Genomic DNA, 57,671 nt, shown 5'->3' with positions numbered 1-57,671 from the left:
CCCTGCTGGAAGTCATACAAGGCGTCCATCACGGCGCGACGGTTGGCCAGATTGGTCAAAGGATCGTGACTGGCCTGATGGGCTATGGCCTGCTGGTTACGCACCTCGTCCGAGATGTCCCTGTGGGTACCGATAAGGCGTGCCGGTTTGCCCTGCTCATCCCATTCCACCAGCATGCCGCGGTCGAGCACCCAAATATAATGGCCCTGTTTATGGCGCATACGGTGCACACTTTCATACACCTCGGACTCACCATTGAGGTAGCCATAGAGGGCCTGCAAAACCTTGTCCTTGTCTTCGGGATGGATCCGCGACTCCCAGCTTTGGTATTCGCTGCTGAGCTCCGATGGGCCATAGCCCAGCATGTCCTTCCAGCGATCGGACAGGAACAGTTCATCACTGCCCAATTGCCAATCCCAGATGCCGTTATGGGACCCTTCCACCGCGAACAGCCAACGCTGCTCGCAGTCTCTGAGCTGTTTTACCGTGCGCTCAAGACGGCTCTGGGTTTCCCCCAGATAGCCCTGCAACTGGAAAATTTCGCTGGATGCCAGGGGGATTGGGCGGGCAAACGCATCGGTGGAGGGATTGGCTGCCGCCCTGGCCAACAAACGCAGGGGGCGAATACCGGTGACATGCAACAGCGCCAGCAATACCAAAATCAACAGGGCGCCGACGCCCCAAATGCGCAAAAAGCGCTGTTGCAACTGGTCGAGGGCACCATTAAAGGCCGCGGACAGATCGTATTCGAGATAAATGAGTTCCACTTCACCGAAGCGACCGGGATCGGAATTCCGGATAGGGTAATAGGCCTGCACCGACAGGCGCTCGGGATTGACCGCCACCCAAGGCGTGCCGCCCTGAACCACCTGCTGATGGCGGGCGGGCTCATAACCATCGATCACCAGCCGGGCCCGACTGCCCTGCCAGACTATGTGGTTGGCGTAACGAATGGCACTGCTGTTATCCAGCAGCACCAGCACCATCAGGTTCAGATCCGTGCTGGCCAGGGAGACTTCCTGCTCGATGCGCTCTTCATCATGGACCGCCAGCGCCGCTTCCACTATGTGCTGCAAACGGAACATCTGCGAGCGGATTTGGGCCGTCTGCTCGGTCGCCGCCGTGTCCCTGAGTTGCTGCTGCTCATAAAGAAACTCGCCCGTGACCAGGCACAGGTATATCAGCAGTACACTTACAGGCACTATCAGGGCCAGCGGCAGTCTTGGCAGTTTCGGCACAAAGTATCCGGTCAGGGTAGAAATCAGACACCTATGCTAGCGATAAAGCCCCACTTTGGCAAAGGCTTACCTGCGAAGACAACAGAACCTAAGCTATCAAAAATCCAAAGTATCAGACGCTTGCTCAGTGTTGCGCCAAGAGCCCGAATTCAGTGTTCCGCAAGCCGTCTGTCTTACATGTCATTAAGACCCTCATTGCTTCGTCACAACTGAAGCCGGAGTTAGAGTAAACTCACAGTCCCTGCAACCATTTCATTACAATTTCCAACAAAATATGGAATTTTGTTTATGATTCAGGTATTTTCCCAGCGTTCATGGAAGAAAGCAGCGCAGTGAGCATCACCTACATTGGTCTCCCTTGCCCCGCGTTGTTCACCTTCATCAGTATGATGTAGCCCGGGTATCGCTTCGCCTTCGAATGAAACGCCCTCAGATGTGACCTCCTCCCTGAATTTATCAACCTGAAATCCTGGTAAGTGGAAAGTCTGGCATTGCATCTGCTCCCTCAAGACTTAGGGCGATGGTATAGCTTTGGTTTTACTTGATTTGCCAGGACGAGCAACTATCACTCAAAGAGATATCAACTATGTATTGCAAAGCCACACTAATCGCCCTGGGATTGGCACTGACAACGGGATGTTCGAGCATAGTAAGCCAATCAGAATATCCGGTAGCCATATCAAGCACCCCGGACAGTGCAAAGTTTACTATCACCAATCGTAAGGGCATAGATGTGCAGACGGGTGTCACACCCTCCACCATCATACTGAAGGCCTCTGCCGGATACTTCCAAGGCGAGTCTTACACTATTACCCTGACCAAAGAGGGCTACGAGCCCAAAACCTTCACCTTGAGAAGCACAGTGGATGGCTGGTACTTTGGCAACTTCTTATTTGGCGGTCTGCTCGGCTTGTTAATCGTGGATCCCGCTACAGGCGCCATGTACAAACTGCCCGACACAGTCAGTATTGCCATGGATACCAAAGCCAGCGATGACAAACAGGAAGCCTTGTCCATCACCACAGTGGACAACCTGACCGAAGAACAGAAGAAATCTCTCATTCCTCTGTGACGGAGAGCGGCTGCAAACGAACCGGCAGTCGTCCTTTCCATAAAAAGAAAAAGGGCCCGCAGGCCCTTTTCATTAACGCTGATAGTATTTGGCGCTGACCAAGCCCCGCACCACATCATCCAGCGCTTTAAGCGGCACCACCCGCTGCGGTGTGGCAACAGCCTCGGGTAGCCAGTAGTCGGGGGCATCCAACCACTGATCCGCTGGCTCCACTGTGGCGACGCCCTCTTCGTTGACCTTTAGATCAAACACATGCCACCACTCCAATGCTCCCTCGGTTTCCGGTGTAAACAACCAACGCTGATTGTTGAGGATCAATTCCACCCGGGTTTGGGCCGGCACCATGGGCACTTCAAAACTGAAATTATGCACATAGTAACCGTAGCGGCCGGACGTCGGCAGAGTGGGCAAGGTGATCACTTCCGGGCCATAACTGGAGGTGTCATCCACATCAAGGAAGATCAGGCTGTCGCCCACCAAAACCTCGGACTGAGCATAAAACACATGGGCAGTACCACCATTGCCATCGGGCAGCATCAGGTGCGAGTCCAGATCATAAGGCGCCTCGCCCCAGGTAAGGGTGATCTTGCTGGTCGCCTCGGACAACACCAGACACTGGAGCATTTCCAGATTTACGTTGCTGGTTTCCACCACCAGGGTCCGGCTCTGCAGGCCGGAGTTGGCCGATACCATCACTTCCGCACCCATCATGGCGGGCAACTCGAAGGTGCCATCTTCGTTTGAGAAGGTGGAAGCACGACCGAGATAACTGCGCCCCACGGACATCACCTGGGCATCGGCAATGGCATTACCCTGTTCATCCTGCAGGCAACCCAGAATATTGACAGTGTCATACACCCTGTCGGCATTCCAGGTGGTGAAATGACTGACCTCACCGCGGTACACAGGCTGGCCGCCTGCATCCAGGGTTAATGCAGCGCTGCCCTCTTCAACCCACAGGCCGGATACGGCATCAAAATAGTAAAGGGGAATGGTTTCCGGTAACTCGCCACCATCGGCGCTGACGGCCGGAATATTGATTTCTGCCTTCTTGCCTGCGGCCATTTGCAGCGGTTGACCGTTACTGTCGGTAAAGGTCACGGTAATGGCGCCAAAGGACTCAATGGGGCGGACAACGCCATCTTCACCACGGGTTTCCATATCCCCCGGCATCAGGTTGATATTGAGCGCCGGGTTGATAATGGTCAGCTCCGCTGACACCTCTGTGGTCACCGGGTTTTGCTGTGCATCCACCAGGGCTGCCGCCGGCAGGGATACCAGGGTCTGACCCTCCACCTGCAACTCCGAAGCCTGGGATGCATCGAAGCTCACCGTGGCATGCACGGGCTGCAGCAGCAATTGTTGGTTATTGATCAGCTCCTGGGACGTCAGCGACAAGGCCGCCTCGGCAAAACCCTCGCCGTCGGCAACCAGGGTCATGCGGCTCATCAGGGCCGTGTCCTGCAAACGCATGGCGAAATTGCCCGAGGTATCCGACTGGGTCTCAACGACCTGTTGACTGCCATCAAGTAAACGCACCCAGGCATTGGCAATGGGCTCACCATTGAAGAAGTTGGCCAGGCTGCCATCGACATTGATGAAGACCTGCTCCTCGATACTGAAAGTGGCCGCAGCCGCTGCTGCACCATCTTCACCGCCATCGGCGACCATTACCGTCACCTCGGAGACACGACTGCTGCTCGCTGCAGAGGTGAAGCTGATAAGGCCGGTAGCACTGACGCTCATACCCTCGGGGGCATTGGCCAGACTGAAGTGCAAATCAGTGCCATTGTTGGCATCGTCGGGGTCCGTGACCTGCAGTTGGAAACTGATATTCTGCCCGGCTTCCAGCTGCTGGCTGGCAATGGCGCTCAGCACGGGCGCGTCGTTGACCGGGGTCACCGCCAGGGTAAACGTCTGACTGGCCGCGACGGCGCCATTTTCACCACCGTCTTTTACCGAGACCGTCACTTCACCTGAGCTCAATACCCCTTCAAGGGGTGTCCAACTGATAAGACCCGTGGCCGAGATACTCATGCCCTCGGGGGCATTGGTCAGGCTGAAGCTGAGATCCGTGCCATTGTTGGCATCGTCGGGATCGGTAACGCCCAGCTGATAAGCAAAAGCAATATCTTCTGTGGCCTGCTGAGGGGCTGCAGAGGTGATTTGTGGGGCGACATTTTGCGATTGTGTCCCTGTCTTGTCATCGTCCGAACCGCCGCAACCGGACAAGATAAGGGCCAAAGACGCCACCAATATGCTGGGGCGCCCCAATTGGGAAATCTGAAAATCCATTTAGGTCTTGCTCCTGAGTGTTTACTTAAACAGCGCCGCCACTCTAAGCAAGCCACAGCTAGGGGTCAACCGAAAGAAACAAAGTTAATGCTTTGGTTGTAAAGGATTTTTATCAAACGAAAGTCGGACTTAATCTGCTTAATGGCTTCAGGGCCGGCATGCGCGTGCAGCCCTATCCGAGCCGAATCGCCAGGGGAAGATGGCTTACTTAAAGGTCAAATGGCCGCCGAGGCGGAAGCGGCTGCCGGGGTGTATCAGGCGGGCGAAGCTCACCACCCCCTGGCGTGACCAGGTGCGGCGGATGATCTGCAGGCAGGGCTCGGTGGCGGGGATCTCCAGGCGCCGTTGCACCTGGGCCTTGGGCACTATGGCCTCTATGGTGTGGCGTGCCTCGGTGAGCGGCGCCACCCGCGACAGGTATTCGTGGGGCGTGAGATGGCTGAAATCCTGGGCCAGGTACTCTGGGATGAGCCGGGGATTGACGAAGCGCTCTTCCAACTGCAGCGGCAGGCCCTGCTCACAATGCACCAGCACAGAGTAGAACACCGCACTACCGGTCTCCAGCCCCAGGGCGATAGCGATGGGCGCGCTGGCCTCTGTGGCTTTCAGCTCCAGCACCCTCACGCTGTAGCCGTGGCCCCTATCCTTGATTTCATCGGCGATATTACGGATGGAGAGCATGGGTGACTGGGATTTCAGTGACGCGACGAAGGTACCCAGCCCCTGGGAACGCTCCAGCACACCCGCGTCCACCAGCTCGGTCAGGGCGCGACGGGCGGTCATGCGGCTGCAGCCAAACTGCTCCGCCAACTGGTTCTCCGAGGGCACCCGGGCGTGCTCTTCCCATTCACCGGACTCGATGCGGGCGATAATGTATTGTTTGATTTCCGCGAACTTGGCTGTGGCCATAGCACTTACCGACGGGCCGGTGCATTTTGCCGGGTCCGGTCCCTTTATCCTGATCTGAAATGTCGGCTATAATCCTAGCTTGTATATACAAGTAACGACAAGCAAGCCCCTAAAATTAACCGCCGCCCGTCACTACACAGGAGTCATCATGTCTTGGGATCAGGTTTGGATTGATATCAATATCGCCACCATGGATGCTTCCATATCAGAAGCTTACGGTGCCATCACGGATGGAGCCCTGGCAGTGAAGGACGGCAAAATCACCTGGCTTGGCAAACGCAGCGAGCTGCCCAGCTTCGATGCCCTGGCCACCCCAGTCTATCACGGCAAGGGCGGCTGGATCACTCCGGGTCTCATAGACGCCCACACCCATCTGGTGTTTGCCGGCAACAGGGCCAACGAATTTGAACTGCGACTCCAGGGCGCCAGTTATGAAGAAATCGCCCGCGCCGGTGGCGGCATAGTCAGCACGGTCAAGGCCTGCCGCGAGGCCGACGAGGCCGAACTGTTCGACCTCGCCCGCCATCGCCTAAACGCCCTCGCCAAGGAGGGGGTCACCACGGTCGAAATCAAGTCCGGCTATGGCCTGGATCTGGAAACCGAACTCAAGCTGCTGCGGGTCGCCCGCGAACTTGGCGCCCACCACCATGTGGACGTGGCCACCACTTTCCTCGGCGCCCATGCCATACCGCCGGAATTCAAGGCCCTGGGTGACTGCGCTGCCGATGCCTATGTGGATCTGGTGGTCAACGAGATGCTGCCGGCGGTAGCCGCAGAACAGCTGGCCGATGCCGCCGACGTGTTCTGCGAGAACATCGCCTTTAACCTTGAGCAGACCGAGCGGGTGCTGACCGCCGCCCAAACGCTCGGCATGGATATCAAGCTGCACGCCGAGCAGCTCAGCAACCTGGGTGGCTCAGAGCTGGCGGCACGCCTCGGTGCCAAGTCGGTGGACCATATAGAGTACCTGGACGAAGCCGGGGTCAAGGCCATAGCCCAAAGCGGCACCTGCGCCGTGCTCTTACCCGGCGCCTTCTACTTCCTGCGGGAAACCAAGTTGCCCCCAATCGATCTGCTGCGCCAATACGGTGTGCCCATGGTGCTGGCCAGCGACTTCAACCCGGGCTCCTCACCCCTGTGCTCCACCCTGCTGATGCTGAACATGGGCTGCACCCTGTTCCGCCTGACGCCGGAAGAGGCACTCAAGGGTGTCACCTGCAATGCCGCCAAGGCCCTGGGCCGCGAGCACAGCGTGGGGATTATCCGTGAAGGTATGCAAGCGGACTTCTGCCTGTGGAATATCACCACCCCGGCAGAGTTGGCCTATTCCTATGGGGTGAACCCCTTGGTAGATGTGGTCAAGGCAGGCAAAGTTATCCATCAATAGGCATGGACCTTACCGATTTGAGGGTGCCTTATTGGCACCCTTTTGTTTTTTAAATGTTTACCAACCAATGTGCAGCAAGTCGACATTCCGGTTGGCACTCTATCGACTGCCGATAAGTATGCCACGCTGCGATTTTTTCCAGCCATTCAATTCCCAAGCTCATCCCCTTGCTCACACTTTGATCAGCAATGAGTATTTTTATCGGCCCCTCTATTTGGCGTCGGATTAACCCATTAAAATAGCGCTTGATCTCACGGCATCCTCCGTACGAGGCAATAAGTACAAGGAAAGCCGCAACGAGCACCTGGCAAGCCGGCGCCGCTGTCGAGATCGATACCCGGGTCTATACTGAGTTGTTTTTGGGAGCTGTTTTGCATAATCCTTTGCCAGAGATGAGGTACGACAATCACAGACCCCGTCCGCCATTATCGGAGCTCAAGGCCAGATCCCGGGGCCGCGTCTGGTGGCTGTTCTTAACATTCCTGTTGTGTCTGGCAGTGCTCATTGGCCAGGAAATCAAGACCTCCTATTACCAGGCCAAGTTCATCAGCCGCTATGCCAATGAGCTGACCTATGAGCTGAGGCCCGAGCCCACTGAGGCGGTCAGCTATCCCGGTTACGGTCCCTTTGATGAGCGCCACGGCTACAGCAAGTTGCCCTCCTATATCGACAGGCTGCTGCAGCGTCACTTCCAGGTAACCCGCCAGGTGGCCTTTTCGCCGGCCCTGCAACAGTATGCCCAGTGGGGATTCTTCCCGCCTTACCGGGAGAAGGCGCAATCGGGCCTGACCCTGCTGGACTGCCGCAATACGGATTTGTATGAGTTCCGCTACCCCAAACGCGTCTATGGCAATGGCGACAAGATCCCCGACGAGATAGTCAACACCCTGTTGTTTATCGAAAACCGGGATATGTGGACCGAAGAAGAGAAGCTAAACCCTGTCATGGACTGGCCACGCTTTGTGGTGGCCGGCCTGAGTCAGATAGCGGAAATGCTGGGGCTGGATGTGCCCACCTCCGGAGGCAGCACCCTGGCAACCCAGATCGAGAAATTTCGTCACTCCCCCCAGGGGCTGACCTCAAGCATCAAGGACAAACTGCTGCAGATAGGCTCCGCCAGTGTGCGGGTCTACCAACAGGGGGAAAACACCGGCCCCGCCCGCAAGCGCATAGTGCAGGACTATTTGAATACCGTGCCCTTGGCCTCTGCCCCCAACCATGGTGAGGTGCACGGCATAGGCGATGGCCTGTGGGCCTGGTTTGGCACCGACTTCGATGCCGCCAACCGCTTGTTGGCCTCGCCCCATAGCCAGGCCAATGGCACTGAACGCGGTCAGGTATTCCGTCAGGTGCTGGCCCTGATGATAGCCCAGCGCCGCCCGTCCTATTATTTGCTGCAAGGCCATGATGATCTTGAAAGTCTGGTCGACAGCCACCTGAGACTGCTCGCCCGCAACGGCCTGATAGACCCGGACCTCAGAGATGCCGCCATGGGGCAAAGGCTGCACTTTGCCCGGAGCAAACCGCAGCGCACGAGCGATGCCGACAAGGGCATCAATACCGTCAGGATCCGCACCGCCGGGCTGCTCGATGCCGAATTGTACGAGTTGGATCGCCTCGACCTCAGGGTCAACAGCAGCCTGCACAGCGAGCTGCAACAAAGCGTCAGTCGCTATCTGCGCAGCCTGAGCCAGGTCGCCAGTGCCGAGCGCATGGGCCTGCTGGGTGAACGTTTGTTGCAACCCAGCCAGCTTGCAAACGTGCTCTACAGTTTCACCCTCTACGAGCGCACCCCGGGCGCAAATCAGGTACGAGTGCAAACCGACAGCACAGTGCAACCTTTCGATATCAACGAGGGCAGTAAGCTGGAACTGGGCTCCACCGCCAAACTGCGGGTGTTGGCCACCTATCTGGACATCATCGCCGAGATCCACGCCAAGTATGCCGACTGGCACATCATTGAGTTGGAAGGGGTCACCATAGAGCCCAAAGATCAACTGACCCGCTGGGCCATAGATTATTTGATTGCGCACCCCGAGCGGAATCTCGAACGCATGCTGGACGCCGCCCTGCAGCGGCAATACTCCGCCTCACCCCGGGAGCAATTCTTTACCGGTGGCGGGCTGCACCTCTTCAGTAACTTTAAGAAGGCCGAGGACCTGCAAACCCCGAGCCTGTACCAAGCGCTGCAGGATTCCATTAACCTGCCCTTTGTGCGCCTGATGCGGGACATAGTCAATTACAGCAGCAGTATGAGAAACGAGGGCAACATGGCCCAACTGCTGCGTAACGATAAAGATCCCAAGCGGGACGAATACCTGCGGGTCTTTGCCGACCGCGAAGGCAATACCTTTGTGACCAAGTTCTATCGCAAATACAAAAAGCTGGCGCCGGATGAGCGCCTTGACACCTTCTTTGATGGCGTGCCCCAGGCGGAGCAACAGCTCACCGCCGCCTACCGTTACCTGCAGCCCTATGAGTCCCCGAAGGCCTTCGGGGCATTTATGCAGCAGCGCTTACCGCAAACCAGTTACAGCGAGCGCCGCCTGACGGAGCTTTTTAACAAATACGGTCCGGATAAATATAACCTGCCCGATCAAGGCTATATAGCGCGGGTGCACCCGCTGGAACTCTGGGTGCTCGATTATCTGCTGCAACATCCCGATGCCGATTTGGAACAGGTCAAGGAAGCCAGCAAGGCCCAGCGTCAGGAAGTGTACCGCTGGCTGTTTAAAACCCGTCACAAGAACGCCCGCGATGTGCGGGTGCGGGTGATGCTGGAGGTCGAGGCCTTCCTCGACATTCACCAACGTTGGGTGAAATGGGGCTATCCCTTCGCCTCCATGGTGCCCTCCCTGGGTTCGGCCCTTGGCAGCTCAGGCGACAGGCCCGCGGCCCTGGCCGAGCTGATGGGGATCATCCAGAACGACGGTTTCAGGCTGCCCACTGTGCGAATCAATCAGCTGCATTTCGCCATCGATACCCCCTACGAGGTCCAGTTGCAGAACCAGCCGCCTCAAGGGGAACAGGTAATGCGCCCGGAAGTGGCACGTGCACTCAAGGCCGCCCTGGCCAATGTGGTGGAAAATGGCACAGCGCGGCGCCTGAAGGGAATTTTTGTTGATGACAAAGGCACCAAGCTGGCCATAGGCGGCAAGACAGGCACAGGTGACAACCGCATAGTGACCCAGATGCAGCACGGCCGCAAAGTCGCCACCCTGGCGATGAACCGCACCGCCACCTTTGTGTTCTACCTCGGCGACAACTATTTCGGCACCTTAACCGCCTTCGTCCCCGGCAGTCAATCCGATGATTTCAGCTTCACCTCGGCCCTGCCGCTGCAAGTGATGAAGGGCATGATGCCCATCCTCGCCCCCTACGTGACTTCCCCCACAGGTATGTGTACGGCTGACAACTAATGTGGCCTTTGTCGCCAAGCTGCGCTTGGCGAATCCAGATTTTTAGCCCCTACGGGGCTTGCCGCTTTCCAGTGGATAAAGTCGTGGCTTACTGCCTCGAGTAGCCAACAAACTTAGCTGTATCTTCCAGCCATGCTGCAACCCATCTCCGCGTGGCGGCCAGAGGCCTTCGGGGAACGCTAACAAGATGAAACTGTTCATCTTGTTGTCTGACGACACGCTTATACCCCTGCGGTGGGCTTACGCACAGGCACCCCAGTGACACGCTGCCTCTTGATTTCAAATCAGTATCCCTGGGCGCTCGTCGAAAACATTCCTGTTTTCGACGGTCACTGGTTCGCCTGTGCCTAATTTGAAGGTGCACCACTTAAGCCGTGCGGGATCTTCCTGCCACGCTGAAGCCAAAGGAATACACCTTCCCCATCGAAGCCGCTTGGGCTGTTGGGCGGTAAGAAACGGCAGCAACCGAGGCAGGACGCCGAGGTAGTGACCGTCGAGCAGGAGCGAGTCGGTCGCGGTGGCCGTTTCCAGCCCAAAAGGCCAAAGCGCTCGGCTTCGTCGGGGGGCGGCAAGGGAGATCCAAGAGGGGATTGCTGTAGATCACCTCTTGGTCGGGTGTGGGTTGAAGACCCACGACTTTCTGCCGCTGGCACAGCGGCTCATTAGTAATCACACAGTCTCATATCGAAACAGACTCAGCAAAGCGCAGATACACCTCGGGTGTGGGCTCGGCGCCCCCGGGCGAAGCTCCACGACTTTGGCCGCTGGCACAGCGACATGCCTTAACCATTGCGTTGCAATAGTCCGCATCACTTCAGGCCAAAACAGGCTCAGCAAAGCGTAGATACATCTCGGGTGTGGGCTCGGCGCCCCTGGTCGAAGACCCACGACTTTGGCCGCTGGCACAGCGGCTATCATGGCTTTTAGCCTCGAGTCGCCAACGAACCTAGTTGTATCTTCCGCCCTTACTTTCTACTAATCACCTGCGGTGGGCTTACGCACAGGCACCCCAGTGACACGCTACAAGTACATCCCTGTAAGCTCTGCCTCGCCATCCATGGCGAGGAAGGTCACTGGTTCGCCTGTGCCTAATTTAAAGGTGTACCAGTTAGGCCGTGCGGGATCTTCCGACAACTCAGAAGCCAGAGGAATACACCATTTCCGCTCGAAGCGGCCGCAGGGCGTTGATGTCAATCGCGTGGCGAGGCATGGAGCCGAAGCAGCGCCAGTCGAATCAGGGATGAGCGTCTGGCGCGGTAGCGAATTGGCATCATAAGACCAAGGGGCTGTCCGCTTCGTCGCGGGCGGCAAGGGAGATCCAAGAGGGGATTGCTGTAGATCCCCTCTTGGTCAGGTGTGGAGCGAAGCTCCACGACTTTGGCCGCTGGTACAGCGGCATTCCTTAGCAATCTCGTTATTGTGACAACGAAAATAGCTCGCAATAGCACACTATTTCTTCGTCTTTGGCGAAGGTACATCATCAAAGCAGATGAATTCACACAAATATACTTTGATTGCGTAACTATTTGCCGCAGGAAACATAAAAAGCATGCTATAGCATAATAATATGCGGTCTTAACCCTTTGGTAGCACTGCCAGCCAACCTTGGAACTCAATACTTGGTGATCAAACCTTGGACGCCAGACCACCAAATTGGCCTGTATCTCCCTTGGGAATCTGCGCACAACAGGCTAAATAGTTCACTAAAGCGTAATGTTAATGGCTTTTAGCATTAAAAACACCACTAGCGCAGACAAAATATGGACTATACACTACTATCGCGTAGTAATTATCTGCATATGCGACTAAAAATATGCTTTAGTGCATTAAATATCGTGCGCGCAACCGAATTCGGAGCGCTATATTCAAAGCACTAGATTCAAAAACAAAGAGCCCCAGAGCGAATATGCGCTGAGCCAACTGGGTGGAGGAAAGACGAATGTCTGATGTAAAAGACGGTGAAGGCGATGCCCAGCTTAACCAGATGCTCAACATGCGCCGGCAACTGGCCGAGCAAATGGCCGCGGTCGATAGCGAGTTGCAAACCCTGCTGCTTTCAAAAAAGCGTGACAGCTTTCAGCCATTGACGCAATTCACCATCAGGGAGATGGTGGCCGAACACATGGGTCAGCTGAAAGTGAAAGAACTGACCTTGTTTGCTGACATAGCCCCTGCCACCTACTACAAAATAATGAACAAGTGCGAAGCGGTAAAAATTGGCACCCTCAAAGCGCTGCTCAATACCATAGGGCTTGACTTATTCATTGGCAAGAAAGCAGACAAGAGCACAATTTCAACCAATTAACCCGATGAGGCCAGGCGATGAAACCCAATCGAATTGGCTATATCTATAGCAACAGAAGGTTTGCCGGCGAGTTAGTGGAATATAACAACCCGGCGGGCTATGAATACAGGTTCACCTATGGGGTCGCCTATATTGCCGCGGGTCTGCCGCAAATTGGCTATAACCTGCCCATCAGCCACGAAGCCTACCGTCGCAACCATCTGCCACCCTTTTTTGCCAACCTGATGAGCGAGGGTTGGGTGAAGCGCCATCAGGCAAAAATCGCCAGATTGGATCAGGATGACAAGTTTGGCCTGTTGCTGGGCCATGGCGCCGAACTTATCGGCCCGGTCAGCGTACTCACCGAGTATCTGGGGGATGAGCTAGCGCCGGCAATCGAGTTGCCCGGCGTGCCCAAGAAAAGCCTCAAGGGTTACCGGATTGATTTTCCCCGCAGCGAGTTCAACGACGTGGCCATCGAATCCCTGGGCGGTGTCTCCATCTCGGGTGTGCAGCCGAAAATGTTTTTAACCCATGCCACAGGCAAATCAAAAACCCTGACCAACGCCGTGGGTACAGGCCCCTACATAGTCAAACCCTCCCCCAACGACTTCCCGGAGTTGGCCGAGAACGAATTTATGATCATGCAGCTGTGTAAGGCCGTGGGTTTCAATGTGGCCGAGCATCACCTGGTCCCCTTCAGTTGTGGACAACTGGCCTATGTGACCTCACGATTTGATCTGGACCGGGAAACCGGCAGGCGCACAGAATTCATTGAAGATCTGGCGTCGGCACTCGACGTCGCCCCCGGTAATAAGAGCAGTGATGCCCTGTCCTATGAAAAGGCGATCACCACGGCCTACCATCTGGGTGGCGGCCATGTGCAATTGCTGCGGGATGGCTTTCTGCAGGTGCTGATGGCCTATCTGGTGGGTAACAACGACCTGCATTTGAAAAATATTTCGCTCAGTCGGGCCAGGGACAGCAACCGAGCCTCGGGATACACGCCGATTTATGACATGGTCTCCGTCGCCCCTTACCGACATTACGACAATGCCGGTGAGCTGAGCATTTGGCTGCTGGAATCCGAGGTGGAACGAGGCTTCAGCACTTCGTCCTATGAGCACTACGGTTATTACACCGGCCATGATTTCCTGACCTTTGCCAATGCCATAGGCCTGGGGGAAAAGGCTGGAAAGCTCTTGATGGAGGAACTCAGCAAGAAGGTGGCAAAAAACTACGCCAAGATCATCGCCGCCTCTCCCGGCAGTGACGGCCTGAAGCAGATTATCAGCAAGCGCATCAGCGACAGATTGGACACACTGACCCGCCCGGCGCTGGACAATTAGATACCAGCGCCTTGCCGCCATGATGCTCCGGTTGCTGAATTGCTACTGCACAAAGCAAAAAGCCGCTTAACGCGGCTTTTTATTGAAGGCTGACTCAGCCCCGGGGCTGACAACAACTATCAGTATTTGGCTTCAAAGGTCAGCCATACCTTATCGGCATCGCTGCTGAAGGCATAGCCGGCATCGGCACCGGAGAAGCTGGCGTACTTGGCTTCAACGCTGTAATGCTTGGCGAAGGGATAAGCCAGGCTCACACCCCATTCCTTACCCATGTCGATATTGTCCACATCGGACTCGAACTTGTGATACACGGCCAACCACTTGAGATCGCCGAAGTTGCCGCTCAGGGAGCCGTACAGATCATTCATCCCCTTGTTCCAGTTACCGGCGCCGCCGAACAGGAATTTATCGGTCCAGCCCTGGAAGGCATGCAGGGTGGCGAGTGGGGTGATAAAACCGGCGTTGCCCTTGTCCGAACCCAGCACCTCATAACCCAGCTTGGCGTTGATGCCGCTGAAGCCCAGTGAGGCTTCTGCCAGTTGGTAATCGGCATCATAGGAAACCGGATTGTCAGCGCCATCGCTTTGCTTGGCGTATTCGAGGGTGTAGGCCAGCTTCAATGAGCCGACATCACCCTTACCGCTCAGGCGCACGCCGTAGGTGTCGGTGGAGAAGGCAGGCTTGTCCTGGTTATCGATAAGATAGGCATAACCTGAGATATTGGCCCAGGCGTTTGCCTTGTAGTTCAGGTTCAGCAGGTGGGTGTCGTTGTTGTGATCGGCATTGCCAGAGGCTTCGCTGAAGATACGATTGACGTTGTTAACGTAGGCATAGAAGGCGGTCAGGTTTTCCACGCCCTTGGTTTCCACCGAGAAGGCATCATAGGTTTGCTCGTTCTGGCGGAAACCCACGCCGCCCACAAAACGCTGGTTGTCCAGCAGGATCCGCTGGCGACCATACTTGAGCACTGTATCCGCGGGGGCTTTGTAACCCACAAAGGCCTGGTTGATTTCAGTGTACTCGTAGTCGGTAATCCAGGGCTTCTCATCTGTGGCACGTACATCGTCTACTTCGGCCAGCACGAAAAAGTTGGCCAGCTCACCGCTCTGATAGGTCAGGCGGCTGCGCAGCGAGGTTAAATCCTGGGTGTCGGAGAGTTGGTCTACCTGTTCAAAGCGGGCGCGAAACTGAACATTGACCTTGGCGTCTTCCACCAGGGCCTTGCTGACAGGATCGGCAATGGCAACATTGGACAGGCCGAGCAGAGCGGCGGATACGGCAAGGGCAGCGGTGCTGAATTTCATCATCAAATCCTCGGGATTGGGCTTATTATCAGAGTTCCTTTAGGGGCGCATGTTATTGGCTTGCTTTTAGCCGGTTTGTGATCCGGCACATGCTTTTGCTCAGTCGGGATTTGGATGGGTAAAAGTGTGAGTTAGCTCAATGACTTATACTTATTTATGAGTATATCTTTCGAGGTATTTGAGTCGAGCCCAGCGATATTTTGGCACGCCACGCGGTAAAACAGCCTGCTGAGCAAGTCCGCTTATGGGCCATGAAAAAGCCAACCCACAGGGTTGGCTTTTATATTTGCTATCACGCTGGAGAGTCAAGCCTTCTCTCTGAAGGCGACTCCACAGCTGATTAGGCTTTAGCGGCCGTAGCCGCTATTCGGGCCCTGGCGGCGTGGAGCTTCTTGTAGCTCTCAATCAACCGCTGGTGCTTCTCGAGGCCATCGAGCTGCAAATTGGTTGGGGTAAGGCCATAGAAACGCACCTCACCCTTCACAGAGCCCACCACGGCATCCAGGGTTTCTTGGCCGAACATGCGGCCGAGGTTCACCAGATAGTCATCCAGCTCCAGCTCGTCGTCGAGGCTGATCTCCAGCACCGCCTGCACGCACTGGTAGAACAGGCCACGGGCGACCGTGTTGTTGTTGTACTGCAGGAAGGTCTCGGTCAGCTCCAGCGCTTCTTCCAGTTCACCCAGCGCCAGACAGATCAGCAGGCGCAGTTCCAGTATGGTCAGCTGACCCCAGACGGTATTCTCGTCAAACTCTATCCCTATCAGAGTAATGATGTCGGTATAGATATCCAGCTGGCTCTCATCGAGGCGTCTGGACAGGCTGCGCAGCTGCTTCCTGCTGAGGCTGTGCAGGTTGAGTATGTCTTCGCGGTAATCCAGGGCCTTGTTGGTGTTGTCCCAGATAAGGTCCGACACTGGGTAGACCTCGGAGAAGTCCGGTACCAGGATGCGGCAGGCATTGCCGAGATCGGTAAACTCGGCGATGTAGACCTCTTTGCCCAAGTCTTCGAGTATGCCGAACAGACGCGCGCTCTCCTCGGCATTGGTGCCGGAGAAGTCCCACTCGACAAATTCATAATCCTGCTTGGCGCTGAAGAAGCGCCAGGAGATCACCCCGGTGGAGTCAATAAAGTGCTCGACGAAGTTCTCCGGCTCCTGCACCGCCATGCTGTTGAAGGTGGGCTTTTGCACATCGTTCAGGCCCTCGAAACTGCGGCCCTGCAGCAGCTCGGTAAGGCTGCGCTCCAGCGCCACTTCCAGGCTGGGGTGGGCACCGAAGGAGGCGAATACGCCACCGGTGCGCGGGTTCATCAGGGTCACACACATCACAGGGAACTGGCCGCCGAGGGAGGCGTCCTTGATCACCAGCGGGAAGCCCTGGACCTCCAGCGCTTCTATGCCCGCCAGTATGGCCGGGTACTTGGCCAGCACGTCCTTGGGCACGTCCGGCAGGGCGATTTCCTCTTCGATAATGCGGCGCTTGATGGCGCGTTCGAAGATTTCCGACAGACACTGCACCTTGGCCTCATCGAGGTTGTTGCCGGCGCTCATGCCGTTGCTTAAGAACAGGTTTTCAATCAGGTTCGACGGGAAATACACTGTCTCGCCGTCGCTCTGGCGCACGTAGGGAATGGCGCAGATGCCGCGGGCCACGTTGCCGGAGTTGGTGTCTATCAGGTTGGAACCGGCGAGGTCGCCGTCCGGGTTGTAGATCTCCAGGCAATAGTCGTCGAGCAGGCCGTCCGGCAGCTCATCGTTGGGGCCGGGCTGGAACCACTTTTCATTGGGGTAATGGACGAATTCGGCGTTGGCGATTTCCGGGCCGAAATACTGATCGTTGTAGAAGAAGTTGCAGCTCAGGCGCTCAATAAACTCCCCCAGGGCCGAGCACAGGGCGCTCTCCTTGGTGGCACCCTTGCCGTTGGTGAAGCACTTGGGCGAAGCGGCATCGCGAATGTGCAGCGACCAGACATTGGGCACCAGATTGCGCCAGGAGGAGATCTCTATCTTCATGCCGAGATCCGCCAGTATGCCGGTCATATTGGCTATGGTCTGCTCCAGCGGCAGGTCCTTACCGAGGATAAAGGTATGGTGGCTCTCGTCCGCGGTCAGCATCAACATGGCCTGGGCGTCCTGGTCGAGGTTTTCCACCACTTCAATCTGGAACTCGGGGCCGGTCTGCACCACCTTCTTCACTGTGCAGCGGTCGATGGAGCGCAGTATGCCCTCGCGGTCCTTTTCGGAAATGGTTTCCGGCAGTTCCACCTGGATCTTGAAGATCTGGTTATAGCGGTTTTCCGGGTCCACTATGTTGTTCTGGGACAGGCGGATGCCCTCGGTGGGAATATCGCGGGAGACGCAATACACCTTGACGAAATAGGCGGCACACAGGGCCGACGAGGCCAGGAAGTAATCGAAGGGACCGGGGGCCGAGCCATCGCCCTTGTAGCGTATGGGTTGGTCGGCAATGACGGTGAAATCATCAAACTTGGCTTCAAGTCTGAGATTGTCGAGAAAATTTACTTTGATTTCCATTGGATAGTTCCGAATTCCTGCGGGGCTGGCCGCCTGCCTCTAGGGCACCGATGACGCTCGCCATGGCGGGGCCGCAAAGGGCAACCCCAAAACCATGGTCAAATCGAGCAAAATTGGCGGAATTATCCGCTTTTTGCCGCCCTATGTCTTGGATTAATTGCCTGGGGAAATCACTGTGGCAATCATGGCAATGGAGGTTTAACCGGTAAGTTAAAGGAACCTTGAGAGAACTTCCAATCCGCACCGTTTTTTTCAAATTCGATACTCTCCTCCAGCTGCCATTCTTTCGACCAAAAAATATGGGCCTTGGTTTTCGCCTTATTGATAAATAGTCTGATATCCAAAGGATAAAAATCACCCCATTTATCGCCGGCGGCCTTGGCCTCGGCTTCAGACATGACTATGACTCTTATGGGCGGCTTTAACGAGGCAAAGTTATTACTATCCCCGGTCAAAAACAGAGTTTGAAAGCGCTCGGCTGCCACAGCAGCTGGGGGCGGTGACAGAGGCAAACGCGTTTCGCCGTTGACCGGCAAGGCCTCTTTTTCGCGCTCCACAATCTGCTCCAGGGCCATTTGCATCAGCTTTGCCACGTCACCACCCTCGGGTTCATATTTGACTCCGGGCAAGGAGTCCTGCTTATCCACCCATGCCATCGCCGTCCGTATCGGGCGCTAGCGGATTAAGCCCCAGTTTTTCTTCCAACAGATCGTTGAGACCATCGGCATCCGAATCCTGCACCAAGTCCTGCCAACGGAATTGCAAATACAGCTTGCCCGGATCAAACGACACCCTTAAAGCTTGGGGAGGCAACCTAACGTTACGTGGCTCCAATGACGCTTTTTTCACTTCGAGATTTAGATACGCGCCGTCACGTATTGGCAAGCTGGAATCACGCACTATCTCGTAGGGCTGGAATTCCTGTAATCCCAGATATAGGGGGGATGACCAGGTTTGCCCCTTATCGGTCGAATATATTAACCAATATCCACCGCCGGGGAATTGCCCAACAGGATCCACATCGTGATTAATGTATATGACATAAATGTCATCATTAGACTCGGCTACGCGCACTACAGACCAAGGCGGTACCGGCAATTCCAAATTACGAAATGCCTCGGCATGAGGCTCAGCCTTGTTGGTATATTCATCCGGCAGGGATTTCTCGACAAAGGCGAGCCTGTGAGGACGATAGAATGGACTTCCCTCGTCTTCAGCCGCCCACCCCAGCTTGGCCATTATTTCGGCCAACCAGAAACTGCTATCTGCTGGACTTGTACCTAATTCGGCTTTTATTTTTGCAAACCAAGCAGTGCGCTCTGCTTCAATTTCGCCTTCAAATCTGGCGTCCGCCAAATAAGGAATCAATACCTCATCCCAAGAGCTGAAAGTTCTCGCAGCGAAGTGGTTAGTCAAAAACAAATCTTTCTCTACACGATTAAGCAAATAGCCGGCAATCGCCGGATATCCTTCACGCTTGGCAAGTTTAGCACCCAGCAGGCTAACGACCGGCCCCCAAAAAGGCATGGTAAATATGGTGCCAGGCTTACCTGGGACGCCGAAAAAATAGTCGTAAACGTCAGGGCTATGTGCAGCAAGATAGTAGCGCAGCAATTCGTCTGTCATCGTCCCTCTTGATGACTTATTTTTCTTTTTAAGGATTGGCAGTCCATGCTCTTGGGTAACCAGATCATAAACAAGACTGCCAAACTGGAACCTTTCGATCATTTCTGTCTGGCTTTGCTTATTCGTATATTCCATTTGATGCTTACTATAAGAAACGGTGACTTTTTCTCTGGAAGGAAATTGGTCCTCTTTTAGTAAGTGATTCATTATAATCACATCATCAAACTGGTAGTAACTGTCATTCCCATGGTGATTGGAACCACAATATTGAATAGGGCACGGCGCCAAAGTCCCCCTGGTAAATGACATCCTTTGCCAAGCATCCAGACTATCCAACACTCGCAGAAACTCGTCCATATAGGCTTGTGCATATAGTTCATTCAGATATATTGCCGTCAAGAAAAGACTTGCGCTTTCACTGGCAAACCATTCCCTCTCCTCAAACAGCTTTTTCTTTAACAACAGCTTAGTTTTATTATTCAAGGTGGCGACATCGGCGATGCGGAACAATACATCTGGTGTAGGACCGTATTTACCCAACAGAGATGCAGCAACACCCGCGCAGCGCATGGCATCTTCGCTAGACATAAATAGCTGATATGCTTCAGCCTTCGAGGCTATAGCATTGATCAAGTCCTGCCTTGGACATTGCTCAAATTTATGCCAATATGTCAATACCTCTGAGACAAACTGGGGAGAATAATTTTTACTTAATATTGATTCACTTACTTCCCTAGAAATTATCTCCAATACTTTCGGATCTCTTTTGTTCCATCTTTCTTTTAAAAACTGATATTGCCTAAGGAGAAGTTCTGTAAGAACTGATACCTCTTCCAGATTCATCCCAGTATTGTTTTGAAGCTCCTGAACAATGTCTTGTTCAATATTGTCATCATTTAATATTGAAACATTGATTGCGGCATACAACCAATCTTCAAACTCTGGATTACGCACATGAGGCTTGGGCTTATACTCTTGCAAAAATTGAGTATATTTTTCGGGCGGCTGCCCTTTGGCAAATCCCTGTGCACAAAAGCAACCCAAAGCAACAACGACTAGCAGGGCTAAAGAAGATAATTTCACAGGCTATTCCTTGGCATAATTTATCCTTGATTTACATGGCAACTTTGAAATGAGAGGCGAGTCATGTGAGCTGCGGCTAACAAATCCTGTCGGTGCCTACAATCAGCCCCGACAAGATAAGAATGACATATTAAGTTCCGCAGCAAAGGTTCAGGTAATCCAGGAAGACTCTTTTTGGGATTTCCACTCAGAACCGGATTTCTCGAATCTGATACTGCCCCCCTGCCATCGCGCCGACCAGTCAATATAAGCCTTGGTTTTCGCTTTGTTGATATAGAACTTGATCTCCAATGGATAGAAAATGCCCCACTTGTCGCCGGCGGCCTTCACTTCAACCGTAGACATGACTATGACCCTCATGGGTAGCTGCAATGAGGCGTAATTTTTGCGGTCACCTGTCACAAACAGGGTATAAAAACGCCCTTGCTCCACCGCATCTGTAGGCAGGGAAATAGGAAAAGTGCTACCAGGATTGACTGGCAAGGCATCTTTCTCATAATTCACAATTTGCTCAAAGGCCATTTGCATCACGGCCGTCACGTCATCAGTCTCGGGTTCATATTTGACTCCGGGCAAGGGATCCAGACGGTCACTCAAGCCATCGCCATCAGTGTCAGCCACCATAGGGTTTAGCCCCAGCTTTTCTTCCAGCAGATCATTGAGGCCATCATCATCTGAATCCTGAACCAGATCCTGCCAACGGAACTGCAAATACAGCTTGCTCGGATCGGACTGCACCCTTAGGCCTACTGGAGGAAAGCTGATACTGTCTGGGTCCAGTGGCGCCCTTCTTACTTCAAGATTAAAAAACTCTCCGTCACGGATCGGCAGGCCAGAATCACGCACTATTTCGTAGGGTTGGTGTTCTTGCAACCCCAGGTATAAGGGTGACGACCAGGTTTGTCCCTTATCGGTTGAGAAGATCAGCCAGTAACCACCACCGGGCAGCTCCCCGACCGGGTCCACATCGTGGTTTCTGTATAGGACATAAAGGCCATCGGCAGATTCTGCAGCACGTACCACCGACCAAGGAGAAATTGGCAGCTCCAAATGCGAGAAGACCTTGCTATTCGGCTGTTCCATATTGCCACTCGCATCTGGCAAGGGTTTCTCAACAAAGGCAACCTTGCGGGGACTAAGGAATGGATTTATTGCTTCTGAATCAAGAGTTTCCAATCCCAACTTGGTCTTCAGCTTAACCAACCAGGAACCATCTTCAGTCGAACCACTACTCAAATCGGCTTTTATTTTTGCGAACCAGGCTGCGCGCTCTGCCTTAATGCCGTTTTCAAAGCTGGCATCAGCCAAGTAAGGATCCAGTATTGCCTTCCAAGGCTTGCTAATATCTGACCGGTAGTCATTGATTTCAAACAATGCTTTCTCAGCCCCCCCAAGCAAATCATCTGCAATTACAGGATAACCTTCCCGTTTGGCAAGTTTGGCCCCGAATAATGCAACCACTGGCCCAAAAACGAACATGCCATGCATGGCCCCACGCTTATCGGAACCACCAAAAAAGTAATCGTAGAAATCGTCGCTATTAGTGGAAAGATAACGAGATAATAAATCATATATCACGTTTTCCCGGTGGGTTTTGTCTTTGCTACCTATGATAAGTGATCTTTGCCCTTGAATGATTTGCTCGAATTTAACGTCACCAAAATCGAATTGCTCTATCTCTTCTTGTTTTTCTTCCTTATGTAAATATTCCATCTGATGCGGATCATAAGTACGGGTAATTGTCTTGGCTTTTGGAGCCTGTTCCGTTTCCAATAGCTGCTTAACCATGATAGCGACATCAAATTGGTGATAATTATTCCAGCCATAAGGGTTAGACCCACAATATTTCATTGGGCAGCGTATTAAAGCTCCTTTGATAAGAGTCAACCGCTGCCAAGGTTCCAGACCATTCAACACCCGGGTAAACTCTGCCAAATAAGCTTGTTCGTATAACTCATCCAAATACAATGCAGCCAGATACAGACTGGTTTTTTCATCACCAAACCACTCTCTCTCTGCAAACAATTGTCTTTTCAGTAAGAGTGTTTGCGCTCGGTCTAAAGGAGCCGTATCCATTATCCGATACCACAAATCTGGTGTGGCACCGAAAGTGTGCAGCATGGTTTCCGCTACCTCCGGGCACCACTTAATCTCTTCACTGGTTATGAAGAGTTGATAGGCATAATCCTTGGATGCTATTGCATCAATCAGGTCCTGCTTGGGGCACTGTTCAAACTTACGCCAAGACTTAAATATTTCAGACGCGAACTTTGATGAGTAGCTTTTGTTTAAAATAGTTTGACTTATGCCCTTGGATAAATCCGTCAGTGCTTCTTGATTTCTATCCTTAAGTTTCATTTTCAACAATGAGTATTGTTTCAAGAAATAATCGATTAAAGCAGTGACTTCTTCATCGTTCATCCCTGTATATAATTGCATTTCACTGACAACTTCTTGTTCGCTGGTGCTCTGTTTGATAGCGGCAAACAATCGGTCTCCAAACTCTGGCTTGCTTTTTTCAAATCCCGGCTTAAATTCACGAAAAAATTGAGCATATTTTTCGGGCGGCTGCTCATAGGCGAACACTGGCTGACAAAAGCAACCCAAAACAACGGCTAACAGGGCGGAAGAAGATAATCTCACAGGCTATTCCTTGGCATAATTTATCCTTGTTTTACATGGCAAGCCTAAAATGAAAGCAGTGCCACGTGAGATGCAGGCTACCAGATCCCGATACTCCTTCCAAGTGACACTCTCGTTGCGCTGGCAACAGCGCCAGGTACCGTCTCAATCAAGCGAAACCTAACCAAAGTCTGAGTACTTTACCAATCCTCTTAAGGCGCCAGCACCAGGGTGTCCAGCACCCCAAAGCCCTTATGCACCCCACCCTCCAGACTGGTGTCGGCCTTGGTCCGCAGCAGGTAGCCGCCATAGTCGGCGCGCTCACCCAGGGTGAAGATCCCCAGTTCCGAGATATGACCCCGGGCCTGCAACATTTCCCCCCGGACCAACTTGGCGAGGGGTTCCGATCTGGATTGGGCGGCTATGGGTGCCATTAACTGGGCGCCACTGTCGGCCTTGTCTTCACGGGCCCAGGCCAGCGCCTGCTCGCCCCTGGCCACATTGCCGCCGCCCTCGTCCTGACGCTTGTACCACCAGCCCTGTTCAATCAGGCTTTGCAGTTGCTCAGGATGTAACTGTGCGACCGCCATGGCCGGTGACATCAGGGCGCCGAGTTCGGCGAGCTCGGTGGCCGTGAAGCCAAAGCGGCGGCCAAATGCCAGGCGGGACTCGGGGGAAGCAAAAAGCTGGCTCAGCTGCAGCTGCAGATACTTGCTGCCGGCCAACTGCAGCGCCATGTCGGGACAGAGCAGAATATCCAGCCGCTCCAGCTCGGATCGCAGCCGCCACTGCGCCTCGTTCTGATAATCGGCGGCGTTGTAGCCGGTACGCCAATAGAGCAGATCCAACGCCTCGCCCTGCAAATCCAACAGCGGCCCGTCATTGCTGCCACTGCTGAGGCAAGCTGCAAGGTCGGCCAGGGTCAGGCGTTGCACCCTGGCGCCCTGCCGCGCCATGGCATCGGCCAGCAGCTGCTGATCAAAGATATTGTCTTCCCTGGGCTCGACCACAAAACCTATGTTGGCCCGGCTGCGTCCCCGAGCCAGTGCCCAACTTTTCGCGGCCTGCAGCATAAAATCCGCCTGCCGTGCCAACGCCTGATTGTCGGCAAAGGTCAGTTCCGGCCTGTGGGGGCGGAGCAGCTCAAGCCAAAGGTCATTGAGTGGCCCCATACCGGCGGCGATGGGATTCGACTCGACCCAGCGCCACTGGCCCTGGCTATCCAACATCAGGTCGTGACGCATCAGGGCCAGCCCTTGGGCCCGGGCCGGGCCGGACTGCTGCAGCAAACGCCCCAAGCGCGCCGGCAGAGAATCCCCGTCAAGTATGGGGGCCAGCCCGGTCAGCAGCCAGTGGGGCTCGGCGGCAATGGCGGCCAGCATCCTGCCCAGCAGGCTCGCCCCTTGTTTCGCCGCCAGCCACTGCGCCGGGGTCAATTGATAAGGGGTCAGGGACACGGGCAGCGGCATAAAGCGGCCATCGGCGGCCCTGAGGCCAAGGGATGAGCGGGTCAGCAGCGCCGACCAATCGGGTTCTGTGGCTGCCGACAAGGTCGGCTTGACCAATGTGGTGGCATGCATCTGTTTCTCCTTCCCTCCTTCGGGGCAACGTCGACTCGGTCAGGACAACACCTGCTCAGGGTTATGCCAGCTCAAGGCTACATCAGCAGATTGACCGTAAGGCCGGTAACACAGGCCGTGGTGAAGACCACTGTGATAAAGGCCAGCAGCAGCGGCCAGCGGAACAGGCGGCTGAGGATGATCAGTTCCGGCAGACTGGCACCGGCTCCGCCTATGGTCAGGGCCATCACACTGCCATAGCTGACACCCTTGCTCACCAGACTGGCCGCCAGGGGCAACATGGAGCTGGCGCGCACATACAAGGGGATCCCCAGCAGCGCCGAGGCCGGAATAAGCCACCAGGGTTCGCCGAGTGCCAAACGACTGAAGAAGTCCGCCGGCACATAACCGTGGATCAGGGCGCCGACCGCCACCCCGGCAATCAGGTGCGGCAATACTTCCCGGGTCTGCTTCACGGCACCGCGCAGCAGCACCCCGGCTTTAATGCCTTGTGTTGCAACCGCGGTGGCCGCTTCTTCCACTGTGCCCGGCGTCAGGGTGACATAACGACCAAATCCCAGGTGTTGCAACAACCAGCCCGCCAGCAGCGCCAGCAGCAGTACCCCCAGGGCATAAAACAGCGCCAGTTTGAGCCCCAGGGTGCCAATCAGCAACACCAGCAGCACGGGATTAAGCAGCGGCGAGGTCAGCAAAAAGGTCATCACAGGGCCAAAGTCGGCCCTGGCCCGCAACATACCCTCCAGCAGCGGCAGGGTCGAACAGCTGCAAAAAGGCGTGATGGCTCCCAGTGCCGCCGCGGTCAGATAGCCGGCACCGCCCCCCAACATGGCCTTGATCCGGGTTGCCGGAAACCGCAGTTGCAACCATTGCACCAGGGCGCTGATGGCCACAAACAACAACAATAGTTCTGCCAGGGTAGAGATAAAAAACACTAACGCCGCCTGGAATGCCGGATACATGGTGCCCCTCCTGTTTTACTGCTGTGGATGCCGAGCGGGTCGGCACATATTTCGATGATTATGGAATCAATATATTTCTACGATTATCGAAATACAAGAAATTTCGACAATGATCGAAATATTTTTGTTTTCCGTTGCCGACGACGGCTAGAATAGGCCCAGGACAGTCGATAAGGATTGAGCATGGAATTAACACTGGCGGCCGATCAATTGGCCGAACTGGGGCACAGCACCCGCCTGAGTATCTTTCGCCTGTTGGTCAGGGCCGGCCATGGGGGCATGAGAGTGGGGGATATCCAGGCCAAGCTGGATATCCCGGGTTCGACCCTGTCCCATCACCTGAGTAGAATGAGCAAGGTCGGGCTGATGCAGCAACAGCGGGACGGCCGCACCTTGTATTGCACCCTGAATTTCGATGCGGTCAATGCGTTGCTGGGCTTTTTGTATGCCGAGTGCTGCGCCGGCGACCAGCCGCTCAGGGTTGAAAACCTATAAACCTCTGCGGGCCCTCAGTGGGCCGGCATGCTGGAGTTGATCATATCGCGGTACAGGCGCCACTGGCCGTTTTCCCTGTGCCAGAGCACCATGAATTTCCCCTGATCGAGCACCTGGCCACCGTCCCCTTCCAGCACATAGGTGCCTATTTCCGCGGCGGTGTCGCCGTAGTCTTCCACTTCCAATGCCGCCAGGCGAATTTCCTTCGCCCCCATGTCCATGATGGCCTGGAAGGTATCGCGTATGGCCTGGCGACCTTTGACAAAGCCGCCATTGGGTTGCAAGAACTGGCCGTCACGGGAGTAAAGGTCGGCAACCGCCGCCGCATTACCCTGATGGAAGGCAGCCATAAAGGCCTGGTCAGCCGCCACTATGGCGTCATAGACCTGAGTTGAATGTGCCATGATCATGTCCTCTGGTTTAACAAGCGAGCCGGTCGTTATGTGCTTATAACGAAATAGCTCACCGCAGAGTACAAGCTTAGCCAAAGTCTGGACCCAAGCGGGTCCCGGGAAGCCCGGCTCTAGTCACTTATCGGCATAAGAATATAGCGGCGCATTATGAAGCGCCACCAACGCAGTGAGCTCACATTAACGGCAAGTAGATATCGGTCTGCAGATCGCACTCGTCCACCTGGTGGACAAAGTTCAGGTAGTGGAAGAACAGCGGCTCTTCCCGCAGCGCTTCACCGCTTTGGGGCAGCCAGTCGCGGAAGAAGGCATAAATGCTGTCCTCCAGGGCGTCGTGGCTGCCCAAATGGCGCACCACGGCGTAGCGGCCGGCCGGAATGCTGCCATTCTGCACCCCGAAGTCGTTGGCCGGTATGGCTTCGCCAACCGTGCCACAGATGCGAAAGCGAAAGGCCTCTGCCGCCATGGTCTTGGGGTCGCCATTGGGTATGCCATAAGTATTGGCCTTATCCACAGGTGACAGACCGCTGGTCTTGCGCCATTCGATAAAACGGCCGGCGGTTTCCATTACCCTGCTTGGGTCGCCGCAATGTTCCAGATAGGCAATTTGCTGCGTCGGCAGGTCCACAATTTTAATATCCACTTTCGTCTCTCCTTTGGCCGGATTCATTTGATTCATCACCAAGTGCCAATCTGGCCACCCGGGACTGCGACGAAACGCGGAAGGACTTTGACCCAGCACCCGCTTGAAGGCGCGGCTGAAGGCCTCGGCACTGTCAAACCCCGCCTCAAGGCCTATGTCGAGGATCTTGCGCTTGGGCTCGAAGGCCAACCGGAAGGAGGCGCGTTTGAGCCTGAGCAGCAACACATAGCGGCTCAGGGGCGCACCTGTGGCGGCCTGAAACACCCGGTGAAAATGGAACCTGGACATGGCGCCGATGGCGGCGAGTTTATCCAGGTTAAGATCCTCATCCAAATGCCGGCCTATGTAGTCACACACCTTGCCCAGGCGGGCCTGGTGTGAACTCTTGCTATCCTGCTTCATGCCTTCTGTGTTCCCTTCTCTGTTTTCGCTTTCGTCGTGGCCACTACTATGCCCACGGTCCCAAGCCAATACTTGATTGAAATTGCGCAATGGCTCTCCAACGCCAAATCAATCCATTAGGGTCAGGAAAGCTCAATATTGTATACAAATTTATTCAGCCTCTGAGGCCGTGAGCTGTTAGGATAAACGCCAATCGGGCGCAGACCCGCTAACAATAAAGCCAACGGATACGAGAACCCTATGAAAAATATCATCAATGGTGCCATCTTGGCCCTATTGGTCAGCGGCTGCGGCCAGCAGGCCCCTGGCAACCCAAGCCAAGTCGAATCCCAGACTCAATCCCCAACTCCGACCAAACAGGCCGAGGACAAGGTAAGCCTCAAGCAGCAGCTCAGCGCCATGACCCGCAGCTATTTTGCCCTGCGCCCCGAGTTGGCCACCTACTTCGGCGTGCCCGACAGCGATGCCGGCGAAGGCATAATGTCCAGCCTCACAGACTACAGCCTTGACGGTGAGGCCAAGCGCCGTGCCGGTGTCAGAGCCATGCTGGCGCAACTGGATGCCATCGACGCCGCAGCCCTCACCCCATCTGAGCGGGTCAGCCTGAATGCCATCCGCACCGAGGTACGCGGCGCCCTGCTGCCGGCCGAAACCGTCGGATATGGCAACATACTCGGCGAATACGGCGTCTGGTTCCAACCCTATGCGGTCAACCACCTTTCCGGTTTGCAGGTGGAGTTTCCCGGCTACATGGAAGACAAGTTTGCCGTGACCGACAGCGCCCAGGCCCAGGCTTACCTGAGCCGACTGCGGGCCTATCCCGTGGCCATGAAGGGCCTTATCGAAAAACTGAATCAGGATGCAGAACAGGGGGTGATCCCACCGGACTTCATCATAGCCAAAACCCTGTTTGCCCTGCAGCAACAACTGAGTTCTCCGGCCGCCGAGCATCCGCTGGTGAAAAGCTTTGCCGCCAAGCTTACCGAAGGCGAAGTGGCGGACGCAGCCACTCTGGTGACCACCGCCGCCGAACTGGTGGGCAGCCACTATTATCCCGCCACCCGGGAACTGGTTGCCGCCCTGGAGGCGCTGCAGCCCAAGGCCGTGCATGACGCCGGCATCGCTCGTCTGCCCAAGGGCGCCGAACTGTACCAGGCCATGATCAAGCACCTGGCCAATTCGGACATGAGCGCCGAGCAAATCCACCAGCTGGGACTGAGTGAGGTGGCCCGCATCAGCACCGAAATGGACGGCCTGCTGCAAAAGGTCGGCTACACCGAAGGCACAGTCGGCGAGCGCATGCAGGTGCTGCTGAACGATCCCAAATATCTCTACCCCAACACCCCCGAGGGCAAGGCCCAGCTGATGGCCGGTATTCAGCAGGATCTGGCACTGGTGAACGCCAAGCTGCCCCAGTGGTTCGGCCGCCTGCCGGATCAGGAGGTGGCGGTGGAAGCCGTGCCCGACAGCCGCGCCGCCTCCACCAGCGGTGCCTTCTACGATGCCCCGTCCCAGGATGGCAGCCGCAAGGGTACCTTCTGGATCAGCCTGTATGACACAGCCTCCCTGCCGTCCTACTCGCTGCAAACCCTGACCTACCACGAGACCAATCCCGGGCACCATCTGCAGACCATTATCGGCCTGTCGGACACCCTGCCGCTGCTGAGCACTATCTTCTACTCCAACGCCGCCGGTGAGGGCTGGGCCCTGTATGCCGAGCGCCTGGCGGCCGAGATGGGTATCTATGAAGGCGATCCCATAGACGACATTGGCAGGTTGCAATCTGAACTGCACCGCGCCGTGCGCCTGGTGGTCGATACCGGCATGCACGCCAAGGGTTGGAGCCGGGAGCAGGCCATAGACTACGCGGTGGCCACCGAGGGCATACACATCTCCGAGGCCACGGGGGAAATAGAGCGCTATTGCGTCTGGCCGGGACAGGCCCTGGGCTACAAGCTGGGCGAGCTGAAGATTATCGAGCTGCGTGAAAAGGCCCGCACGGTTTTGGGGGGCAGCTTCGACATCCGCGTATTCCACGATCGCTTGCTGGAAAACGGCGCCCTGCCGCTACCCCTGCTGGAGCAGAAGATAACCGCCTGGCTGGACTCGACCAAGTAAACCGCCTGTTCTATACAAACGATAAATAAAAAAGCCCGGCTCTGAGTCCGGGCTTTTTTATTGGCTAACCAAGGGCACTCAGGGCTTTCTGAAACCGGCGCGGGCGTCGGCAACCTTGCTCCTGACCACGCAGTTCTCAACGTGATCATTGATAAGGCCCATGGCCTGCATAAAGGCAAACACGGTTGTCGGGCCGACGAACTTCCAGCCCAGCTTTTTCAGCGCCTTTGACAGGGCCTCGGACTCGGCCGAGGTGGACATGGTCTGGGGCTCATGGCCTCCGGGTGCCTCAAAACGCCAGAAATAGGCCGCCAGCGAACCCTCTGTTGCCACCAGTTCCTGGGCCCGTTTGGCGTTGTTGATCACAGCTTCTATTTTGCCTCTGTGCCTGACTATGCCGGCATCCGCCAGCAGCCGCTGCACATCCCGCTCGTCAAATTCGGCGACCTTGTTGAAATCAAAGCCGGCAAAGGCGGCGCGGAAGTTTTCCCGTTTGGCCAGTATGGTGCGCCAGCTGAGACCGGACTGGAAACTCTCCAGACACAGCTTCTCGAACAGGCGCACATCGTCCGCCACAGGATAACCCCACTCGCGGTCGTGGTAATCGAAAAACTCCGGCGCCGCCCCACACCAGCGGCAGCGGGGCTGGCCATCGGGCCCGGGTATGGTACTCATGCTTACTCCTTTGCCACTCCTGACTCTATTTTTGCCAGGGCATCACCGTAATATTTTTGCCAAAAGGGATGATCGGTATTGGCCAGTGCCAGTTGCAGCTCCTTCCTGGCCCCCTGCTTGTCGCCCTGCTCGCCGAGCAGCAGCCCCAGTTCGAAATGCAGGCTGGCGGACTTGGGCAGACTGGCAAGACCGGACTCATACACGGCCCGGGCCTGCTGCGGCGCACTTTGCTTCAGGGATTGGCCCAGGGCGATCAGCGAATCAGCCGGGCTGACCTCGAAACCGTAGACATCGGTCGACAGCTGCTGGTAATGGCGGATGATGGCCTCAGCTCCCTTCTGACTGATGGCCGAGTCCGGGGCCAGCACTCTGTGGATGTCGTCGAAGATAAATTCGATACCGTGGGCGGTAGCAAGCACAGGTTGGGTCATGTAGTAGCTGCCATCGAAGCGCTTGCTCTGCCACTTGAGTCCCGCGGGGGCAAAAGCCTTGAGCTTGGCCTCCAGCTCGGCATAGGGCGCCAGCTGGCCCTGCTCGAAATCGCTGTCGCTGGTGGAGATCTGCAGGAAGCGCGGCTTGTGCTCCAGTCTGGATGCCATAGCCTTAAGCTTGGGCTCGGCGTCCTGCAACACCTTGGCAAAATCCTGCCCCAGCACCGGGCTCGCCGCCAGGTAGGCGTTGAACAGCTCGGGTCGGTTGAGCAGGGTGTAGAGCACCAATCCGCCGTTGCCGGTAAAACCGCTCATGATCTTAAAGCCATTGCTGCGGTATTTGGCCTCGATGGCCGGCAGCAGGCCGCGCTCGATAAAGTCCAGCAGCTGCCCATCGCCCTGCTCTATGGCGGCCTGCTTGAGCTTACCCAGGCCCTGATGACTATCGGGGGCGGTGACGATAATGGTCTCCAACCAGGGCCAATCACCGTTGTGGCTCATCCAATCTTCCATACCGGCCAGCAAGTTCGCCGCCCTGGGATGCAGGTCCAGCAGCACCACATAACGTTTATCGGTCTGGGTGTCGTAGGTGTCGGGCAGGCTGATACGAAACTCGGCGGCTTCGGTAAAGGCCTCGTTCTTGACGCTGAGGGTTTCCACCCGGCCCGCCTGGGCGGCGCCGGCCACCAGGGTTAACAACAGGGCCAGCAGGGGCCGGATAGCGATAGAGGTTAAAGCAAATTTCATGATGTCGTTCCTTCGAGGGACCCGCTGCGTAGCGCGTCCATTATTGAAAAATAAGCCTTTTCAATGCCGAAGTTAACAAACCCGGGCGCGGGGGACAACCGCTGTGACGATCCGTTTAACCTTTGACTATGGCGATTAAGCGCTCGATAAACAGCCGCACCGCTTCGCTGTCGTCGAAACTGAAGGCCAGGCCATAGTGGGTTTCGGTCAGGCTCTTGTGCAAGCGGGTGGGAAAACGGGTCATCTGGGCATTGTGGTGATAATCGTACTTGGCATGCACCCCGGCCAGGCCTGCCAGCTCACCGGCAAACAGCTCAAAGGCCGGACGGATCACCAGCAGTGCCGTTTTGCCTTCCTTGTGCAGGTACAGAGGCTCCTTGAGTCCGGGCAACATGTACTCTGTCACTTGGTGAATTGTGAAGTTGCTGCGGCAATTGAGGCCGTTCAGGGTCTTGCTGATCTCATTGTATTCCATGGGCGCTCCTGCCTGTCAGCCGATACCAACCCGGTTCGGTCTGCAACCGATAGTGACCTATGACCGAGACCTTGCCCAGCAGATTATGTCGTTGGTGCTAATATTCGTGTCCCAGGCCGCAGGCGGCAGCGATTGCACTGGCAAAGCGCGGCAATTCACTTTAGGATCGGGCTGCATTCTTGGGCAAGGTTTAGCGGAGCATCAAATATCATGGGTATCAGAGCCATAGTTGTAGACACAGCCGGCACCACCACGGATCTCAATTTTATTCAGGACACCCTGTTCCCCTATTCCGCCAAAAGGATGGCCGACTTCCTGCAAAGCCAGCAGCACAATCCCCTGGTGGATTATTGCATGGGCGATGTGCGCGATATCGCCCTGGAACCCGAGGCCGATGTTGCCCGGATTGCCGAGATCCTTTGCCAGTGGATTGCCGAAGACCGTAAGGTCACGCCGCTCAAGACGCTGCAGGGCCTTATCTGGAAACAGGGCTATGCCGGCGGTGAATTCAAGGGCCATATCTTCCCCGACTTTATCGAAGCCATTAAACGTTTCCGTGACCAGGGCCTGAGGGTGTACAGCTTTTCATCGGGTTCGGTGGACGCCCAAAAATTGCTGTTCGGTCACAGCGATGGCGGCGATTTGACCGAGCTGTTCAACGGCCACTTCGACACCCGCACCGGCAACAAGCTCGACAAGCAGGCCTACAGCAACATAGTCAACACCATCAGCCTGACTCCAAGACAGATACTGTTTGTATCCGACGTGGTGGATGAACTCAAGGCCGCCGAGGCCGCCGGTATGATCACCTGCCAGATGGTGCGCCAGCCGGAGCAGCGTACCGGCAAGTACAGGATTATCTCCAGCTTCGATGAGCTGGAGTTCGACTGAAATCAAGGGCGCCAAGGGCGCCCTTGATGTTTTTCCGCCAGGCAATAACGGCCTCTTGTTGTCACCGCCTTATGCTGCTAGTCTGCCTTTTTGCCTGAAACGAGCGTTTGAAATGTCCACGCCTCTGGAAAAGTTCCTGGAAAAATACCCCCACGCGAGCCGCATTAATGTTGCCTGGGGTGAAATGGATGCCCTGCAACACGTCAACAACGTGGTCTACTTCCGCTATTTCGAAACCGCCCGCATCGACTATTTCGACCGCATTTATCCCCTGGGTGCCATGTACGCCAAGGGCGTGGGGCCGGTGATCAGCGAGAACCAGGCCAGGTACAAGCGCCCCGTGACCTTCCCCGACACCCTGTTGGTGGGCGTCAGCATCAGCGATGTCCGCGATGACCGCTTTACCCTGCATTACGAGGTGTTCAGCGAGCGTCAGCAGGCCCTGACCACCACAGGCAGCTCGGTGGCGGTGATGTTTGACTTCAGCAGTGGCGCCAAGGCGCAGTTACCCGCCGAACTCAGGCAATTACTTGAACAGGATCTGCGCTGATTGCTGGGCTTTTGTTCGCCCCCCTGTTGGCGCCGCCATGGCACTCAATTACACTTGGACGACATCTGTTCACTACTTAACGCCTCCATGAAATACCTGACCTCTCTCGCCGGCCTGCTGCTTGTTTGTGTTTCCCTCTCGGTATCCGCCGCATCCAAGCCACAACTGGAACTGGCCTCGGGCAGCGCCCTGGCGGTGGATCTCAACACCAATGAAGTACTGTTTTCCAGCAATCCGGATCAGGTGTTGCCCATAGCCTCGGTCAGTAAACTGATGACGGGGCTGGTGGTGCTGGATGCCAAGCTGCCACTGGATGAATATCTGGCGGTGGATGTCAGCCAGGCCGCAATTATGAAAAACGTGGTTTCCCGGGTGCGCCTGGGCAGCCAGCTGAAACGCCGGGATCTGCTGGCGCTGACCCTGATGTCATCGGAAAATCGCGCCGCCACCACCCTGGCCCACCATTATCCCGGTGGTTACAAGGCCTTTATCGCGGCCATGAATGCCAAGGCCAAAGCCCTGGGTATGCACAGCAGTCATTTTGTCGAGCCCACGGGGCTGTCCACCAGCAACGTCTCCAGCGCCAGCGATCTGCTGTTGCTGCTGCGGGAGGCACGCAAGCATCCGCTGCTCGGCGAACTCAGCAGTGCCTCCAACCGCAGCGTGACCTTCAGAAAACCCAAGTACAGCCTGGCGTTTTACAACACCAACCGCTTGGTGAACAAAAAGAACTGGGACATTGACCTGACCAAGACGGGTTACACCGACGAGGCCGGCCACTGCCTGGTGATGCTGACCAAGATGGCCAAGCGGGATGTGGCCTTCGTGGTGCTGGATGCCTTTGGCAAGTTCACCCACCTGGCAGATGCCAATCGTCTCAAGGTCTGGCTGGAAACGGGCAAGGTCAGCCCGGTCCCCAAGGAAGCCAGGGAATACAAACGGCAGCGTCAACAGGCGCGCGCCTCAGCCAACTGATGTCAGGGAGACACAATGGAAGGCACCATAGAGCACCACCCAGAGGACAATTGCTTCCTACTGCCCCTCGAGGGCTTTGAGGCCCGTCTCGAATACAGGCGCAGCGGCGACAAGATCAACTTCACCAGCACCTATGTACCGCCGGAGCTGCGCGGTCACGGTGTGGCCGAAAAATTGGTTCGCGCCGGGCTGCAGTGGGCCCGGGCCCAGGGCCTGCAGATCCAGGCCAGCTGCTGGTACGTGCAGAAGTTTCTCTAGGGGCGGCCTTTCGGATTGTTTTTGCAGCGGTCGCGTTCCCGTCGCATAATGACTTAACTACCTCAATCGCAGAGCAAAATCATGCCCTATCGTCTTATTAAGTCAGACGAAACCCACACCAGCCACTGGGCCGGTGGCAGCACCACAGAGCTGCTGATCAGCCCGACCAGTGCCAAGGTGGCCGATCGCGATTTCCATTGGCGCATCAGCAGTGCCCGGGTGGAACGGGACGGCCCATTCAGCGACTTCAGTGGTTATCGTCGTCTCTTGTTGCTGCTGGAAGGGAAAGGCATGGCCCTTGACTGGCACCATGGCGAGGACAGTGGCCAACTGCTGCTGACCCCGGATTCACCTGCCTGGCAGTTTGAAGGCGAAGCCAAGGTAAATGCCCGGCTCGTGGATGGTCCCATCAGCGATTTCAATCTGATCTGCAATGCCGGTATGGGTGGTGAACTGCTGCTCCATGCCGAGCGCCATTCATTGGAAAACGGCGCCTCGGCCAGACACGGTGAAACGACTGTCCCGGGTCAGTATGGCGTCTATCTCCACAGTGGCGCCCTCGCCATCGAGGGCATGACGCCCAGGCTAAGCCCGGGAGAGCTGCTGCTGGCACAACAACCGCTGGAGGTGCGCGCACTGAGCCCCAGCCTGTGCGTATTATTTTTCCTCGGCCTCTGAACTCAATTGGCCGTGCAGGGCCAAAGTTCCACCTCGGCCTGAGGTGGCCCCAGCCAATGGCTCAACTCATGGCATTCACCGTCCCGGCACAATTGCCAATCCGCCACCTGCGGACTTCGCCCCAGGCTGAGCACGGGAATGGGTGCCAGCGCCGGGACATAGTGCCAGCTGCCATCGGCATACCAGGCATCATCGGGGATTTCCATTCCGGCGCCGGTGCCGCGCACCCTGGCCTCCACCAAGCGCAGCCCCTGGCTTTCAAGCCGATAGTCCTCCTCCCAGCGGATTTTCTCGACACTGTGCTGCCACTGCAGACTGAAGTGCTCCAGTGGCAGCCGGGTCCAAACCACGCCCGCCATACCCAGACACAGGCCCAGCATCAGGGCTGACGCCTGGCCCGCAGGCCGTGCAGCAGCAGCCAGGCCAGCAGCAGGCCAAAACCCAGCTCATCACTGACCGGTGTCGCGAGGATCAGGCTGGCACCGGCGCCAAAGCCCAGCAGGCGCTCGAACCAGTTCAAGGGCCGCCACAGAAAGCCGGTAAACACAGCACCCCAAAGCCCTATGGCCAGCAGCGCCTTGGTCACCACATAGGCCGTGGCCCACAGGCTGTCCCCCTGCAGCATCAGCGCCGGATCATAGACCGCCATGTAGGGAATGATAAAACCGGCGATGGCGATACGTATGGCCCAGAGGCTGATCTTCAGCCCCTTCTCCCGCGCTATGGGGGCGGCGGCAAAGCAGGCCAGGGCCACCGGCGGGGTCAAATCCGACATGATGCCGAAATAGAACACGAACATGTGCGACACCACCAGGGGCACGCCGAGATCCAGCAGTGCCGGGGCGGCAATGGAACTGGTGATGATGTAATTGGGGATCGAGGGAATGCCCATGCCGAGCACCAGACAGGTGAACATGGTCAGCACCAGCGACAGCAGCAGGTTGTCCTGGCCCACGGCCAGAATGTAACCCGCCACTGTGGAGGCTATGCCGGTAAGCGAGACTATGCCGATAATGACCCCCACCAGCACACAGGCTATACCCACGGGCACCGCATGACGGGCGCCCTCCACCAGGGCGTGCAGGCACAATCTCAGGGTATCGCGCCCGCCCCTGACCCAAAAGCAGGCCAGCACCAGCAGACCTATCACCCCGAACACCACACCTATGCCGAGGCGGAAAAAGCCGGCACACAGCAGCCCCAGGGCAATCCAGAACACCAGGCGCATGGCCTTGGAAGATACCCCCAGGATCAGTGCCGAGCCGAGGATCACCATGGCGGTCAGCGCCAGGCCCACAGTGCCGGAGAACAGCGGTGTACGGCCGGAAAACAACAGTCCAATCAGCACCAGCAGCGGGATCAGCAGATACCAGCGCGCGGCCAATGCCTGCCAGGGATTGGGGCACTCATCGCGGCTCAGCCCCTTGAGTCCGGCCCGGCGCGCTTCCAGGTGCACCATCCAGAATACCGAACCGAAATAGAGCATGGCCGGCAGCAGCGCCGCCCGGGCAATTTCAAAAAAGGGCACATTGATGGTCTCGGCCATGATAAAGGCCACGGCGCCCATGATGGGCGGCATGATCTGGCTGCCCATGCTGGCGGTAGCTTCCACCCCACCGGCAAAGGCGGCGCGGTAGCCGGAGCGTTTCATCAAGGGAATGGTGAACTGCCCCGTGGTCACCACGTTGGCCACACCTGAGCCCGTGATGGTACCCATCAGCGCCGATGACACCACGGACACCTTGGCCGGTCCGCCGATCCTGTGGCCGAACAGGCCCATGGCAAAGTCGGTAAACAGGCGGATCATCCCCGCCTGCTCCAAAAAGGCACCGAACAGGATAAACAGGAAAATGTAGGTGGCAGAAACATAGGTGGGGGTGCCATAGAGTCCCTCGGTGCCAAAGGACAGCTGGTTCACTATCAGGTCGAGACCGTAGCCCCTGTGCATCAGATCGCCGGGCAGATACTGCCCAAGCAGACCATAGGCCAGGAACAGGCCACAGATGAGCGGCAACGCCGGTCCCATCACCCTCCGAGCAGCCTCAAATACCAGCACTATCAGGGCTATACCCACATACATGTCCATGTCGGTCAGCTCACCGGAGCGCTGGATAAGCTCGGCCTCGAAGATCCATTGGTAGGCGGCCGTGCCCATGCCCAACAAGCCCAGCAGCCAGCCCAAGGGCTGCCAGGGACGCCCCTTGCCCAGGGCCGGAAAGCTGATAAACACCAGCAACAGTAAAAAGCCCACATGCACCGAACGCAGCACCTGGGTCGACACAGGATGAAAAGCGGCGGTGATGATTTGAAAACTGGAAAACAGCAGGGCGACTGAAAACAGCGCCCTGGGCCAATCCCCGGTCGCGGCTTCCAGTCCCTGTTGGGAGTCGGTCATTAGCTCTCCTGCGGGCCCCTATCGGGGCCCATTATTTGGAAATTAAAGCAGGCCCGCTTCGCGGAAGAAGCGCTCGGCCCCGGGATGCAGCGGCAGCGGCAGATTATGGGCGGCGCTCTTGGGATCTATGGCCTTGGCCGCGGCATGGGCATTGCCCAGACGCTCCAGGTTTTGGTACAGCAACTTGGTCATCTGATAGGCGGTGTCATCGCTGACCCTGGCGTGGCTGATAAACAAATTCTGGATGGCAACCGTGTGCACCTCGACATCCTGGCCTTCATAGGTGTTGGCCGGGATGATGCCGGGTTGATAGGCGGCATTGCCTATCTTGCCAATCACCTCTGCCGGGATCTCAACAAAGTTAATTGGCATGGTGGCGGCGAGATCGCGAATCGCCGCCATGCCCAGACCTGAGGATTGCAGGGTGGCATCGAGCTGGCGGTTCTTAATCAGCTCAACCGACTCGGCATAGGGCAGAAATTCCACCTTGCCCATGTCCTGATAACTCAGACCGGCCGCGGCCAGAATGGCGCGGGCATTAAGCTCGGTACCGGATTTGGGTGCACCGACAGAGATACGCTTACCCTTGAGGTCCGCCAGCGTTTTGATGCCGGCATCCTTGTTGGCCACCAGCTGAATGTAGTTGGGATAGGCGGCGCCTATGGCTCTGAGCCTGTCCAGGGGTGCCTTGAAGCCGGCATCCAGGTCGCCCTTCCAGGCTGCGGACACCGAATCCCCCAGCGCCAACGCCAGTTCGCCCCGACCGGTCTGCAGCAGATTCAGGTTTTCCACCGACGCCTTGGTGGCCTGCACCGAAGTTTTGGCGCCCTCGATGTCCTTGCCGTAAATCTGCGACAGGGCCACCCCTATGGGATAGTAGACCCCGCTGGTGCCGCCTGTGAGTATGTTGATAAAGGTGGGTGCCGCCCAAACTGCGGTGCTGATCCCCAGGGCCGCCAGGGCGCCCAGCAGGCCTAATTTACGCTTAACTGTCATGATGCATGTCCTTATCGCGTTGATTTGAGACGGGTATACAGCGAATCACCATAGCATGCCAAACGAGAGTTGGCACTTGGGCTTAGGTCAGAGGAGTCGGCGGGCCTGTAACAGAGCCGTTGCCCAGAAGGGATTGTCGAGGGTGGAAATAATCACCCCCTGACTGGTGGACACGTGCAGGAAACGTCGCTCGCCCAGAGCTATGGCCACATGTTGCTGACGCCGACCCGTCTTGAAAAACAACAGATCCCCCGGCACCACCTCGGCCAAGGGCACAGGCCGACCCAGTCTGGCCTGCTCGGCAACGGTGCGGGGCAATGCCAGGGCTTGGGTGCTTTGATAGGCCAGTTGTACCAGGGCCGAGCAGTCCATGCCCCGCCTGTCACTGCCGCCAAGGCGATAGGGCGTACCCTGCCATTCGCGGAACAAAGCCAGCAGGCTGTCCCTGGGGATCCCGGGAGCCGCCCTGGCAGGTTCAGGAGCAGGAGTCTGTGGCTCAGGTGCGGAAGAACAGCCGCCCAGAGCCAACAACAGCAGTACGAACAGGGTCCGCAGCAAGGTCATTTCTTGGGTCTGAAGGCCTTGATGACGTCCTCGTTGCATTCCAGATAAGGCCCTTCCATCAGGTCTATGCAATAGGGAATGGCAGGAAACACGGCATCCAGACATTCACGAATGGATTTGGGTTTGCCCGGCAGGTTGACTATCAGGGTGTCATCACGCAGACCGGCGGTCTGGCGCGATAAAATGGCCGTGGGCACGAACTTGAGAGACTCGGCACGCATCAGCTCGCCGAAACCCGGCATCATGCGGTGGCATACGGCCTCGGTGGCTTCGGGGGTCACATCACGTTTGGCGGGCCCAGTGCCCCCCGTGGTCACTATCAGACAGCAGGCTTCATTGTCGGCCAGCTCGATCAGGGTCCGCTCAATCTCCACCTGCTCATCGGGGATCAGTCTGTATACCGGCTCCCAGGCCGAGGTCAGGTACTGGCCCAGGGTATCGATGATTGCCTTACCCGAGAGGTCTTCATAGACTCCTGCGCTGGCGCGGTCGCTGACTGTGACTATACCGATTCTGGCTGTGGCCATGGCATGATTCCTTCTGGCAGTAAAAACTAGGGATTCTAGGCCGTTAACATACCACACTTTGACCCGGGCCGAAGGTGACAAGCTTGAAATCGGCGCGCCAGCTCACACCCTGTCTTCCTGACACTGGCATGCCACCAGGGTGTCATCCAGGATCTGCAGAAACTCGTCCTGGGCCAGGGACAGTATGTCCCGTTGCCTTTCCCTGGCGGCCACCTCCATGCGTCTGGCCATATTGGCCAGGGGGGTCATGCCCAAATTGGCCGCGGCCCCCTTTATGGAATGTGCACTGGCTCGAATGCCGGGAAAATCCTGATCGTCCATCGCCTGGAGAAAGGCCGCCCTGTGGTGACGCATTTCATCAACGAAGACCGCCAATATCTCATTGAGCAGGCCCGGGTCTCCGGACATCAGCTTGAGCATGGCCTCCCGGTCAAACAGGGCCCCCTCCCGGGTCTGGGGTGCGTTGGATTCGGCGACCTTGGGCAAAGGCATACCGCCAAGCCAACGGCCCAGTACCTGACGCACGACCGACATAATCAGCGGTTTGCAGATGTAGTCGTCCATACCTGACTCCAGACAGTGTTCGCGGTCGCCCTTCATGGCGTTGGCGGTCATGGCGATGATCGGAATATGGCGCCAGTGTTCGCCCACCTCACCACGGCGGATCATCGCCGTGGTCTGATAACCGTCCATGGCCGGCATCAGGCAATCCATCAACACCGCCTGAAAGTGCCCCTCATTGCTCAGTTGCAGCTTGTCGAGCGCCTCCAGACCGTTGACGGCCAGATCGGCCTCCAGTCCCAACTCATGCAGCAAGCCCATGGCCACCATCTGATTAACCCTGTTGTCCTCCACCAACAGCACCCTGGGTTGGCCGGCGACCACGGGAATATCGTCATTGCCACCGTCCCGCAATGGTTCCGGCAGCTCCTCCAGTCCCAACCAGGCCATCAGCGAGAACAGGGACAAGGGCCTGCACAGTACCGCCACGTGGTCCTTGTTGGCGCTGGGCAACAACTGCAAATGCTGCTCGTGAGACACCACAGCCAGACTCTTGGTTGCCTGATCACAGGCCAGTGAAGTCAGCCACTGTATTTCTTCGGAGACCGGACTCTGGGGAGGCAGGCTGTAAATAAAGCCCTTGGCCCGGCTCAGTTCGGGGCTGGCCGCCACGGTTTGCCTGCCCGGCAACACCTTCACGTCGGCACCCCAGGATTGCAGCAACTCGGCCAGCACTGTCTCGTTGGCCCCGCAATCCCCCCCAAGCAGCAACAGTCGCCCCTGCAATTCGGGGGGCCAATGCCTGTCGGCGGGCGTTTCGCTCACCGCCAACAGCACATTGAATTCGAAGGTGCTGCCCACGTGTTCAACACTGCTGGCACGAATGTCCCCCTGCATCAACTCACACAGTCGCCTGGCAATGGACAACCCCAGGCCGGTGCCGCCAAAGTGGCGGGTGGTAGAGCTGTCGGCCTGGGTGAAGGGATTGAACAACTGGGCCAGCTTGGCTGCGGGTATGCCTATGCCGGTATCTTCTATGGCTATCCTGACCCTGACTTGCTTGTCCGTCTCCGCCTCACTGCTGACCCGAATGGCTATCCAACCCGCCTGAGTAAACTTAATGGCATTGCCCACCAGGTTAAACAGTACCTGCCGCAAGCGCCCCGGGTCGCCAAGCAACCAGCGGTGACCAACGGCGGTGACATCGAGCAAGAGGTGCAGCCTTTTTTCTTCGGCCTTGAGGGCCATGGGCTGCACAAATTCGTCCAGCAATTGGATCAGGTCAAAACGCAGGGTTTCGATTTCAAATTTCCCCGACTCAATCTTGGAAAAATCCAATATGTCATTGAGCAGGCTCAGGAGTGACTCGGCGCTCGATGAGGCGACATCCACATAGTGCTGTTGCTGGGCCGACAGTTCGGTGCGCGCCAAAAGACTGAGTATGCCTATGACCCCATTCATTGGCGTGCGGATCTCATGACTCATACAGGCGAGGAAGTCCGCCTTGGCCCGGGCGGCCGACTCGGCCTTCTCGCTGGCCTCGGACAGGGCCAGGTTATGGAACTCCAGCTCCCTGGCATAGTTTTCTATCTTGAGTTCGTTAAGCTTGATGGCGGTGAGATCTTCGATACAGGAAAAGAAACCAACCACAGTGCCGCTGGCGTCCACATCCGGCATGTAGGTCACCTGCACGAACTGGGTCTGCCCCTGTTCATTGGTCGATTCGGTCTCGAACTCTTGTCTGCGACCCGCCAAGGCCTGCAGCTGATGAGGCCGCACCGTCTCTTCCAGCTCAGGCGGCAAGACTTCGGCCACCTTTTTGCCCAGCACTTCGTCTTCGGTTTTCTGCAGCAGCTGCAGGTAGCGACTGTTGATAAAACGGTAGCGCCGCTCGGCATCCACGTAGGCCAATTGCACCGGAATAACGTTGATCACGCTGTCGATATAGCGGCGGGAGTCCTCCAGCTCCTGCTGCTGTTGCAACCGTTCACGGATTGCCGCGTTATAACTTTCCACCAGCAGACCAAATTCATCCTTGTTATCCAGGCTGAGGGTGTGTTCTGTGCCATGGGCGGCGATTTGCGATGCAATCCGACCTATGGGTTTAAGTACGTACTTGCGCTGGGTGTAGAGGTTTATCAACAACAGGAGCGCAAAGCCCAGCAGCTGGATGGCAATGTAGTCCACCAGCTCTTCCATGGCTTCGCTGCGGATCGGCTCCGGGTCGTAGCCGATAAACACCACGTAGGGCCGCAGACGCTGCACTTCGGGTGAGATCAGATACACCAACACCGCCTGAAATATCTGACCCTCTTTCGAATAGCGCTGCTGACCGGAAGCCTCGCCCGTTACGCTGCGCACCAATCCCTGACTGTCGCCATCCAACACCCGCTCCATGGGCTGGCTCTGATGCTGGATATGATTGTCGGCCACTATCTCCAGGGTGTCGGCATTGATGATAGACAGTTGGAATATGCTGCTGCGGGCAGCCAATGCGCCGGCAACCCGTTGCATATTGGCTTGATCGGCCTGGGTTTCCAGCGCCAGATTAAGCGCCCCCACCAGATCCGTGAGTTCAAGATCGGCCTGACTGCGAATACGCTTATCGACCTCGTTCAGGTAATAGAGGCTGACAAGCAGGCACACCAGCAAGGCACAGAACAGGGTCGCGAGGTTAAGCTTGTAGGCGATGCTTTCCCGCGGCATCAAGGACATCATTGGCTCGCCCCTCCACCAATAAAGAGATACGGCAGCTTGTCACAGGTCCCGCTAACGGCCTGGATCCGTGTCAGGGTGTCGCATACAGAGCCAAGCATGCCCCTGAGACGCTCCCTATCGGCCAACAGCTGCTGCTGCGACTCACTTGTCAGCAAGGCCAAGCCATTCAGGGAGGCATTAAACTCGGCAGCACTGATTCCTTCGCGCCTGGCCATCAGTGCGTTGGCCTCCTGCGGATGGCGCATGTGGTATTCCAGGGCTTTTTGCCAGACATTCTGCAACTTGGCCGGGAAATCAGGCGCACGCCGCAGCAAGCTCTCGGACACAGACACTATGTCCAGAACCTCACCGGGAATTTCCCGGGTCGAGAATAATTGTTGCATGCCTTCATGTTTGAGTAAGGCAATGGAATATGGCGGGTAGGTGACCATGGCGTCTATGGTTCCCGCCGCCAATTGGCGATTACCATCGCCCTGCTCGACATTGATCACCTTAACGTCATCCAGAGTCATACCATTGGCCATCAAGGCCCGGGCCAGAATATAAATACCGAGAGAACTGACTTCGCACCCTATGGTTTTGCCTTTCAGCTGAGTCATAGAGGTAAAGTGCTCCGGTGCAACTATCAGGTCCGCACCGGCGGAATAATCGGCCAGCAAGGCAATCTTCAGTGGCTTGCCCCCAAGCATGGCCACTTGCACCGCTTCGATGAGAGTGCCGGTGAACCCATCCACACCACCGGCAAGGTAGGCGCGCTGGGCATCCGACAGACTCGCCACCTGCACCAATTCCAGCTGCAGCCCTTCTTCGGCAAAGTAACCCTGCTGCTGTGCCAGATACAGCAACTCATAACCGGGCCAGGGATTGATGGCAATCACGACTTTGGTGGCCGGTTGCCCGCCACAGGCGGCCAGCCAGCACAGGGTAAGCAACAGCCATAGCCGCTTCACAGGGATGGCTCCTCAAGCAGCACGGATGTGTCATCCCCTGCAACGACCACGCAATTGCGCCCCCGGGATTTGGCCTGGTACACGGCCTGGTCGGCGCGTTTCAACCAGTATGAAAAGTCCGGATGTTTGGCATTGGCCTGCACGACCCCCAGACTACAGCTGACCTTGAGTCCCGCGGGACACATGTCCACAATCAAATGCAGCAACCTTTGACTGCGATAAGTTGCGGCCTCCAGGGCACAGTCCATCAAGATGACGAACTCCTCGCCCCCGATCCTGGCCACCACGTCCTCGCGACGGGTATTGGCCTTGAGCAAGGCGGCCAGCTGTTGCAGCACCATGTCCCCCTTGTCATGACCGTGCTCGTCATTGATCTTTTTGAAATGATCGACGTCGATCATAACCACCGACAGATGACTGCTGTGACGGCTAACCTTGGCCAGCCGCTGCTCCGCACTCTCCAGCAAATAGCGGCGGTTATAGAGTCCGGTCAGCTGATCGTGCAGCGCCATAAATTGCAGCTTGTCCCTGTGCTGTTTGAGCTGCACATGGGTCGACACCCGTGCCCGAACTATGGCCGGCCTTATGGGTTTGGTAATGTAATCAACGGCCCCCAGCTCCAATCCCTTCTGTTCGTCCTCATCGGCATCCTTGGCGGTAACAAAAATAACCGGAATATCCGCCGTCACGGGATCGGACTTCAGCAGTCGGCACACCTCGTACCCATCAAGCACGGGCATGATCACATCCAGCAGGATCAAAGAAGGTAGAGGGTAGCGGCGGGCTTCACGCAGGCAGTCGTGGCCATTGCTGGCCTCGCGGATCTGGTACAACCCCTTGAGGCATTGGGCCATGACCAGATTATTAGTGCGCACATCATCAACTATCAAAACGGTCTGGAGTTCGTCCATGATTGCCCCTGAGGCCACGGTTATGCGGCCATTCTTCCATTAATGACTTAAACAGGTAACGTTAGTGTAGCAGCTGCTCCAGACTTGGTTGCAGCTGTGCCCCCACTATGCACAGATGATTCAAAGACAGGGATAACGGGTTAGCAGACTTATAATATTTGGGACTTGGTCCTGCATGAGCCGAACCAGACCAGAGAAGTGGTAAATAAAAAACTGCATTCAGCCCTGGTCTGTCTCTTTGGTCACAAAGTACCAAGACAACCGCAGCATAAGTGAAGTATGAGACAGACTCCTTTGTGCCTTAACCCCGGATGCCTGCGACGCAATCTTACCGCGCAGATTGCACTATTCCGCTGACAAATCCCTTAGTTTACGCCCAGTTCAAACAGTGGAAGGAAGCGCAGGTTGCAGATAGTTGCTGCCCACGCCCCTCAACTCTTATGTATCCAGCTTATTTGAAAGTGTGTATCACCTGGGGCTGGACAAACTCCTTGAGTCCCTCGATGCCAAAGGCCACGCCAATGCCGGATAATTTGCAACCGCCAAAGGGGGCATTGGGCGCCACCTGGGCATGGCTGTTAAACCAGACGGTGCCGCACTGCAGGCGATTGGCCGTGGCTGCCAATTGTTGTGGATCCTTGCCCCACACAGAGCCGCCCAGACCGCAGACGTTGGCATTGGCCTGCGCGATGGCATCGTCCAGATCGCGATAACGGATAATAGGTAATACAGGACCAAATTGCTCCTCATCCACCAGAGGACTGCCCTGCGTCAAACCGGATACCAAGGTGGGCGGATAGAAATATCCTGGCCCCTGCAGTGGTGTGCCGCCACAATGCACAGTGGCACCCCGGGCTTTGGCGTCATCTACCAAAGCACAGATGCGCTCAAACTGCTTTTGGTTCTGGATGGGACCGAAGGTCACGCCAGGCTTCATACCATTGCCCACCACCTGGCTCTCAGCCAGCTCAACCAGTTTGGCGATCAGGGCATCGTGCAAGGATTCGTGCACATACAGGCGTTTGAGCGCCGCGCAGGTTTGGCCCATATTGATAAAAGCCCCCTGGAAGATGCCCATGGCAATCTCGCTCACATCGGCATCTGCCAGCACTATGCCAGCGTCGTTGCCGCCCAGCTCCAGTGTCAGTCGCTTAAGGTCACGGGCGGCTGTGCGCATGATGGCCTGGCCCGTGGGAATAGAGCCGGTAAAGGCCAATTTGTTGATACCGACATGGCCAGCCATGGCCGCTCCCAGTTCGGCGCCGCCGCAAACCAGATTGATGACGCCGTGGGGCAACAGAGGGCTGATAAGCTCCACCATACGCATTGTGCTCAATGGCGTCAGCTCTGAGGGCTTGCACACCAAGGTATTACCTGTTTTCAGCGCCGGAATGATATGCCAGATGGCTATCATCAGTGGCCAGTTCCAGGGAGTGATGGAACCCACCACCCCCAGTGGCTTGTAATGCATGGTGACTCGTTTGGCATCGCTGTCTTCCAGCACTTCATCTTCCAGCACCATGGCCGCCGTGGCCCGGGTCCAGGCAATAGCGCCTCCCAGTTCAAAACGAGCCAGATCCATCGGTTTGCCTTGCTCGGTCACTATCAGCATTGCCAGCTCTTCGCTGTGCTGCTCCAAGGTATCGGCGATCGCGTTGATCAGGGCGCTTCTTTGCTCATCCGGGCAATACTGCCACTCCCGAAAGGCTGCCCGGGCGGAGTCCACGGCTTGGTCCAGTTGTGCCAAGCTGGCCGCAGGGCACAGGGCGGCCACTTCTCGGGTGGCCGGATTAAGGACAGCAAAGGGCTTGCCCTGACCTTCAACTTTCATACCATCGATTAGCAGGGAAAAAGTGTTCATAGCTGGGGCATCCATTCAGGCTTGTTAGTGGACACAATGCTATCGCAACATACGAATAACATAAGTTGCGCCAGATCAAGGGGAGGAAAGACAAAAGCTGGCAAAGTGCCACCCTGACGCCGTGGGCGACGACAAGTCTGATCATTTGGAGTCACGATGAGTTATCTTGAGTTTGTTGTTCAGTTCCCTTTTGTGTCCGCCATGACACAGTTCGCCCTGCTGGGCACCTTGGGCGAGGCCCTGGCATGCTGTGCCGGCGAGCGCCGCCTGTACTGGCCCTTTCCTCTGGCAGCCAGCGCCAAGAAGGCGCTAATTTGGATTGTGCTGGCGCTGCTAATCAAGCTGGCCTTTATCGGTTTTCCAGGTTTTGTTGGCAACTTGCTGGATTATTTTGCTGTGGCATCTCCCGGGACTTTGGGTTTTGCCTTACTGCTCTCGGTTGCCATTAATTTGCAATTTGGCCCCCTGTTGGTGATCCTGCATCGCTGGTTAGATAACCTGGCGGCAGGCATAAATGACTGGCAACATCTGGATAAAAGCCTGCTCTCTCTGCTGTGGTTCTGGATCCCGGCCCATACACTGACCTTTATGCTGCCAAAACCCTATCAGATAGGTCTGGCAGCCCTCTGGTCGCTGGCGTTGGGGCTACTCCTTGGGCTGAACCGGAAAGCAGCCCCAGACTCAGTAAGGACTGGGACTAATCCCAGCCATCAGCCGTACTAAACCACCTCGCCGGCGGCGTAGCCCGAACTCCAGGCCCATTGGAAGTTGTAACCACCCAGCCAACCGCTGACATCCACCACCTCACCGATGAAGTAGAGTCCGGGTTGCTTGCGGGCTTCCATGGTTTTTGACGACAGCTCATCGGTATCGACCCCACCCAGGGTGACTTCAGCGGTGCGATAGCCCTCGGTGCCGCCGGGCTGAATGCGCCAGTCGTTGAAATACTGTTGCAGAGATTCAATCTCCGCCTTACCCAGCTGGTTCAAAGCCTTGTCCGGCAGCGCCCCCATCTCCTGCAGAACCTCCACCAAGCGCTTGGGCAAGAGTCTGGCCATGGCGTTGCGCAGGCTGAGTTTGGGGGACTCGGCACACTGCTCCTTCAGCCAGGATGTCAGGTCCGTGTCCGGTAACAGGTTAAAGCTGATGCTTTCACCCGGCTTCCAATAGGACGAGATCTGCAATACCGCCGGACCGCTGAGCCCCCTGTGGGTAAACAGCAACGCCTCGCGGAAGGACTTTCCACATTGGGCCGTGGCCACCACAGGCAGACTGATGCCGGACAACTGTTCGAAGTTGGCCTTGTCCTGGGGTTGCAGGATAAAAGGCACCAGGCCGGCACAGGTGGGCAGGACATTCAAACCAAACTGCTGCGCCAATTGCAGACCGAAGGGTGTGGCCCCCAGCTTGGGCATGGACAGGCCCCCGGTGGCAATCACCAAAGACTCACAGCTCAGGTCTCCCTGACTGGTGAGCAGCAGGTAACCGCCCTCCTGCGCCTGCACATTCAGGATCTCGGTACGCAACTGGATCTTGACCCCTGCCCAATCGCATTCTGTGGTCAGCATGTCCACTATGTCCTTGGCCGAGTCATCACAGAACAACTGGCCCAGGGTCTTTTCGTGAAAGGCGATGCCGTGACGCTCCACCATGGCGATAAAGTCCCACTGGGTAAAACGCGCCAGCGCCGACTTGCAGAAGTGAGGATTGCGGCACAGGTATGCTGCGGGTTCAATATTGAGATTGGTGAAGTTACAGCGACCACCGCCGCTGATAAGGATCTTGCGTCCCAACTGCTTGGCATTGTCGAGCAAGAGCACATCACGGCCACGATAACCGGCGGTAAGCGCACACATCAATCCGGCAGCGCCTGCGCCTATGATGATGACCTGGTGATGTTTGACTGCTGACATTGGATTTCCCGGCAAATGGACCACTGGGCCTCAACAAAAGGCCATAAAAAAAGGACGCTATTTTAGCATCCTTTTTCCCCTGTCGAGCGGCTTTTATTCGCCCTTGGTTTCGGACTTTTTCTCCCTGGCCAGCAGCTCCTTGGCCGCCTCCAACGGGGATTTATCCTCATACAGGACCTGATAGATTTGCTCGGTAATCGGCATTTCTACCCCCAGGCGATGGGCCAGGGTATAGACTTCCTTGGTGTTGCGGTAACCCTCAACCACCTGACCAATTTCGGCCTGCGCCGTCATAACGTCAGAGCCCTTGCCCAATGCCAAACCAAAGCGGCGATTGCGGGATTGGTTGTCGGTACAGGTCAGCACCAGATCGCCAAGACCGGCCATGCCCATAAAGGTGGCACTTTGGGCCCCCAGAGCTTCGCCCAAACGGCTCAGCTCCACCAAGCCACGGGTGATCAGCGCGGTACGGGCATTGGCACCAAAGCCGATACCATCGGACATGCCTGCGCCAATGGCGATCACATTCTTAACCGCACCGCCCAATTGCAGACCGATAAAGTCATCGTTGGCATAAACCCGCAACCGTTTGGGGCTGTGCAACAGCTCCACCAAATCCTGGGTAAATACCGGATCCGTTCCAGCCACGGATATCGCCGTCGGCAGGCCTGCGGCCAGCTCCTTGGCAAAGGTAGGCCCCGACAGCACCGCCAAAGGGAAGGCATCGCCGAGAATATCCCGGGCCACGTCCTGCAACAGTCGACCGGTTTCCGGCTCCAATCCCTTGGTGGCCCAGACGATGCGGGCATCGCTGCGCAGTAAAGGCTTGGCCTGGGTCAGCACGTTGCCAAACACATGGCTTGGCACCACCACCAACACATTGTGGCTTGCTTGCAGAGCCTTGCCGAGATCCGCCTCCAACTGCAGGCAATCCGGAAAAGCAATACCGGGAAGGAAGGTTTCGTTACAGCGCGCCTGCTGCAGGCGTGCCACATGAGCGGGATCATGGCCCCAAAGCAGGGTCTTGTGTCCGTTACTGGCCAGAGAAATGGCAAGGGCGGTGCCATAAGAGCCCGCCCCCAGTACCGTGATATCGGCAGTGTCTTTCATTTGCGTTACGCGTTTGCTTCTTCGGCCGGAGCTTCTGCAGATACACGCTGTTGCACATACTGGGCAAACAGGGCATCGAAGTTAACCGGGGCCAGGTTCAGCTGTGGGAAGGTACCACGGGCAACCAGGCTGGCCACTGTCTCGCGGGCATATGGGAACAGGATGTTGGGGCAATAGGCACCCAGAGAGTGAGCCAGTTGTGGCTCGCTCAGGCCGCTGATGGAGAAGATACCGGCTTGTTGAACTTCACACAGGAAGGCAGTTTCATCACCGTTCTTGGCAGTCACAGTCACAGACAACACGACTTCATATACGTCATCGGCCAACTTGGTGCTGCGGGTATCCAGATCCAGCTTCACCTCTGGGCTCCATTCCTTCTGGAATACGCCAGGGCTGTTTGGCGTTTCGAAAGACATGTCCTTGGTGTAAACGCGCTGGATGTTGAACTGTGGGGCTTGTTGTTCGTTATTTGCTACTTCAGCCATAATTTCCTACCTATCAAAAAGTTGAATCGGCTTTTTCATTGAAAGCCAGTAATTTTGGGCCCGACTGCCTGAAATCCTTTGGAACTCAAACCATCCCGGGTGTTTGATCTCGTCCGCCAAAAAACCGCTTAGCCCTTTGCCGATCACAGGATCCGAATGCCGAATGGGAACCGCCGTTTAAACCTGGAACCCATCGCCGACCGCTTATCTTTTGCTTTTTGAAACAGGCATATTGGCTGCCTGCCAGTCACCCATACCACCCTTGAGATTAAACACTTGCTCAAAACCTTGTTTAACCAAAAGCTGAGCCGCTTGAGATGAGGTCATGCCAGCGTTGCATACCAATATAATGGGGCTGGTCTTGGCGCTTTCAAGGGCGGAGAGTTGATTATTTTTAATCTCAGCCATGCTGATGTTAAGCGCATCCACTATGTGGCCCTTACGGAAATCCTCTTTACCGCGCACATCCACTACCTTGGCCCCTTGCTTATTGACCAACTGCACCAGCTCCTGATGGCTGATGTTTTTGACCTTGGAAGTGACTGATTTGAATACGCTGACGATCAGCGCCATAAACAAACCGGCCCAGGCCAGACTCAACATGGGGTTGCTGCGAAAAAACTCGATATATTCTTGCATGATGTTAATTAAGGTCGCTGTCCAATAACAATTGAGGGCTCAGAGTATACCACCGACATGGCAGAATGCAGCATCCCGCACCCGGGCAAACCCCGTCGGCGTCACAAAAGCCGTCCGCGCTCGCATTAGGGGCAAATGCCTTTGTCCCACCCCTGCAGTCGTAGTAGTATTTGAGCAATTTCCGATTCTGACGCTTCTATAACTTTCTCAATCTTGAAGGTACACCACCATGACAGCAAAACGTCCTCTGGCATTATTGATCCTGGATGGCTGGGGTTACCGTGAAGACACCGCCAGCAATGCGATTTTTCACGCTAACACCCCGGTTCTGGACCAGCTCAATGCCACTCGCCCCCATGGGCTGATTTCCGGTTCCGGATTTGACGTCGGTCTGCCCGACGGCCAAATGGGCAACTCCGAAGTAGGCCACATCAACCTGGGTTCAGGCCGTGTGGTCTACCAGGAGCTGACCCGCATCTCCAAGGCCATCAGCGATGGCGAGTTTGAACACAATCCGGCCCTGTGCCAGGCGGTAGATGCCGCCATTGCCGCCAACGGCGCCGTGCACATTATGGGCCTGTTGTCGCCCGGTGGCGTACACAGCCACGAAGAGCATATTGAAGCCATGTGCCGCATGGCCGTGGCCCGCGGTGCCAACCAGGTATTCCTGCATGCCTTCCTCGATGGCCGAGACACGCCGCCGCGCAGCGCCAAGAGCAGTCTGGCCCATTTCAATGAGCTGTTTGCCGAACTGGGCACAGGCCGCATTGCCTCCATCGTCGGTCGCTATTACGCCATGGATCGCGATAACCGCTGGGACCGCGTGTCTCAGGCCTATGAGTTGTTAACCCAGGGCAAGGGCAAATTCGAATTCACCAATGCGGTCACCGCACTGGAGGCGGCCTATGGTCGTGATGAAAATGACGAGTTTGTTGCAGCCTCAGCCATAGTGCCAGAGGGTGAGTCAGCCGCCGTGATGAAGGACGGTGATGCACTGATTTTCATGAACTTCCGCGCCGATCGCGCCCGCCAAATCAGCCGCAGCTTCATCAATGCCGATTTTGACGGTTTTGTGCGTCAACATACGCCCAAGCTGAACTTCGTGATGCTGACCGAATATGCTGCCGACATTAAGGCAGCCGTGGCATTTCCATCAGAAGATCTGGTCAACACCCTGGGTGAAGTGCTGCAGAACCGCGGCATGACCCAGTTGCGGATCTCCGAAACCGAAAAATATGCCCATGTCACCTTCTTCTTTAACGGCGGCAAGGAGCAACCATTCGAAGGGGAAGACAGGATACTGATCAATTCTCCCAAGGTGGCAACCTACGACCTGCAGCCGGAGATGAGTTCCGCCGAACTGACAGATAAACTGGTAGAAGCTATTGAATCTACTAAGTATGATGTCATTATCTGTAACTACCCCAACGGCGACATGGTGGGTCACACCGGCAACTTCGATGCCGCGGTCAAAGCCTGTGAAGCGGTCGACGCCTGTCTGGGACGGGTGATTGATGCCCTGGCCAAGGTGGGCGGCGAATGCCTGATCACTGCAGACCACGGTAATGCCGAGCAGATGCAGGACCCGAGCACTGGCCAGGCCCATACAGCCCATACCAGCGAATTGGTGCCCTTTATCTATGTGGGCCGGGATGCTGAAATTGCCACCGGTGGTCGCCTTAGCGATGTGGCCCCCACCATGTTGGCGCTGATGGGACAGGAAATTCCGGCAGAAATGACCGGCAAGCCCTTAATCACTATCAAAGAGTAACCAAGACACTTGAGCACTTTGCGTTGGTCGAAAGCCGGCATACTTGCTGGCTTTCTTGTATTGTCACTGCCCCTCCAGGCCGCGGATCTGGAGCGGCGGCAGTCTGAGCTGAAAGCCATACAGGCACAGATCAGCCAACAGCAAAGTGCCCTCAAGAGCACCGGCAAGCAACGGGAGCGCCTGATTGCCCTGTTGAAGCAGGATGAGAAGGCCATCGCCGATGCCGCAGGTGCCATTAACCGCACCCAGGGTGAATCGGCCAAGGTGAGCACCAAGCTGCAACAGCTGAAGCAACGCAGCGAGCAACTGGAACGCCTTAAACAAAGCCAGCAACAAAGCCTGTCGAAGCAACTGGCCAGCGCCTATCTCGCCGGCAGCCACGATTACAGTAAGATGCTGCTCAATCAGCAGAGTCCGGCGACGATCGAGCGGATGCTGGCCTATTATCAATACCTCAACAAGGCCCGCATCAAGGCCATAGACCAGCTGAAGCTGACTCTGGACGAATTGCAGCAGGTGCGCAGCCAGCAATTGGATGAACAGTCCCGCCTGGAGCGCCTGATAGTCGAGCAAAAAGATCAGGCCAAGCGCCTGGGCGCCGAGCAAAGTCAGCGTCAGCTGACGCTGAACGAGCTGCAAAAGACCCTGTCTGAGCGCGGCGCCGAACTTGAGCAGCTGCAAATCGAAGAGGCCAGCCTCAAGCGCGTGGTGGAAGAAGCCCTGCGTGCCGCCAAGGAAAGCCCGTCGATGAAGGGGCTGGCGAGCCAAAGAGGTAAACTGGGCTGGCCCACCAAAGGCGCGCTGAATGTCTCCTACGGCAGTACCCGCTCGGGCCAAATCAAGTGGAAGGGCGTTATGCTCGCCGCCCCCGAAGGCCAGAATGTGTTTGCCATTGCGCCGGGTAAGGTGATCTTTGCCGACTGGCTGCGTGGCTTCGGTATGGTCATGGTGGTGGATCACGGCGAGGGTTACATGAGCCTTTATGGCCACGCCCAGGCACTGCTCAAGGAAGCCGGTGACACGGTTCAGACGGGCGATGCCATTGCACTGGTTGGACGTTCGGGTGGACAAACCGAGCCTGGCCTATACTTCGAAATAAGGCATAAGGGGCAAGCCGTCGATCCGGCAGGATATTGTCGTCGGTAAAGCGGGCCCCGCCAGTCGAAGGGGGCCCCCATGTCACAACTGTTACGTTACCTTGGCGCCCTGGTCCTGGGATTGACCTTGGGCCTGTCCATCAGCCTTACCGGGCAGGAACATGTTAAATCGTTCGGCAGCCAGTACAACTACCCCTTGTTACTGGACATCATGGATACGGTGGAAACCTATTATGTTAATCAGGTCGACAGGGACGAGCTGATCCAGGCCGCCATCAAGGGCATATTTGATCATCTGGATCCCTATTCGGGATATCTGGACAGGCAACAACTCATCAATTTACGCGACGCCAACCACGGTGAATATTACGGCTTTGGTTTCGAGGTCGCGTCCGGCAATAGCGAACAGCTCAACATTATTGCCCCCTTTCCGAACTCCCCGGCAGCAAGAGCCGGGATATTGGCCGGCGACCGGATACTGAAGATCAATGACAAGTTGGTCAGCAGCCTGGATCTCAATGTTGCCCTGTCGGAAATTCGCTACCACAGCATCAACAATCTGGCGTTGGACCTGGAACTGCAACACAACAATGATGATCAGGTTTTCGCCGTAACCCTGACCCCTGAAACAATTCAGGTGAAATCGGTAGAAGGAAAATGGTTGAGCGGCAGCATTGGTTACATCAGGCTCAGCAGCTTTCAAGACAACACTGCCGAAGACATGATGGCCCAACTGCGGCAATGGCGGGGGCAGGCCATGAACGGATTGGTATTGGATTTACGCAATAATCCCGGCGGGTTATTGGACCAGGCCATCAAGATTGCGGATCTCTTTCTGGCTAAGGGCAGAATAGTGTCCACCGAAGGACGTTTCTTCGACGCCAATTCCGACTATTTTGCCTCGCCGCAGACCATGGTCGGCAACATCCCGATCATGGTGTTAATCAACAAGGGTTCGGCCTCGGCTGCCGAAGTATTGGCAGCGGCTTTACAGGACAATGGTCGCGCCACCCTGATAGGCGAAACCAGTTTCGGCAAGGGCACGGTACAAAGCCTGATCCCGACCCTGGGAACGGACAGCGCGATTAAACTGACCATAGCCAGGTACAACACTCCCAATGGCCGCGACATCCACGCCAAAGGGATTGAGCCTGATATCAGCATCAGTGGCCAACCAGGTCCACTGATATCTATCAACAATAAGGAAACAGAGGTTGACCTCGGCTTGGATTCGGCAATAGCATTGATTACAAATCATAAATAATCACAAGCTATTACTTCGTGCGCTTAATTTTCGTTTTCTTGTTGCTTGCGACAGGCTTGACCTCGGCCCATGCCGGGCAATTGGCCATCATTATAGATGATATAGGTTATCGTCAGACCGACACGGCGGTGTTAAGCCTCCCCCCCGAGGTGACACTTTCGGTGCTGCCCCATACCCCTTTGGGTAAGAAATTGGCTCAGCAAGGCCATCAAAAGGGCCACGAAATTATGTTGCACCTGCCAATGCAGGCACTCAATGGTGATACGCTCGGCCCGGGTGGACTGACCAATCAGATGTCAGAAAGCCAATTCAAGCAACAAGTGGCCCAGGCCATGGACAGTGTTCCCTATATCAAAGGGGTCAATAACCATATGGGCAGCCTGTTAACCCAGTTGCCAGCCCCCATGTCCTGGCTAATGGAAATGCTGAAAAGTCGTGAACTCTATTTTATCGACAGCGCCACCACCAAATTCAGCCGTGGCGAAGAGATGGCCGAGCAACGGGGAGTGCCGTCACTCAGGCGTCAGTTATTCCTGGATAACGACATCAGTCATAAGGGATTGGAAAGACAATTCAGGCAACTGCTGGAGTTGAGCAAGGGGCCGGGTATGACAGTTGCCATAGCCCATCCACACCCGACGACAGTCGCGTTTCTTAAGGCCAACTTGCCGTCCTTGAGCAAAGAGGGAATAGACTTAATTCCAGCATCCCAACTGCTGCCCTTGGCCTTGGCGCGAAAACAGGGAACTAACCCAACTGCAGCACTGAAATAGTGGGATCAGGCAGTAATTTCATCAGCTCATCCCCATTGCTGACTATGTCGGCCAGACTGTGACGGTCAAGCACAGCTAAATAGGCTGCAACAGCGGCACCCAGCACATTACGCAATTGGCAAGCCGGGGTCAAAATACAATAGGGTTTGGCACAATCCACCGGTGCCAGCGAATGCTCCAGCGTACGAACCAATTGCCCCAGATTAATGTCTGCACTGGGGCGGGCCAATCTGAACCCACCGGCCTTTCCCCTGACGGTTTGCAAATAGCCGCTTTTTCCCAAGTGATGGATGATTTTGGAGACATGGTTTGGTGAGAGCTCAAAGACCTTGGTCACCTCGGCGATACGGAATAACTCCTGGCGTTCGGGCTGCACCGCCATATACATCAGGATCCTGATGCCATAATCTGTATAACGGGTCAATTGCATGGTCACCTGCCATTCATTGCGTGAGTTGTTCCAGGGATGTGATCAGCCAGATAGCTTCCTCGGCAGAGGTTCCACAGACATCAGCCGTGGCCGAAAACGCCAGACAGACCCTTGGGCGCTCGGGTGCTCCGAATAAACGGCAGAGATTATCGTCCGTCAATTGAATACAGCGCACACCCGCAGGCTTGCCTTGGGGCATACCGGGTATGGGAGTAGAGATTGACGGGGCAATACAACAAGCACCACAACCTAAACGACAGTCCATCCAGCCTTCCTGATTATAACCAATTAGGTACAAGTGCCCATGCAGGCGACGCAATTTTGCCAGCTGAAGCACGCTTTTGAAAGCCGATTTCACGTGGAAGACAGCAAAGCAAAAAAGGCCACCCGCTTTGGGTGGCCTTTTCGACTCTGTTTGATTTCACTTTTCAAAGTGGAAACCAGAATTAGGCGTCTGGCGATGACCTACTCTCACATGGGGAGACCCCACACTACCATCGGCGCGATTGCGTTTCACTTCTGAGTTCGGAATGGGATCAGGTGGGACCACAATGCTATTGTCACCAGACAAATTTGTTCTGACCGGCTAAAGGAAGCCAATCAGGTAATTTGGAAAGCTGCTGCTCTTACGAGCTTTGAGTCTCGACTTCAATCAAGTTTGGGTATTTCAAGCAAAACGTAAAACCCATCTGGGTTGTATGGTTAAGCCTCTCGAGTCATTAGTATCAGTTAGCTCAACGCCTCACAACGCTTACACACCTGACCTATCAACGTCCTGGTCTCGAACGGCTCTTATGTGGACTCTAGGTCCAAGGGATGACTCATCTTGGGGCTCGCTTCCCGCTTAGATGCTTTCAGCGGTTATCGATTCCGAACGTAGCTACCGGGCAATGCCATTGGCATGACAACCCGAACACCAGCGGTTCGTTCACTCCGGTCCTCTCGTACTAGGAGCAACTCCCCTCAATCATCCAACGCCCACGGCAGATAGGGACCGAACTGTCTCACGACGTTCTGAACCCAGCTCGCGTACCACTTTAAATGGCGAACAGCCATACCCTTGGGACCGACTTCAGCCCCAGGATGTGATGAGCCGACATCGAGGTGCCAAACACCGCCGTCGATATGAACTCTTGGGCGGTATCAGCCTGTTATCCCCGGAGTACCTTTTATCCGTTGAGCGATGGCCCTTCCATTCAGAACCACCGGATCACTATGACCTACTTTCGTACCTGCTCGACGTGTCTGTCTCGCAGTTAAGCTGGCTTATGCCATTGCACTAACCGTACGATGTCCGACCGTACTTAGCCAACCTTCGTGCTCCTCCGTTACTCTTTGGGAGGAGACCGCCCCAG

47 protein-coding genes and 2 rRNA genes (2 of these 49 cut by a window edge) are annotated in these 57,671 nt (G+C 56.1%); 17 read left to right on the top strand and 32 right to left on the bottom strand.

The window, feature by feature from the left end; genetic code table 11:
- Positions 1-1,238: the 5' portion of a putative bifunctional diguanylate cyclase/phosphodiesterase gene (locus JYB85_RS00450; RefSeq protein ID WP_228730168.1), read on the bottom strand. It extends 1,261 nt beyond the left edge of the window; only the first 1,238 of its 2,499 coding nucleotides appear in the window; it begins with the start codon at positions 1,236-1,238; its stop codon lies beyond the left edge, outside the window.
- Between the two features lie 586 nt (positions 1,239-1,824).
- Between JYB85_RS00450 and JYB85_RS00445 the strand changes: the two genes are divergently transcribed.
- Positions 1,825-2,310 carry a hypothetical protein gene (locus tag JYB85_RS00445; protein ID WP_207380602.1) on the top strand — a complete coding sequence of 162 codons (486 nt, stop codon included), beginning with the start codon at positions 1,825-1,827 and terminating at the stop codon, positions 2,308-2,310.
- 72 nt (positions 2,311-2,382) lie between these two features.
- Here the strand turns inward: JYB85_RS00445 and JYB85_RS00440 are convergent, their stop codons facing one another.
- Together JYB85_RS00440 and hutC are read right to left on the bottom strand one after the other, a co-directional pair.
- Positions 2,383-4,605 (bottom strand): putative Ig domain-containing protein, encoded by a 2,223-nt coding sequence (locus tag JYB85_RS00440; RefSeq protein WP_207380601.1) that lies wholly within the window; start codon positions 4,603-4,605, stop codon positions 2,383-2,385.
- Between the two features lie 204 nt (positions 4,606-4,809).
- Positions 4,810-5,514 carry a histidine utilization repressor gene (hutC, locus tag JYB85_RS00435; protein ID WP_207380600.1) on the bottom strand — a complete coding sequence of 235 codons (705 nt, stop codon included), beginning with the start codon at positions 5,512-5,514 and terminating at the stop codon, positions 4,810-4,812.
- A 148-nt stretch (positions 5,515-5,662) separates the two neighbouring features.
- Between hutC and hutI the strand changes: the two genes are divergently transcribed.
- The 4 genes from hutI (at position 5,663) to JYB85_RS00415 (ending at position 13,953) form a co-directional block, all read left to right on the top strand.
- Entirely contained in the window at positions 5,663-6,901 is a 1,239-nt protein-coding gene (gene hutI, locus JYB85_RS00430; RefSeq protein WP_207380599.1) for an imidazolonepropionase, read from the top strand.
- Between the two features lie 392 nt (positions 6,902-7,293).
- A complete protein-coding gene (locus tag JYB85_RS00425; protein ID WP_207381935.1) occupies positions 7,294-10,320 on the top strand; it encodes a transglycosylase domain-containing protein in 3,027 nt (1,008 codons plus the stop codon).
- Between the two features lie 1,939 nt (positions 10,321-12,259).
- Positions 12,260-12,625 carry a hypothetical protein gene (locus tag JYB85_RS00420; protein WP_207380598.1) on the top strand — a complete coding sequence of 122 codons (366 nt, stop codon included), beginning with the start codon at positions 12,260-12,262 and terminating at the stop codon, positions 12,623-12,625.
- Positions 12,626-12,642: 17 nt separating this feature from the next.
- Complete coding sequence (locus JYB85_RS00415; protein WP_207380597.1) at positions 12,643-13,953, top strand: type II toxin-antitoxin system HipA family toxin; 1,311 nt, start codon at positions 12,643-12,645, stop codon at positions 13,951-13,953.
- Between the two features lie 119 nt (positions 13,954-14,072).
- On the opposite strand, the gene JYB85_RS00410 is transcribed toward JYB85_RS00415, so the two are convergent.
- The 7 genes from JYB85_RS00410 to JYB85_RS00380 all read right to left on the bottom strand — a co-directional run bounded on the left by JYB85_RS00410 (position 14,073) and on the right by JYB85_RS00380 (position 25,663).
- The gene (locus JYB85_RS00410; RefSeq protein ID WP_207380596.1) at positions 14,073-15,257 is read right to left on the bottom strand and encodes an alginate export family protein; all 1,185 of its coding nucleotides are present in this window, start codon (positions 15,255-15,257) and stop codon (positions 14,073-14,075) included.
- Between the two features lie 340 nt (positions 15,258-15,597).
- On the bottom strand, positions 15,598-17,793 hold the full coding sequence (locus tag JYB85_RS00405) for an OsmC domain/YcaO domain-containing protein (RefSeq protein WP_207380595.1): 2,196 nt from the start codon (positions 17,791-17,793) through the stop codon (positions 15,598-15,600).
- Positions 17,794-17,975: 182 nt separating this feature from the next.
- Complete coding sequence (locus JYB85_RS00400) at positions 17,976-18,386, bottom strand: hypothetical protein (RefSeq protein WP_207380594.1); 411 nt, start codon at positions 18,384-18,386, stop codon at positions 17,976-17,978.
- A 46-nt stretch (positions 18,387-18,432) separates the two neighbouring features.
- Positions 18,433-20,502: a hypothetical protein gene (locus JYB85_RS00395; protein WP_207380593.1), complete on the bottom strand. Its 2,070-nt coding sequence runs from the start codon at positions 20,500-20,502 to the stop codon at positions 18,433-18,435.
- Positions 20,503-20,652: 150 nt separating this feature from the next.
- Positions 20,653-23,145 (bottom strand): hypothetical protein, encoded by a 2,493-nt coding sequence (locus JYB85_RS00390; protein WP_207380592.1) that lies wholly within the window; start codon positions 23,143-23,145, stop codon positions 20,653-20,655.
- A gap of 191 nt (positions 23,146-23,336) precedes the next feature.
- A complete protein-coding gene (locus JYB85_RS00385; RefSeq protein ID WP_207380591.1) occupies positions 23,337-24,704 on the bottom strand; it encodes a glutathione synthase in 1,368 nt (455 codons plus the stop codon).
- 77 nt (positions 24,705-24,781) lie between these two features.
- Positions 24,782-25,663, bottom strand: a complete 882-nt coding sequence (locus tag JYB85_RS00380; RefSeq protein WP_207380590.1) for a permease — start codon at positions 25,661-25,663, stop codon at positions 24,782-24,784.
- Positions 25,664-25,840: 177 nt separating this feature from the next.
- Here JYB85_RS00380 and JYB85_RS00375 point away from each other — a divergent pair, with 177 nt between their 5' ends.
- Positions 25,841-26,158 (top strand): ArsR/SmtB family transcription factor, encoded by a 318-nt coding sequence (locus JYB85_RS00375; RefSeq protein WP_456114988.1) that lies wholly within the window; start codon positions 25,841-25,843, stop codon positions 26,156-26,158.
- A 14-nt stretch (positions 26,159-26,172) separates the two neighbouring features.
- Here JYB85_RS00375 and JYB85_RS00370 read toward each other — a convergent pair whose 3' ends face one another.
- Complete coding sequence (locus JYB85_RS00370; protein ID WP_207321511.1) at positions 26,173-26,562, bottom strand: YybH family protein; 390 nt, start codon at positions 26,560-26,562, stop codon at positions 26,173-26,175.
- A gap of 181 nt (positions 26,563-26,743) precedes the next feature.
- A complete protein-coding gene (locus JYB85_RS00365) occupies positions 26,744-27,613 on the bottom strand; it encodes an AraC family transcriptional regulator (RefSeq protein WP_207380588.1) in 870 nt (289 codons plus the stop codon).
- A 240-nt stretch (positions 27,614-27,853) separates the two neighbouring features.
- Here JYB85_RS00365 and JYB85_RS00360 point away from each other — a divergent pair, with 240 nt between their 5' ends.
- Positions 27,854-29,731, top strand: coding sequence for a DUF885 domain-containing protein (locus tag JYB85_RS00360; protein WP_207380587.1), 1,878 nt, complete (start codon positions 27,854-27,856; stop codon positions 29,729-29,731).
- A gap of 78 nt (positions 29,732-29,809) precedes the next feature.
- On the opposite strand, the gene JYB85_RS00355 is transcribed toward JYB85_RS00360, so the two are convergent.
- From JYB85_RS00355 to JYB85_RS00345, 3 genes are all read right to left on the bottom strand, one after another.
- Positions 29,810-30,406, bottom strand: coding sequence for a DNA-3-methyladenine glycosylase I (locus tag JYB85_RS00355; protein WP_207380586.1), 597 nt, complete (start codon positions 30,404-30,406; stop codon positions 29,810-29,812).
- 2 nt (positions 30,407-30,408) lie between these two features.
- Complete coding sequence (locus tag JYB85_RS00350; protein WP_207380585.1) at positions 30,409-31,584, bottom strand: alpha/beta hydrolase-fold protein; 1,176 nt, start codon at positions 31,582-31,584, stop codon at positions 30,409-30,411.
- Between the two features lie 115 nt (positions 31,585-31,699).
- The gene (locus JYB85_RS00345; RefSeq protein WP_207380584.1) at positions 31,700-32,059 is read right to left on the bottom strand and encodes a hypothetical protein; all 360 of its coding nucleotides are present in this window, start codon (positions 32,057-32,059) and stop codon (positions 31,700-31,702) included.
- A gap of 210 nt (positions 32,060-32,269) precedes the next feature.
- Between JYB85_RS00345 and mtnC the strand changes: the two genes are divergently transcribed.
- The 5 genes from mtnC to JYB85_RS00320 all read left to right on the top strand — a co-directional run bounded on the left by mtnC (position 32,270) and on the right by JYB85_RS00320 (position 35,411).
- Positions 32,270-32,950 (top strand): acireductone synthase, encoded by a 681-nt coding sequence (gene mtnC / locus JYB85_RS00340; RefSeq protein WP_207380583.1) that lies wholly within the window; start codon positions 32,270-32,272, stop codon positions 32,948-32,950.
- Between the two features lie 124 nt (positions 32,951-33,074).
- A complete protein-coding gene (locus tag JYB85_RS00335) occupies positions 33,075-33,500 on the top strand; it encodes an acyl-CoA thioesterase (protein WP_207381934.1) in 426 nt (141 codons plus the stop codon).
- A gap of 87 nt (positions 33,501-33,587) precedes the next feature.
- Positions 33,588-34,475, top strand: a complete 888-nt coding sequence (pbpG, locus tag JYB85_RS00330) for a D-alanyl-D-alanine endopeptidase (protein ID WP_207380582.1) — start codon at positions 33,588-33,590, stop codon at positions 34,473-34,475.
- Between the two features lie 15 nt (positions 34,476-34,490).
- Entirely contained in the window at positions 34,491-34,733 is a 243-nt protein-coding gene (locus JYB85_RS00325) for a GNAT family N-acetyltransferase (protein WP_207380581.1), read from the top strand.
- Between the two features lie 81 nt (positions 34,734-34,814).
- Positions 34,815-35,411: a HutD/Ves family protein gene (locus JYB85_RS00320; RefSeq protein ID WP_207380580.1), complete on the top strand. Its 597-nt coding sequence runs from the start codon at positions 34,815-34,817 to the stop codon at positions 35,409-35,411.
- Between the two features lie 2 nt (positions 35,412-35,413).
- Here the strand turns inward: JYB85_RS00320 and JYB85_RS00315 are convergent, their stop codons facing one another.
- The 9 genes from JYB85_RS00315 to JYB85_RS00275 all read right to left on the bottom strand — a co-directional run bounded on the left by JYB85_RS00315 (position 35,414) and on the right by JYB85_RS00275 (position 46,834).
- Entirely contained in the window at positions 35,414-35,791 is a 378-nt protein-coding gene (locus JYB85_RS00315) for a DUF1850 domain-containing protein (RefSeq protein ID WP_207380579.1), read from the bottom strand.
- Complete coding sequence (locus JYB85_RS00310; RefSeq protein WP_207380578.1) at positions 35,791-37,806, bottom strand: TRAP transporter permease; 2,016 nt, start codon at positions 37,804-37,806, stop codon at positions 35,791-35,793. The genes JYB85_RS00315 and JYB85_RS00310 overlap by 1 nt, the downstream gene beginning before the upstream one ends.
- A 42-nt stretch (positions 37,807-37,848) precedes the next feature.
- Positions 37,849-38,802 carry a TAXI family TRAP transporter solute-binding subunit gene (locus tag JYB85_RS00305; protein ID WP_207380577.1) on the bottom strand — a complete coding sequence of 318 codons (954 nt, stop codon included), beginning with the start codon at positions 38,800-38,802 and terminating at the stop codon, positions 37,849-37,851.
- Positions 38,803-38,889: 87 nt separating this feature from the next.
- On the bottom strand, positions 38,890-39,366 hold the full coding sequence (locus JYB85_RS00300) for a C40 family peptidase (RefSeq protein ID WP_207380576.1): 477 nt from the start codon (positions 39,364-39,366) through the stop codon (positions 38,890-38,892).
- On the bottom strand, positions 39,363-39,893 hold the full coding sequence (gene mog / locus JYB85_RS00295; protein WP_207380575.1) for a molybdopterin adenylyltransferase: 531 nt from the start codon (positions 39,891-39,893) through the stop codon (positions 39,363-39,365). The genes JYB85_RS00300 and mog overlap by 4 nt, the downstream gene beginning before the upstream one ends.
- A 102-nt stretch (positions 39,894-39,995) precedes the next feature.
- Positions 39,996-43,112, bottom strand: a complete 3,117-nt coding sequence (locus JYB85_RS00290; protein ID WP_207380574.1) for a hybrid sensor histidine kinase/response regulator — start codon at positions 43,110-43,112, stop codon at positions 39,996-39,998.
- Positions 43,109-44,062: an ABC transporter substrate-binding protein gene (locus JYB85_RS00285; RefSeq protein ID WP_207380573.1), complete on the bottom strand. Its 954-nt coding sequence runs from the start codon at positions 44,060-44,062 to the stop codon at positions 43,109-43,111. Before JYB85_RS00285 ends, JYB85_RS00290 begins: the two co-directional genes overlap by 4 nt.
- Positions 44,059-44,973, bottom strand: a complete 915-nt coding sequence (locus tag JYB85_RS00280) for a GGDEF domain-containing response regulator (RefSeq protein WP_207380572.1) — start codon at positions 44,971-44,973, stop codon at positions 44,059-44,061. The genes JYB85_RS00285 and JYB85_RS00280 overlap by 4 nt, the downstream gene beginning before the upstream one ends.
- A gap of 451 nt (positions 44,974-45,424) precedes the next feature.
- A complete protein-coding gene (locus JYB85_RS00275; protein ID WP_207380571.1) occupies positions 45,425-46,834 on the bottom strand; it encodes an aldehyde dehydrogenase family protein in 1,410 nt (469 codons plus the stop codon).
- A gap of 156 nt (positions 46,835-46,990) precedes the next feature.
- On the opposite strand from JYB85_RS00275, the gene JYB85_RS00270 reads away from it, so the two are divergent.
- Positions 46,991-47,557, top strand: a complete 567-nt coding sequence (locus tag JYB85_RS00270; protein ID WP_207380570.1) for a hypothetical protein — start codon at positions 46,991-46,993, stop codon at positions 47,555-47,557.
- Here the strand turns inward: JYB85_RS00270 and JYB85_RS00265 are convergent.
- From JYB85_RS00265 to JYB85_RS00250, 4 genes are all read right to left on the bottom strand, one after another.
- Positions 47,554-48,747, bottom strand: coding sequence for a BaiN/RdsA family NAD(P)/FAD-dependent oxidoreductase (locus JYB85_RS00265; RefSeq protein ID WP_207380569.1), 1,194 nt, complete (start codon positions 48,745-48,747; stop codon positions 47,554-47,556). The two genes, JYB85_RS00270 and JYB85_RS00265, sit on opposite strands and share 4 nt — an antisense overlap.
- Positions 48,748-48,840: 93 nt before the next feature.
- Positions 48,841-49,857: an NAD(P)H-dependent glycerol-3-phosphate dehydrogenase gene (gpsA, locus tag JYB85_RS00260; RefSeq protein ID WP_207380568.1), complete on the bottom strand. Its 1,017-nt coding sequence runs from the start codon at positions 49,855-49,857 to the stop codon at positions 48,841-48,843.
- A 5-nt stretch (positions 49,858-49,862) separates the two neighbouring features.
- Complete coding sequence (gene secB / locus JYB85_RS00255) at positions 49,863-50,342, bottom strand: protein-export chaperone SecB (RefSeq protein ID WP_207321492.1); 480 nt, start codon at positions 50,340-50,342, stop codon at positions 49,863-49,865.
- 204 nt (positions 50,343-50,546) lie between these two features.
- Positions 50,547-50,981, bottom strand: coding sequence for a rhodanese-like domain-containing protein (locus tag JYB85_RS00250; RefSeq protein ID WP_207321491.1), 435 nt, complete (start codon positions 50,979-50,981; stop codon positions 50,547-50,549).
- A 229-nt stretch (positions 50,982-51,210) separates the two neighbouring features.
- Here JYB85_RS00250 and gpmM point away from each other — a divergent pair, with 229 nt between their 5' ends.
- Genes gpmM through JYB85_RS00230 form a run of 4 tightly spaced genes read left to right on the top strand, consistent with a single transcriptional unit; the run spans position 51,211 to position 55,886 of the window.
- Entirely contained in the window at positions 51,211-52,752 is a 1,542-nt protein-coding gene (gene gpmM, locus JYB85_RS00245) for a 2,3-bisphosphoglycerate-independent phosphoglycerate mutase (RefSeq protein ID WP_207380567.1), read from the top strand.
- 9 nt (positions 52,753-52,761) lie between these two features.
- Positions 52,762-53,898, top strand: a complete 1,137-nt coding sequence (locus tag JYB85_RS00240; RefSeq protein WP_207325099.1) for a murein hydrolase activator EnvC family protein — start codon at positions 52,762-52,764, stop codon at positions 53,896-53,898.
- 30 nt (positions 53,899-53,928) lie between these two features.
- The gene (locus JYB85_RS00235) at positions 53,929-55,113 is read left to right on the top strand and encodes a S41 family peptidase (RefSeq protein WP_207380566.1); all 1,185 of its coding nucleotides are present in this window, start codon (positions 53,929-53,931) and stop codon (positions 55,111-55,113) included.
- Positions 55,114-55,130: 17 nt separating this feature from the next.
- On the top strand, positions 55,131-55,886 hold the full coding sequence (locus tag JYB85_RS00230) for a divergent polysaccharide deacetylase family protein (RefSeq protein WP_207380565.1): 756 nt from the start codon (positions 55,131-55,133) through the stop codon (positions 55,884-55,886).
- On the opposite strand, the gene JYB85_RS00225 is transcribed toward JYB85_RS00230, so the two are convergent.
- From JYB85_RS00225 to JYB85_RS00210, 4 genes are all read right to left on the bottom strand, one after another.
- Positions 55,861-56,316: an Rrf2 family transcriptional regulator gene (locus JYB85_RS00225; RefSeq protein WP_207323046.1), complete on the bottom strand. Its 456-nt coding sequence runs from the start codon at positions 56,314-56,316 to the stop codon at positions 55,861-55,863. The two genes, JYB85_RS00230 and JYB85_RS00225, sit on opposite strands and share 26 nt — an antisense overlap.
- A gap of 13 nt (positions 56,317-56,329) precedes the next feature.
- Positions 56,330-56,581 carry a YkgJ family cysteine cluster protein gene (locus tag JYB85_RS00220; protein WP_207380564.1) on the bottom strand — a complete coding sequence of 84 codons (252 nt, stop codon included), beginning with the start codon at positions 56,579-56,581 and terminating at the stop codon, positions 56,330-56,332.
- 187 nt (positions 56,582-56,768) lie between these two features.
- Positions 56,769-56,884: ribosomal RNA gene (gene rrf / locus JYB85_RS00215) — 5S ribosomal RNA — on the bottom strand.
- A gap of 130 nt (positions 56,885-57,014) precedes the next feature.
- A 23S ribosomal RNA gene (locus JYB85_RS00210) occupies positions 57,015-57,671 on the bottom strand; it runs 2,236 nt beyond the window's last position.

The organism is Shewanella sedimentimangrovi, assembly GCF_017354965.1.
Taxonomy (GTDB): domain Bacteria; phylum Pseudomonadota; class Gammaproteobacteria; order Enterobacterales; family Shewanellaceae; genus Shewanella; species Shewanella cyperi.
Note: the sequence above shows the minus strand (reverse complement) of the source record. Positions and strands in the feature narration are given on the sequence as shown.

What these genes read in the sequence shown, in the direction of transcription:
- JYB85_RS00445 (WP_207380602.1), top strand. Translation starts at nt 1,825, where the DNA reads ATGTATTGCAAAGCCACACTAATCGCCCTGGGATTGGCACTGACAACG.
- JYB85_RS00440 (WP_207380601.1), bottom strand. Translation starts at nt 4,605, where the DNA reads ATGGATTTTCAGATTTCCCAATTGGGGCGCCCCAGCATATTGGTGGCG.
- hutC (WP_207380600.1), bottom strand. Translation starts at nt 5,514, where the DNA reads ATGGCCACAGCCAAGTTCGCGGAAATCAAACAATACATTATCGCCCGC.
- hutI (WP_207380599.1), top strand. Translation starts at nt 5,663, where the DNA reads ATGTCTTGGGATCAGGTTTGGATTGATATCAATATCGCCACCATGGAT.
- JYB85_RS00425 (WP_207381935.1), top strand. Translation starts at nt 7,294, where the DNA reads ATGAGGTACGACAATCACAGACCCCGTCCGCCATTATCGGAGCTCAAG.
- JYB85_RS00420 (WP_207380598.1), top strand. Translation starts at nt 12,260, where the DNA reads ATGTCTGATGTAAAAGACGGTGAAGGCGATGCCCAGCTTAACCAGATG.
- JYB85_RS00415 (WP_207380597.1), top strand. Translation starts at nt 12,643, where the DNA reads ATGAAACCCAATCGAATTGGCTATATCTATAGCAACAGAAGGTTTGCC.
- JYB85_RS00410 (WP_207380596.1), bottom strand. Translation starts at nt 15,257, where the DNA reads ATGAAATTCAGCACCGCTGCCCTTGCCGTATCCGCCGCTCTGCTCGGC.
- JYB85_RS00405 (WP_207380595.1), bottom strand. Translation starts at nt 17,793, where the DNA reads ATGGAAATCAAAGTAAATTTTCTCGACAATCTCAGACTTGAAGCCAAG.
- JYB85_RS00385 (WP_207380591.1), bottom strand. Translation starts at nt 24,704, where the DNA reads ATGCATGCCACCACATTGGTCAAGCCGACCTTGTCGGCAGCCACAGAA.
- JYB85_RS00380 (WP_207380590.1), bottom strand. Translation starts at nt 25,663, where the DNA reads ATGTATCCGGCATTCCAGGCGGCGTTAGTGTTTTTTATCTCTACCCTG.
- JYB85_RS00370 (WP_207321511.1), bottom strand. Translation starts at nt 26,562, where the DNA reads ATGGCACATTCAACTCAGGTCTATGACGCCATAGTGGCGGCTGACCAG.
- JYB85_RS00365 (WP_207380588.1), bottom strand. Translation starts at nt 27,613, where the DNA reads ATGAAGCAGGATAGCAAGAGTTCACACCAGGCCCGCCTGGGCAAGGTG.
- JYB85_RS00360 (WP_207380587.1), top strand. Translation starts at nt 27,854, where the DNA reads ATGAAAAATATCATCAATGGTGCCATCTTGGCCCTATTGGTCAGCGGC.
- JYB85_RS00355 (WP_207380586.1), bottom strand. Translation starts at nt 30,406, where the DNA reads ATGAGTACCATACCCGGGCCCGATGGCCAGCCCCGCTGCCGCTGGTGT.
- JYB85_RS00350 (WP_207380585.1), bottom strand. Translation starts at nt 31,584, where the DNA reads ATGAAATTTGCTTTAACCTCTATCGCTATCCGGCCCCTGCTGGCCCTG.
- JYB85_RS00345 (WP_207380584.1), bottom strand. Translation starts at nt 32,059, where the DNA reads ATGGAATACAATGAGATCAGCAAGACCCTGAACGGCCTCAATTGCCGC.
- mtnC (WP_207380583.1), top strand. Translation starts at nt 32,270, where the DNA reads ATGGGTATCAGAGCCATAGTTGTAGACACAGCCGGCACCACCACGGAT.
- pbpG (WP_207380582.1), top strand. Translation starts at nt 33,588, where the DNA reads ATGAAATACCTGACCTCTCTCGCCGGCCTGCTGCTTGTTTGTGTTTCC.
- JYB85_RS00325 (WP_207380581.1), top strand. Translation starts at nt 34,491, where the DNA reads ATGGAAGGCACCATAGAGCACCACCCAGAGGACAATTGCTTCCTACTG.
- JYB85_RS00320 (WP_207380580.1), top strand. Translation starts at nt 34,815, where the DNA reads ATGCCCTATCGTCTTATTAAGTCAGACGAAACCCACACCAGCCACTGG.
- JYB85_RS00315 (WP_207380579.1), bottom strand. Translation starts at nt 35,791, where the DNA reads ATGCTGGGCCTGTGTCTGGGTATGGCGGGCGTGGTTTGGACCCGGCTG.
- JYB85_RS00310 (WP_207380578.1), bottom strand. Translation starts at nt 37,806, where the DNA reads ATGACCGACTCCCAACAGGGACTGGAAGCCGCGACCGGGGATTGGCCC.
- JYB85_RS00305 (WP_207380577.1), bottom strand. Translation starts at nt 38,802, where the DNA reads ATGACAGTTAAGCGTAAATTAGGCCTGCTGGGCGCCCTGGCGGCCCTG.
- JYB85_RS00300 (WP_207380576.1), bottom strand. Translation starts at nt 39,366, where the DNA reads ATGACCTTGCTGCGGACCCTGTTCGTACTGCTGTTGTTGGCTCTGGGC.
- mog (WP_207380575.1), bottom strand. Translation starts at nt 39,893, where the DNA reads ATGGCCACAGCCAGAATCGGTATAGTCACAGTCAGCGACCGCGCCAGC.
- JYB85_RS00290 (WP_207380574.1), bottom strand. Translation starts at nt 43,112, where the DNA reads ATGATGTCCTTGATGCCGCGGGAAAGCATCGCCTACAAGCTTAACCTC.
- JYB85_RS00280 (WP_207380572.1), bottom strand. Translation starts at nt 44,973, where the DNA reads ATGGACGAACTCCAGACCGTTTTGATAGTTGATGATGTGCGCACTAAT.
- JYB85_RS00275 (WP_207380571.1), bottom strand. Translation starts at nt 46,834, where the DNA reads ATGAACACTTTTTCCCTGCTAATCGATGGTATGAAAGTTGAAGGTCAG.
- JYB85_RS00270 (WP_207380570.1), top strand. Translation starts at nt 46,991, where the DNA reads ATGAGTTATCTTGAGTTTGTTGTTCAGTTCCCTTTTGTGTCCGCCATG.
- JYB85_RS00265 (WP_207380569.1), bottom strand. Translation starts at nt 48,747, where the DNA reads ATGTCAGCAGTCAAACATCACCAGGTCATCATCATAGGCGCAGGCGCT.
- gpsA (WP_207380568.1), bottom strand. Translation starts at nt 49,857, where the DNA reads ATGAAAGACACTGCCGATATCACGGTACTGGGGGCGGGCTCTTATGGC.
- secB (WP_207321492.1), bottom strand. Translation starts at nt 50,342, where the DNA reads ATGGCTGAAGTAGCAAATAACGAACAACAAGCCCCACAGTTCAACATC.
- JYB85_RS00250 (WP_207321491.1), bottom strand. Translation starts at nt 50,981, where the DNA reads ATGCAAGAATATATCGAGTTTTTTCGCAGCAACCCCATGTTGAGTCTG.
- gpmM (WP_207380567.1), top strand. Translation starts at nt 51,211, where the DNA reads ATGACAGCAAAACGTCCTCTGGCATTATTGATCCTGGATGGCTGGGGT.
- JYB85_RS00235 (WP_207380566.1), top strand. Translation starts at nt 53,929, where the DNA reads ATGTCACAACTGTTACGTTACCTTGGCGCCCTGGTCCTGGGATTGACC.
- JYB85_RS00225 (WP_207323046.1), bottom strand. Translation starts at nt 56,316, where the DNA reads ATGCAATTGACCCGTTATACAGATTATGGCATCAGGATCCTGATGTAT.
- JYB85_RS00220 (WP_207380564.1), bottom strand. Translation starts at nt 56,581, where the DNA reads ATGGACTGTCGTTTAGGTTGTGGTGCTTGTTGTATTGCCCCGTCAATC.